The organism is Agrobacterium albertimagni AOL15 (assembly GCF_000300855.1).
GTDB classification, from domain to species: domain Bacteria; phylum Pseudomonadota; class Alphaproteobacteria; order Rhizobiales; family Rhizobiaceae; genus Allorhizobium; species Allorhizobium albertimagni.
The window spans coordinates 1-56431 of the sequence record NZ_ALJF01000004.1; the positions used below are offsets into that span (position 1 = coordinate 1).

Below are 56431 nucleotides of genomic sequence, written 5' to 3' on the forward strand. Positions count from 1 at the left end.
GAATACGTGACCCTCGCCCGGGGGATGCGGCTCTGGTCATTGGCGACCTTTGCCCATCATCCCCGCCGTTTTATCCGCCCCGCCGTCTGGTGATGTTCGCGACGGCGTGGGCGCCTTGTCTGTGTGCCTCTGAGGCACGTCCTTCCGATCGGGGTATCCGGTGATGAGGCATCCGACCCCGTCACCTTCGTTACCAGCCCCTCGTCCGGAGGGAGACCGTTGCAGCAGGCCGGGGATTTGTGCCTGCGACAGCACTCGCCCCCGGCGCCGGCCCCGCCTCGCCTGACATCGCATCGTCAGGTGTATCCGAGGGCGGGACGGGGATCAGGGTAAGGGGGTGGAAATGGGCGGGGATGAAAAAACTTTGTTTTGTTGATTTTGTTGGGGGATTTTTGGAATTCGTCCCCGTTTTTTCGGGAGATTGGGGCTCGCGCGGGGCCTATCTCCCCCCTTGCGGGGGAGAATGCGAAATCGAGGAATTGGCCCGATCAGGGCCAAACCTCAGATTTCGCAAGAGGGGGGCTTGGTGAGGATGGTGCCAACGGAACTGTGCCCCTCTCCTGGAAAATCTGAAGTTTAGGCGGCTTGCGCTCGCCTAAGCCTTCGATTTTCCGTCCTTCCTGGCTTGGGGGGCGCGATTCGTGCGGAGGGGGCGGTGACTAACGGTGTGGGAAACGCAGACTGGTGCAACTTCCTCTGAGATTGGGCGGATAAGTGCTTGAGAATCGCCAATTGACTTCAAAATTTGTTGATTCCGAGGATTTTTTCGATCTGCTTGCGGCTGTTCTCCAGCCCTCGTTTATCTCCCGGCGTTTTCGAAAGGGTGATGTTTTCAAGCCCGCCCATGCCTTTTACAGGTTCAAGTCGGATATGCTTATTGTCCGATTTCTCGATATACCCATGGCGTAGTAATAAGCTGCTTACTTCAGCAGTCATTCTTTTGGGGTCCCTAGATGCCCGTTTTAAGTCGTTGCAGAGCTCGCTTACGTCGTCTGAATACGAAGAATTTTTGAGTATTTCTTCAAGCATATGCTTGCTTCTTTTATCTAATCCATCGCTGTCAGCGTGCTTTAAGCAAGATTGTACGGCGAGGCGTATTCTGTCTGAAATCTCGTTTGGATATATTTCTGGAGACATCAGTTCGATGAATTCTCTGCTTACGAGAAACTCTTCTCCCGGGCTCGAGCCTTGGGTTGTGGTTATTGGCCTTTCTAGAAGTTGAGTTTCAAGATCATTTATCTTCTCATCTTTTGTTCGTATTTCTTCTTGGTAGATGTACTCAATTTCTTCAGCTGTTAGGCGCGTTCGCTCTCTGTTTCGTTGATCAATTAAGCAAGCCTCTTGGAGATTGAGCCAATCCCACCCCAACACTGGCATCTGGGAGCGCACTGATGTCGCGGCAGCTCTTATGGATTGCGATAATTCGAACCGGTCTACGTCGTTTCCACCAGAAAAGAAGCGACGCAATGTTCCGTAAGTTGGGGCGACTAGCGCGATGGTCCCACCATACGAGTTTTTGCCTGCCGTAGCATCGCGGAGTTTGAATGAGAACCCTCGAGAAGGTTCCACAACAACGTGCGCAACTCCACCAAGTTCATACGCTAGCTTCTCTATTGCAACTCTATCTAGCTGCCACTCATTTGGTTTCCTGGCTGATATGTAGACTATAGGAAGGAACTTGCTTGCCGTGGATTGAAATATTGAGGCAGCCCGTAGGACGTCTTGTTCGGATTCGCTCAGCCATACCGGCTTGTCCGATACCGGCAAGCTCTTGTCCGACGACTGCGAGCTGTCACCAATTATTGCCTTAATCAAAAACGGCTTCTTGGGTACGTCAGTCCTAGCAGTCGGCCACTTGGCAAGACACTGCGTTTTGAAACTGATCAGGTTGAGGTCGTTAGAAGGAAAACTGAATCTCAGCACCGCTTCAGTGCGCCATAAGCGCCCGTTGTCGTCTGGAATGTCATGACGAAAACCGATCGCTTTATTGCTTCCGTCATCAGTTAGCTCACGAAATATCAGCTCTTCATGGTTCGCCGAGCGAATGTGAGCGTGGCTCTTGTCGAGGTCTTTGCTGTCAAATTCATCAAGCACTTTACTGAAATTGTTTCCGCGAAGCCATGCTATGACTTGCGATAGGAACGCGGCTTTATCCACGCTCGATTTTACCGGAAATTCTGTTGCAAAAAGTGACATGAAGCACCCCTCCGTTCGAACAGCAACTTATCCGAGAGTGTCATTATAGCAACGGTGTTTCTTGTTGCTAACAGTCGAAGTATCTTGTGGATGGGGCGCTGTTGGACTTTCTCATTCGGAGTGGGCGCATTGTACTTTGCCTGAAAGTTCAGATGCGAAGAACGCAAAATTTCGGGCTCAATGAGGTCCTCTACGATGCTATATTTAGCAGTCGGTGGCCATAGTTGCTACATCCCCCACAACAACCTAACCATCAACACCGCCATCACACCCACCACCAGCGATCGCACGCTGCTGGATCGGCTGCGCCAGCCTGCGGTCATGTAACTGAAGATATCGGAGAGCAGGGCTGCGAGGTCTTGCATGGCGTCGGTCGGTGGCGATCACAGACGGTGTAGTCTGTTCCTGTCAAACCCTTCCCATAAGGGAGGGGATGCCCCTCATCCGCCCTTCGGGGCACTGCCGGCCCTTCGCAGCGCTCAGGGCGTTCGTTACTGCCATCGATTCACTAGATCGATGGCTTCGCTCCGCGAACCGTTCTCCCCCGCAAGGGGGGAGATAACGTCACCGCCCTGGCCGTCCCGTTTTCCCCTTCGTCCGGCCCTTGCGCTTCTGGTCCATCGGATCCTCGTAGGAGCCGGCGCCGGAGCGGGCGCGGATGATGGGGCGGGGGTCGTCTGACGGCCGTGAGCCTGGGGTACCCCCCTCTGTCGCCTGCGGCGACATCTCCCCCACAGGGGGGGAGAGCGGGCTGCGGCCTGGTTCGGGCTTCGGCTTTTCCGGCAGCTTGCCGGTCACCGGTTTTTCGGTGCGGCCGACGGTCATTTCGTCCAAGCTATTTTTACGAAAATAGCTTTTAACCAGTGGCGCGGATTCGCTGTCCTGTCCGGCTTCGCCGGGCAGGGCATCCGCGCTGGTGTTCTTGCGGAAATAGGAGGTCTGGGCCTCGTGGTTCGAGACGGCCCGTTGGGCCTCCTCACCATGAGGAGTAGAGGTGCCCTTCGGCATGGGGACGGCGCCGTCGGTGCCGGGGCCCATGTCGTCGAGGCTGGGTTTGGAGAAATAGCTGCCCTTGCCCTGCGGGACGCCCGACTTGTTGCGGCCGGAGGGGGAGATGCGGGGCTGCGTCGCGGCTGGGGTACCCCCCTCTGTCGCCTGCGGCGACATCTCCCCCACAGGGGGGGAGAGTGGGCCGCCGGCGTTGCGGGGTTTTCCGCGTCCGCCTTCGATGTCCTTCGCTTCCTGTTTCGCGATCGGGTCGTCCATGGCGGCGAGTTCGACGGCCTTGAGGCGTTTGATTTCGTCGCGGAGGCGGGCGGCCTTTTCGAAGTCGAGGTCGGCGGCGGCGTTGCGCATGTCTTTTTCGAGCGCGTTGAGATGGGCCTGGAGGTTGTTGCCGACGAGGTGGCCGCCATCGGCGAAGCCCTTGCCGGAGACGCCCGAGATGTCGGCGCGGACGTGGTCGCGCTCGTAGACGCTGTCGAGGATGTCGGAGATGCGGGCCTTGACGGACTCAGGCGTGATGCCGTGTTCGGTGTTGTAGGCCATCTGCTTTTCGCGGCGGCGGGACGTCTCGTCCATGGCGCGCTGCATCGAGCCGGTGATCTGGTCGGCATAGAGGATGACCTTGCCGTCGACGTTTCGCGCGGCGCGGCCGATGGTCTGGACCAGCGAGGTTTCCGAGCGGAGGAAGCCTTCCTTGTCGGCATCGAGGATGGCGACGAAGCCGCATTCGGGGATGTCGAGGCCTTCGCGCAGAAGGTTGATGCCGACCAAGACATCGAACGCGCCGAGGCGCAAGTCCCGGATGATCTCGATGCGCTCCAGCGTGTCGATGTCACTGTGCATGTAGCGGACGCGCACGCCTTGCTCATGCAGGTATTCGGTGAGGTCTTCGGCCATGCGCTTGGTGAGCACGGTGACGAGGGTGCGGTAACCCTTGAGCGCCGTTTCGCGGATTTCGCCGAGCACGTCGTCGACCTGGGATTTGGCCGGGCGGATTTCGACCGGCGGGTCGATGAGGCCCGTGGGGCGGATGACCTGTTCGGCAAAGACGCCGCCGGCTTCTTCCATTTCCCAATTGCCCGGCGTCGCGGAGACGGCGATGGTCTGGGGGCGCATGGCGTCCCATTCCTCGAAGCGCAGCGGGCGGTTGTCCATGCAGGAGGGCAGGCGGAAGCCGTATTCGGCAAGCGTCGCCTTGCGGCGGAAGTCGCCTCTGTACATGCCGCCGATCTGGGAGACGGAGACATGGCTTTCGTCGATGAAGAGCAGGGCGTTGTCGGGGATGTATTCGAACAGCGTCGGCGGCGGCTCGCCGGGCTTGCGGCCGGTGAGATAGCGCGAATAGTTCTCGATGCCGGCGCAGGAGCCGGTGGCTTCAAGCATCTCGATGTCGTATTTCGTCCGCTGTTCGAGGCGTTGGGCTTCGAGCAGGCGGCCGCCCTTTTCCAGCTCGGCGAGGCGGAGCTTCAGCTCCTCCTTGATCGACTTGATGGCGCCGTTCAGGGCGGGCCTCGGCGTCACATAGTGGCTGTTGGCGTAGATCTTCACCGACTTCATCTCGCCGGTCTTCTTGCCGGTGAGCGGGTCGAATTCGGTGATCGACTCGATCTCGTCGCCGAACAGCGTGATGCGCCAGGCGGCATCCTCCAGGTGGGCGGGGAAGAGTTCGATCGTGTCGCCACGGACGCGGAAGGAGCCGCGGACGAAATTGATGTCCTGGCGCTTGTATTGCTGGGCGACGAGGTCGGCCAAAAGCTGGCGCTGGTCGATGCGGTCGCCGACCGACATCTGGAAGGTCATGGCGGTGTAGGTTTCGACCGAGCCGATACCATAGATGCAGGAGACGGAGGCGACGATGATGCAGTCGTCGCGCTCGAGGATGGCGCGGGTGGCGGCGTGGCGCATGCGGTCGATCTGTTCGTTGATCGACGATTCCTTCTCGATGAAGGTATCCGAGCGCGGCACATAGGCTTCCGGCTGGTAGTAGTCGTAATAGGAGACGAAATATTCGACCGCGTTGTCGGGGAAGAAGTTCTTGAACTCGGAATAGAGCTGGGCGGCCAACGTCTTGTTCGGCGCGAGGATGACGGCGGGGCGCTGGGTCGCCTCGATCACCTTGGCCATGGTGAAAGTCTTGCCGGAGCCGGTGACGCCGAGCAGGACCTGGGTGCGGTCGTCATTCTTCAGGCCCTCGACGAGGTCCTTGATCGCGGTCGGCTGGTCGCCGGCGGGCTCGAAGTCGGAGGCCATGCGGATCTTGACGCCGCCTTCGGATTTCGCCGGGCGGTGGGGGCGGTGCGGCACCCAGAGCTCGCCATTCTTGAACAGCGGATTGCCGCTTTCGATCAGAGCGGTGAGGGCTTCCACGGTGGCGGTGACGGCGCCGGTGGCGAGCGATTCGGCTTCTTCGAGCGATACGTCCATGCCGGCGATCGGATTGAGGCCAGCGGCGGCGCGGGTCTTCGGATCGTTTGAGGCGCCGATCGACACGCCGCGGGAGGTCTTGGTCGAGGTGGTGTTCTTCGCGGTTGTTGGCTTGGCTTTTTCCAGCGCAAGTTTTTCGGCGTGGCGGCGGGCCTCGATCTCGATCTTCTTGCGGTGCTTGCCGGCTTTCGACGCGAGTTCCCGCTGGCTCTCGACCGTGGACGCTTCCGCTTCCGCCTCCAATTGCTTCACCCAATCCGAAACCGAGCCGGAGAGCGGCGCGCCTTCGAATGCGGTCTGCGGGGCTTCCTCGAAACCAGTCGAGGGGGTGGAGGATTTGGGAGACTTGGCCATGGCCGGAATATGGAGAAGCGCTGCGGCAAAGGGAAGGGGCCGGGCCAGGATAATCAGAACAAAAACGCAACAGGAAGAGGTGGTTCTTGCCAGCGTGGTGGCAGGAGGGAAAGGGTCTCAATGCTTGAAGACGTTGTCGCGATGCCAGCCAAGATAATGCGGGTGCGGCCGCAGATGTAGGGCATCCGGTCCCCTGAGATAGAGCGGCTTCGGCTTGCCCTGAGCTTTCGCCACTGCCGAAATGCGCGCGACGATCTCGATCGGGTAATGGTCGGGGCCGGTCTCGGCATTCCGGTCGACGACGAGGGCGGAGGCCGAACCGACGAGGACGACGCCGGAAGCGGCTGCGCGCGCGAGATAGTCATCGAGCTCGAGCAGCAGCGGCTCATCCTGGGGAACACCGTCCACAAAGCTTTGGGCATAGACCTGATCGCGGTGGGCATTGATCGCGGCAAGGATCGCCCCGTCGGTCGTCGATGCCGTCTGCGAAAGCACTTCCAAGGTGGAAACACCGACACAATCTACGCCGAGCGCAAGAGCCAGGCCACGGGCGGACGCGACACCGACACGGATGCCGGTGAACGAGCCGGGACCGACGGTCACGCCAATGCGCTCGATATCGCCGAGCGTGAGCCCGGCTTCAGCGAGCGCCTCGTCGATCATCGCCATCAGCCGTTCGGCATGGCCACGACCAATGGCTTCGCTGACACGCCCGAGCAGCTTGTCCGCCTTCGAATCAAAAACGGCGGCTGCGCAGTCCACACCCGCCGTGTCGATCGCAAGAACGATCATGTCGTCTCCAGTCCGGTCAAATCAGACCGCTTCGACTTCCTGCACTTCCGGAACGAAGTGGCGCAGCAGGTTCTGCACGCCATGCTTCAGGGTTGCCGTCGAGGACGGGCAGCCGGCGCAGGAGCCCTTCATGTTGAGGAAGACCTTGCCGTCCTTGAAACCGCGGAAGGTGATGTCGCCGCCATCCTGGGCGACGGCGGGGCGGACGCGGGTCTCGAGCAGTTCCTTGATGGTCGCTACGATCGTCTCGTCGCCGGCATCGAAGAATTCCTCATCGGTGTCGGTCTGTGCCGATGTCGAAGCCGTTCCCATGACCGGCGCGCCGCTCATGAAATGCTCCATGATCGTGCCGAGGATTGCCGGCTTCAGGTGGTGCCATTCCGGACCGTCTTTGGAGACGGTGACGAAATCGTAGCCAAAGAAGACGCCGGTCACGCCCGGGATCGCGAAAATGCGCGCCGCAAGCGGTGAAGCGCTCGCGCTGCCGGCATCGCGGAACTCGGCGGTGCCGGTTTCCATGACCACCTTGCCGGGCAGGAATTTCAGGGTCGCCGGGTTCGGCGTGGCTTCGGTCTGGATGAACATAATGGCCTCCGGGCGGTGAATGCACCGCTAAAGATTAGAATGTTTCAAAAATAGACCCTGCAGGCCCCATCTTCAAGACGTGATCGGCAGGATGCTCAAATTAGCAAAGCGCGTCGATTTCCTCATTGGTCAGCGTATCCGGCAGGACCGTGACCGGGATGGGGAAAGCGGCAGCGCGGCCAGCAATCATCGAGACGAGAGGGCCCGGACCTTCCTTGGTCGAGCCGGCTGCGAGGACGAGGATCGCGATGTCGCGGTCTTCCTCGATCAGACTGTTGATCTCGGGATAGGCGCTTCCCTCACGGATGATAAGCTCTGGTTCGATGCCAATGGTGTCGCGCACGGTCTGGGCAGCCTTGGCCATGATGGCCTCGGCCTCTTCCCGGGCTTCCGCGCGCATGATCTCCTCGACACCCAGCCACTGCTGGAAGTCGCCTTCCGGGATCACGTAGATCAGCACCAGTCCGCCATTGGAATTCTTGGCGCGGCGGCCAGCATAGTGGACCGCACGCGAGCATTCCGGGGTGTTGTCGATCACCGCCATGAACTTGCGGCGGTGACCTTCAAGACGTGACAGACGCGTTGAAACCATTGAGAACCCCGCCGCCGGACCGATGACATGTGACGCGGGCGGGCTCCGGGCGGACCCGCCAGCGACCGAGACCTTATCGCACGAAGCCGATGATGTCGCGGACTTCGTTCATGGTCTTTTCGGCGCGGGTGCGGGCACGCTCGCCGCCGTCGCGCAGGACCGCATCGATGTGACCGGGGTCTTCCATCAGGCGACGCATTTCGGCATTGATCGGGCCGAGTGCCGCAACCGCCAGATCGATCAGTGCCGGCTTGAAGACGGAGAACTGCTGGCCGCCGAACTCAGAGAGCACATCGGCCTTCGACTTGTCGGCAAGGGCTGCGAAGATCCCGACGAGGTTATCGGCTTCCGGACGGCCTTTAAGGCCTTCCGTCTCGCTCGGCAATGCGTCCGGATCGGTCTTGGCCTTGCGGATCTTCTTCGAGATCGCGTCCGGGTCATCCATCAGGTTGATGCGCGAGAGGTCAGACGGATCCGACTTCGACATCTTCTTCGTGCCGTCCTTGAGGCTCATGACGCGCGGCGCCGGGCCATCGATCAGCGGCTCGACCATCGGGAAATAGGCATGCACCGGCTCTTCGCCGACCTTGATGTCGATGCCGAGCCCCGTCGGCTTGATCTTGTCGTGGAAGTCCAGGTTGAACTTCATGGCGATGTCCCGGGCGAGTTCCAGATGCTGCTTCTGGTCTTCGCCGACGGGCACATGGGTGGCGCGGTAGACGAGGATGTCTGCGGCCATCAGGCTCGGATAGGCATAGAGACCGAGGGAGGCCTGCTCGCGGTCCTTGCCGGCCTTGTCCTTGAACTGCGTCATGCGGTTCATCCAGCCGATGCGGGCGACGCAGTTGAAGATCCAGGCGAGTTCCGCATGCTGCGGCACCTGGGACTGGTTGAAGACGATGTGCTTCTTCGGATCGATGCCGGCGGCGAGGAAGGCGGCCGTGATCGAGCGGATCTGGGTCGCCATGTCCTCGTGGACGAGCTGGGCCGTCAGCGCATGCAGATCGACGACGCAGTAGATGCAGTCGTTGTTTTCCTGGAGCGCGACGAACTTTCTGATGGCACCGAGGTAGTTTCCGAGATGGAGGTTGCCGGTGGGCTGAACGCCGGAGAAAACCAGCGGCTTGAACTCAGTCATAATAATCCTCAACAGGCTGGTGGAGGGCCCGATCCTCTGATCGTGTCGGTCACGGCTTATGCACGGCGGACCGGGCGCAATCAAGCGCTCACTTCGGCGGACAAGGAAGGCTCTGCTGGCGCCGGCTCGATCAGGTCCCAGAGATTGCCATAGGGATCCTGGAAGACGGCGACGGTTCCATAGACCTCACGACGCGGAACCTCCTTGAACACGACGCCCGCCTTCACGAAGTGCGCATGGTCACGGGCAAAATCATCCGTTTTCAGGAAGAAGCCGACGCGACCCCCGGTCTGGTTGCCGATCGCGGCACGCTGGGCATCGTTCGACGCCTCCGCCAGTAGAAGCGAAGCGCCATCGGCACCTGTCGGGCGCACCACCAGCCAGCGCTTGCCCCCAGGCTGCACCTCGTCCTGCACACAGTCGAAGCCAAGCCCGTCGCAGTAAAAGGCCTTCGCCCGATCATAGTCGTCGACCACCAGACTGACGAGAAAGAGGGCATTTCCGCTCATATTGCAGCACATTCGGTTCGAGGTGTGACATGAAAACGCGCGATGTCACGAATAGCGAAATTTCCGCCCGGAATCGAGGCGTTTAGGAAATAAGCCGGCGCTTCACAGATTGCTCGATTTCGAGGTCCCGGATCGCCATTTAGCTCGAATCGAGCAAGACGCACCAAATTTGACACATTTGGGGGAATAAAAAACTGCCGTTGGCGATCTGGATCGCTGAAAACAACAATTCCATTCCAGAAGGTTTCTCATGCGCACATTGTTTCGCGTCGCGCTCGGCTGCGTTCTTTCGCTCGGTCTCCTCTCCCCTGCGGAGGCCGTGGAGAAGAAGAAGCGCCACTTTTTCATGAAGCACGACACCACTGTCGCCTATACGCTGCAGCGGGTCAGCGTCAAAGCCAACTGCTTTCCCGACGAGTTGAAGGCAATCCTTGCGCATATCGCCAAGCAGACCGGCAAGAAACCGGTCGTGACCTCAGGCCATCGCCCGCGCTCCGGCCGTTCGCAGCACAGCCACTGTTTTGCAGCGGACATTCGCGTCCCCGGCGTGTCCGAGAAGAAGATCGTGGCGGCCGCCCGCAGCGCACCCGGCATCGGCGGCATCGGGCGCTACTGCAACGGCATCGTGCATGTCGATATCGGCCCGAAGCGCACCTGGAACTATTGCTGATCCTGATCGGCCGGGCTGACAACGGCCTCGTCCGCTGTCTTTTTCCTGCGCTTGAGGCTGCGGAGCACCAGACGCCAGTCGGCGCCACCAATCAGGAAGGCGATGCCGAAATAGACCGGCATGGCAATGGCAACCAGACCACCCAAAGCCAGCAACTGGTCGAAGAGCGGGCTTGATGGTGAAAGCCAGGCAGCCCAACGATCGGAAAGGTAGACGAGCAGTCCGGCCATGATGGCGGAGGCGATCATCAGACGCAGGGTCCGCGTCACAAGCGACCACTCGAAAACGAGATGGCCCCGCCACAGCAGCACTGAAAACAACAGGATGGTGTTGGTCCAGCCGGCGGCGGCCTCAGCCATGGCGATGCCGCTTTCCTCGAAGATCGGGAAGAGCGTGATGGCGAGGCCCGTGTTGAGCGCGACCGAGACCATGGTGAAACGCATCGGTGTCTTGGTGTCCTCACGGGCGTAATAACCCGGCTGCAGAGCCTTGATCAGCACGAAGCCCGGCAGGCCGATGCCATAGATAGCGAGGATCGACGCAACCACGGCGGTATTCTGCTCGGAAAAGGCGCCACGCTCGTAGAGCACGCGGATGATTTCATCTGACAGTACCCAGATGGCGGCAGCGGCCGGCAATGTCAGAAAGAGGACGAATTCGATCGAGCGGTTCTGGAGGGTGCCTGCCTCCTTCATATGCCCGCCCTTCAAGGCACGGGCAAGCTCGGGCAACAGCACGACGGCCACCGCAACCCCCACCACGCCCAGCGGCAGCTGATAGATACGATCGGCATATTGCAGGGCGGAGATTGCGCCCTCTTTCGTCGAGGCGATGGCCTGGCCGATGAGCTGGTTGATCTGGGTGATGCCACCGGTGATCGCGGCGGGCACGGCCAGCACCAACAGGCGCTTGACGTTGGGGGTAAAGCGCGGACGCTTGAAGCCGACGCGAATGCCGGCATGGCGCACGCCGAGATAGACGACGGCCATCTGCAAAAGGCCGGCCCCCAGCACGGACCAGGACAAAGCCCAGGCGGTCGCGGCGGGATCAGCCCCCGTCCATAGCGCCCAGCCAAGCGCACCGATCATCAAGATATTGAGGAAGACGGGCGCAATGGCGGCGGCAAAGAAGTGGTGCAGCGAATTCAGCATGCCGCTCAGCATGGCCGTCAGCGACATGCACATCAGATAGGGGAACATGACGATTGCGAGGCGCACCGTCAGGTCGAACTTTTCCGGGTCATCGGCAAAGCCCGGCGCGATAATCCATTCGACGAGCAGCGGCATGGATAGCTGCATGCCGATCGTCAGGATCAGAAGGACAGAAAAGAGAACTCCGAAGACCTCTTCGGAGAACCGCTTGGCGCCATCAATGCCATTCGCCTCGATCTCCTTGGCAAAGAGCGGCACGAAGGCGGCGTTAAAGGCGCCCTCAGCAAAAAGGCGGCGGAAGAGATTGGGAAAGCGGAAGGCGGCATAGAAGACGTCGGCAACGGGTCCTGTGCCGAGGGCCGCCGCCATCAAGGTTTCGCGCGCAAAGCCGAAGACGCGGCTGCCGAGCGTCGCACCACCGACCGTCATGAATTTCTTGACGAGGCTCATGTCTCAGGCCCGTGCCTTCTTCGGCACCGGCGCAGCGCGCGGTGGCGGCGCGATGATGCCGGAGGGCATGTTGTCCTTCAGTTCGTCAGGCTGTTCGGTCATCACAGGCTTCAGGCGGTTGGCAATGTTGACCTGCCTGTTCTCGTTGGTCACCTTCTGTCCGACGAGATCGGTGACATAGAAGGTATCGATGACCTTTTCCCCGAAGGTGGTGATGCGGGCCGAATGGATGTCGAGAGACAGGTCCGAGAGAACCGCTGTGATTTCAGCAAGAAGACCGATGCGGTCGAGGCATTCCACCTCGATGACGGTGAACTTGTTGGACAGCGCATTGGAGATGCGGACATCCGGCTGAACCGGGAAGGTCTTGTTGCGCTTCTTGCCCTTTGTGCGGGTGGCGATAACCTCCGGCAGGCGTTTGCGGCCCGAGAGCACGTCCTCGATCATCTTGCCGATCGTGGCGGCGCGCCGCATCTCGTCCTCATCGATCGGGAATTCCCGGTTGATCAGGATCGTATCCAGCGCACGGCCGTCCGATGTCGTGAAGATCTGGGCGTCGGCGATATTGGCGCCGGCTGCTGCACAGGCACCGGCAATGATCGACAAAAGACGCGGATGGTCGGGCGAGAGCACCGTAATCTCGGTGATCGCGTGGAACTGGTGAGTGCGCACCATGGTCGCCAGCGCCTGACCCGACTTGTCGGTCTGGCGAATGAAATGGGCGTGACGGATCTGGTCCTCGAGGTCGACCGAAAGCAGGTAGGGCTCATAGTGCAGCTTGGTGTAGGTGCGCTGATCCTTCTGGCTCCAGCCTTCGAGCGCCTGGCTGAGTTGCTCGGCGGCATGCTTGGCGCGCTCCTTGCGCGAGACCTGCGAGAAGCCACCCGAGAGCAGGAGCTCGGTCTCGTAATAGAGCGTGCGCAGCAGCTGGCCCTTCCAGCCATTCCAGACACCGGGACCCACCGCACGGATATCGCAGATGGTGAGCACCAGCAGCATCTTCAGGCGGTCGAGCGACTGCACCTTTTCGGCGAAATCGGTGATCGTCTTGCGGTCGTGCAGGTCGCGGGTCTGGGCGACCATCGACATCAGCAGATGCTGGTCGATCAGCCAGGCGACCATCTCTGTCTGCTTGGGCGATAGGCCGAGACGCGGGCAGAGCTTGCGGGCGACCTTGGCGCCGGCAATCGAGTGATCCTCCTGCCGGCCCTTGGCGATGTCGTGCAAGAGGACCGCAACATAGAGCGTCTGGCGATCTTCGATTTCCGGCATGATCTTGTTGGCGAGCGGATGGATTTCCTCCGCCTTGCCTTTGTCGATCTCGGAGAGAACTTCCAGCGTGCGGATCAAGTGCTCGTCGACCGTGTAGTGATGATACATGTTAAACTGCATCATCGAGACAATCTTGCCGAATTCCGGCATGAAACGCCCGAGCACGCCGGCCTCGTTCATGCGCCGCAGGATGAAACCCGGATCCCTGCGCGAGGTCAGGATCGAGAGGAACAGGCGGTTTGCCTCCTCGCTTTCGCGGAACTCATTGTTGATCAGCGACAGCGAGCGTGTGACGGCTTTCAAGGCATCAGGATGGAATTCCAACCCGTTCAGATCCGCCACATGGAAGAGGCGCATGATCGACATCGGGTCCTTCTTGAACACGCCAGGATCGGCAAGCGCAATGCGGCCGCGATCGTCGATGAATTCACTGGCGCCGGGGATCTTGCGGGGGCGGTTGGCAAACCGGCCGATCATACCGCCGATACCGGGGGCGGCCTTGGCCTGCTGGTCTTCCAACGCTGCAGCGAAGATCCGGGTCAGGTCGCCGACGTCCTTGGCCACCAGGAAGTAGTGCTTCATGAAGCGCTCGACGGCCGAAAGCCCCGGGCGCGCCTGATAGCCGAGGCTCTTGGCGATCTCCGGCTGGATATCGAAATAGAGCCGCTCTTCCGGCTTGCCGGTCAGGTAGTGCATGTGGCAGCGAACCGCCCAGAGGAAATCGTCGGCCTTCTGGAAAAGGCGCCATTCGTGGCGTGAGAGAACGCCAAGACGCACCAGGTCGTCGGTGTCGCGGACGTGGTAATTGTATTTGGCGATCCAGAAGAGGGTCTGCAGATCGCGCAAGCCCCCCTTGCCTTCCTTGACGTTCGGCTCAACCAGATAGCGGCTGTCACCGGCCTTGCGGTGGCGCTCGTCGCGTTCGGCAAGCTTGGCGGCGATGAATTCAGGCGCCGTACCGGTCGTTACCTCCTGGTCGAAGCGGCGCTGTAGCTCGGTGACCAGAGCCTCGTCGCCGCAGATATGGCGGGTTTCGAGGATCGCGGTCCGAATGGTCATGTCCGTGGTCGACAGGCGGATGCATTCCTCCACCGTGCGGGTGGCGTGGCCGACCTTGAAGCCGACATCCCAGAGCAGATAGAGGACGAATTCGACCGCCTTGTGCATGGCGGGGCCGGCCTTGGGCGGCAGCAGGAATAGCAGGTCGATATCGGAGCCTGGCGCCAGGGTTCCGCGGCCGTAACCGCCGACGGCGGCGACGGCCAGACCGTTGGCGTCTTTCGGATAGACATGGGTGCGAGCGAAATCGAAGATCACCGAGATCAGCTGGTCCTGGATCCAGGAGATGCTGTTTGCGCAGTTGAGGCCACTGCCATCCTCGAAGAGCTTCAGCCGCGCCTGTTCGCGAGCCTCGGCAGAGGCCTTCTTCAGGATCGGCAAAAGCTTCGAGCGGGTCTCCAGCATGTTGCCGCATCCCGCCTCTGCGATGGTCTTGCAGGACGCACGGAGCGCGTCGATGTCGAGGAGATCGTCGAAGGCAAGCTCTGCAGTGGCCATGGGCGCGGCATCATCTCTTGGGACCGGGGAATCAACCGGAATGGGTGGCGCTATAGCGCTTTTCGGGCGCGATTGACAGGCACTCTACCGGTCAAGGCTTGCCAAGTTGTTTCTTCAGATCATAGAGCGCATCCAGTGCCTGGCGAGGTGTGAGGTCGTCAAGATCGAGTGACCGCAGGGCCTCCTCGACCTTCGACGGGCCGGATTTCTGGATCTCCTCGCGGCGTACGGCGACCTGAAAAAGCGGCAGGTCATCGATCAGCTGGGCGGCCGGGTTCTTGCGGTCGCTGTCTTCGAGGCGGGTCAGAACTTCCCGGGCGCGGGCAACGACGGCAGCCGGCAGGCCGGCCAGACGGGCGACCTGGATGCCGTAGGAGCGATCGGCGGAACCGGGGCCCACCTCATGCAGGAAGATGACGTCGCCGTCCCATTCCTTGACCCGCATCGTGACGTTCGACATGCGGGCGAGCTTTTCGGACAGTGCTGTCAGCTCATGGAAGTGGGTAGCGAAGAGCGAGCGGCAGCGGTTTGCCTCATGCAGGTGCTCGACGGCGGCCCAGGCGATGGAGAGGCCGTCGAAGGTGGCGGTGCCACGACCGATTTCGTCGAGAATAACCAGCGAGCGGTCGGTTGCCTGGTTGAGAATGGCGGCGGTTTCCACCATCTCGACCATGAAGGTGGAGCGGCCACGCGCCAGATCATCGGAAGCACCGACGCGAGAGAAGAGGCGATCGACAATCCCGATATGGGCGGCACCAGCGGGCACGAAGGAGCCCATCTGGGCAAGGATGGCAATCAGCGCGTTCTGACGCAGGAAGGTCGACTTACCACCCATGTTGGGACCGGTGAGCAGCCAGATGGCGCCGGGACCTTTGGTATCCGAGGGCGAGAGATCGCAGTCATTGGCGATGAAGGGGCTTGCTGCCTGGCGGCGGAGCGCCTGCTCGACAACGGGATGGCGGCCGGCGGTGATCGCAAACATCCTGGAATCATCGACCAGCGGGCGGCAATAACCCTGCTCTTCCGCCAAGGCCGCTAGGCCTGATGCGACATCGATGACAGCGAGTGCGCGGGCAGCGGCCTTGATCGGTTCTGCGGCCGCAACGACCTGGCTTACCATCTGATCGAAGGCGGCAAGTTCCAGCGACAGGGCTTGGCCTGCGGCGTTCGCAAGGCGGCTTTCGAGGTCGGCGAGTTCGGTGGTGGTGAAGCGCATGGCATTGGCCATGGTCTGGCGATGGATGAAGCGGGCTTTCGCTTCGTCGCCCTCGGTCATCGGGCCGGCATTGCCTGATGTCACCTCGATGAAATAACCGAGCACGTTGTTGTGCTTGATCTTCAGCGACTTGATGCCGGTTTCCTCGGCATATTGCAGCTGCAGGCCGGCGATGACGCGGCGGGACTGGTCGCGCAGAGCCCTAAGTTCGTCGAGTTCCGGGATCGCGCCGTCGCGCAGGAAACCGCCGTCGCGCTTCAGGAGCGGCAGTTCGTCGGCAAGCATCGCAGCGAGGCTGGAGCCAAGATCGGCAGGTAGCGCCGCGAGATCAGCAAGAGCCTCAGACAGTTCCGTCGGCAAGCGGGCCGGATCCAGCAGTCGGCCAACCTCGGCGGAGGCTGCGAGACCGGCGACGATGGCGCCGAGGTCACGGGGACCGCCGCGGTCGAGCGCCAGACGCGAGAGCGCGCGCGGCATGTCAGGCACGCGCTTGAGCGCATCACGCAGGCGGTCGACGAGCAGACCGTCTGCCAGAAGATGGGCGATCGAGTCCTGGCGGTCGGCAATCGCGTCCGGATCGGTCAGCGGCGACATCAGGCGCTCGGCGAGCAGGCGCGCGCCGCCGCCGGTGACGGTGCGGTCGATGGCCTTCAGGAGCGAGCCATTGCGATCGCCCGAGAGCGTCTTCACCAGTTCGAGATTGGCGCGGGTGGCGGGGTCGATGAAGAGGGTGGAGGCCGCATTCTGCCGTTCGGGCAGACCGAGCGGCGGGCGCTCGGAGATCTGGGTCTTCTCGACATAGGCAACGGCTGCAGCGGCAGCGGCAATCTCGGCGCGCGAGAATGCGCCGAAGCCATCGAGCGTTCCCACACCGAAGTAACGCGCGATGCGGCCTTCAGCACTTGCACTGTCGAAGAGCACGCCGGGCTGGGGCACGACAACACGGCCGAGGACGTCGAAAGCGGGCTTCAGCTCTTCGTCGTGGAAAAGAGTATCAGGCACGATCAGCTCGCGCGGCTCGATGCGCAGGATATCGGCGAGCAGGCGGGTCTCTGTCGTCTCCGCGAGGCGGAAGATGCCGGTGGAGATATCGATCCAGGCGAGTGCCAGCTGCGGGGCGGAGCCGCCCCGGATACGGGCGAGCGCCATCAAATAGTTGGATTCGAAGGGCGAAAGGAGCTTGTCCTCGGTGATCGTGCCCGGTGTCACGAGACGCACGACGTCACGCTTCACGACCGACTTCGAGCCGCGCTTCTTGGCTTCCGCCGGATCTTCGATCTGCTCGCAAACGGCGACGCGGAAGCCGAGCGAGATCAGCTTCTGCAGATAGTCATCGGCCGCATGCACCGGCACGCCGCACATCGGGATATCCTGGCCGAGATGCTGGCCCCGCTTCGTCAGCGTGATGCCAAGCGCGCGGGAGGCATCGACCGCATCCTCGAAGAAGAGCTCGTAGAAATCGCCCATGCGATAAAAGAGCAGGCTGCCTGGGTTGGCCGCCTTGATCTCGATGAATTGCTCCATCATCGGAGTGGCCGTCGCGCGGCTCTCCTCCGAGGTCAGCTCGGCGACGTTCAGGACATCACTTTGGGTGGCTTGATATAGCGTCACGGGCTCAATGTTTTCTTGAAAAGGAAGTCGTGCAACACTAACGACTTAAGGCGAGGAAAAACAACCAGGATGGGCCGGCGATCGCCCGCTGCCCACAACAAGGTGAGGGGAAGCATGGCAAACGAGAAGACGACCGGCCGGACGAAAGTCTCGGTGACGGAACAGGAAGCGCTGGACTTTCACTCCCAGGGCCGCCCCGGCAAGCTCGAGATCACCCCGACCAAGGCCATGGCAACACAGCGCGATCTGTCGCTCGCCTATTCTCCCGGCGTTGCCGTTCCCGTGAAGGCGATCGCCGCCGATCCTGCCACGGCTTACGACTACACCACCCGCGGCAACATGGTGGCCGTCATCTCTAACGGAACTGCGATCCTTGGCCTTGGCAATCTCGGGGCGCTCGCCTCCAAGCCGGTGATGGAAGGCAAGTCTGTTCTCTTCAAGCGCTTCGCCGATGTCGATTCGATCGATCTCGAAGTCGATACGGAGAATGTCGACGAATTCATCAATTGCGTGCGTTATCTTGGCCCCTCCTTCGGCGGCATCAATCTCGAAGACATCAAGGCGCCCGACTGCTTCATCATCGAAAGCCGGCTGCGCGAGCTGATGGATATTCCGGTCTTTCACGATGACCAGCATGGCACGGCGATCATCGCGGCTGCCGGCCTGATCAATGCGCTGGAACTGACCGGGCGCGACTTCAAGACGACGAAGCTCGTGTGCAACGGCGCGGGGGCTGCGGCGATTGCCTGCATTGAGCTGATCAAGGCCATGGGCTTCAATGGCGAGAACATCATCCTCTGCGATACCAAGGGCGTGATCTATCAGGGCCGCACCGAGGGCATGAACCAGTGGAAGTCGGCGCATGCGGTCAAGACCGACCGGCGGTCGCTGAAGGAAGCCATGGTTGGCGCCGACGTGGTGTTCGGCCTATCGCAGAAGGGTGCTTTGTCCTCGGACATGATCGCCTCGATGGCTGACAATCCGATCATCTTTGCCATGGCCAATCCGGACCCGGAAATCACGCCAGAAGAGGTCGCCGAGATCCGCTCAGACGCGATCATGGCGACCGGGCGTTCGGACTATCCGAACCAGGTGAACAATGTTCTGGGCTTTCCTTACATCTTCCGCGGTGCGCTCGATGTGCGTGCCAGCCAGATCAACGACGCAATGAAAATTGCGGCTGTCCGGGCACTCGCCGATCTCGCGCGCGAGGATGTGCCTGACGATGTGGCAGCCGCCTATCAGGGCGAGCGGCCGCGCTTCGGCCCGCAATACATCATTCCAGTGCCCTTCGATCCGCGGCTGATCTCGGCCATTCCGGTGGCTGTCGCGAAGGCGGCGATGGAAAGCGGCGTGGCGCGCAAAGCAATCGAGGATCTCGGCGCCTATGCGCACGAGCTTTCCGCCCGCCGCGACCCGATCGCAGCGGCCACACAGCGGATCTACGAGCATGTGCGCAGCCACCCCAAACGCGTCGTCTTTGCCGAGGGCGAAGAGGAGCAGGTGATGCGCGCGGCCATCTCCTTCGTCAACCAGGGGCTCGGCACCGCGATCCTGCTGGGCCGCGACGAGCCCTTGAAGGCGACCGCCGAGCGGGCGGGGATCGATCTCGATCGCCCCGGCATCGAGGTGGTCAATGCCCGCATGTCGACGCGAGTCGAGGCCTATACCGAATATCTCTATGCCCGCCTGCAGCGAAAGGGCTACCTGCATCGCGATGCGCAGCGGTTGATCAACACCGACCGCAATCACTTTGCCGCCTGCATGGTGGCGCTGGGGGATGCGGATGCCATGGTGACCGGCACGACGCGCAATTATTCGACGGCACTCGAGGACGTACGCCGCTGCATCGACACAGCCCCCGGCCATCGGGTCATCGGCGTGTCGCTGGCGCTCGCCCGTGGCCGCACGATCGTGGTGGCCGATACCGCCGTGCACGACATGCCGACAGCAGACGAACTGGCCGATATCGCAGAAGAAGCAGCCGGCGTCGCACACCGGCTCGGACTGGAGCCGCGCGTGGCGTTGCTGGCCTATTCGACCTTCGGCCATCCGACCGGCGAGCGCTCGGAGCGGGTGCGCGAGGCGGTAAAAATTCTCGACCGACGCGGGGTCAACTTCGAATACGATGGCGAGATGGGTGCCGACATCGCCCTCAACCAGCACCGGATGGAGCAGTATCCGTTCTGCCGCCTTTCGGGCACAGCCAATGTGCTGGTCATGCCGGCGATCCATTCGGCGGCGATCTCGACCAAGATGCTGCAGGAACTGGGCGGGCTGACCGTGATGGGGCCGCTGCTCATTGGCCTCGAAAAGTCGGTACAGATCGCGCAGATGGGCGCAAAAGACAGCGACATCGTCAACATGGCGGCAATCGCGGCTTATAACGCCGCAGGCTAAGCGAAAACCGGAGCGGCTTTTGCGAGCCGCTCCATATCCTCCTCGATCTCGCGCTTCAGCCAGCGCTTGAACTTCTCCACCTTGTCGGAACGTCGAGCAGTCTCCGCTGTCACGAAGTAATGGCCGAAGCCGGTTTTGACGGCCGGACCAAAGGGCGCGACGAGCTGGCCGTGCTGTAGCTGGTGCGAGGCGATCGTCTGCCAGGCGAGCATTACCCCCTGCCCTGCCATCGCCGCGTCGAGGCAGAGCGAGGCTTCGCTGAAGGTGTGGCGTGCCTTGATCTCGGCGCCAGACAAACCAACCTCTGATAGCCAGACATCCCAGGTGAACATGGCTCGGCCATCGATGACCTTCGGCAGGTCGAGAATATCGGCGGGTTGGCGCAGCTTTTCAGCCATAGCCGGGGTGCAGAGCGGGGCCACGCGTTGCTCGAGGATGAGTTCGGCCTGGAAACCCGGCCAGTGGCCGCGTCCGACACGGATCCTGAGGTCGACATCGGTGTGACTGGCATCAGTCAGCCGGTCATTGGCATCAATGCGCAAGCTGATTTGCGGAAAGCGGTCGGAAAAATCAGCAATGCGGTGCACCAGCCAACGCGCCGCAAAGACCGGGGCCACCGAGATGGTGAGCAGGCTGTCGTCGGTTCGCTTCGCGAGATCCACGGCGTCAGAGAGATGACGCATGCCATTGGCAAGGCGGGCCAGAATGTCATCGGCCGTTTCCACCGGGACCATGCCACGGCTCGTGCGCTCGAAGAGCGGGCGGCCGAGCTGCTGCTCGGTCTTGATGACCTGCTGGCTGACGGCCCCGATGGAGACGCCTAGCTCTTCCGCCGCCGCCTGGAGCGAGCCGAGGCGGGCAACGGCTTCGACGGCACGCAGACCGTTCAGATGCACCTGATTGAGATTCTTCATATAGGAAAGCTATAGTCGACAGCGGTAAAACTCAATTGAATTGAGGATCCCGAAAGCAGAGAAACAGGCAACACGGAACTGATCGTGCCGTTCATTCGGCGCAGGGAGGGACTGCCATGTTTAAGCTTTCCTGGATGAGACCACGTAGCCGACAGGGCTGCCACGAGCAGGACTGGCGGCATGATCCGTTGGGCCATCCCGCTGTGCGCGAGATGAGCCTCCGGGAGCTGGCCGACCTGCCGATGGTGGCGGAAGTTCCGATGCGGATGACCAGGGTCGAGGTGACGGAAGATCGTCAACGACGAGTCAGCCGGCTCCAATCAGCCGGATGCGCTGTTTCGCGATGATCGCCGTTGTGCAATGCATCGGCTCCGCCCCCCATCCCCGGTGCAACGAGCTGCACCTGAGCGCTCTGCGCCACCTTCTCCCGATGGCGAGAGAGGATCAGCTGGCGCTGGCGAAGCGGCCGGCGTCGGCGCCGTAATAGTTGACGTAGCGGCCGGAGATGCTCGAGATCGGGAGGATGATCAGGACATCTGTGGTGTTGAAGGCCTGATCGACGACCGCGCCGTTTCCGACCATGGCGCCGAGGCGCAGGTAACCCTTGATCAGCGGCGGCATCGAAAACAGCGCGCGGCGAGCATTGACCGCTTCCGACGGCATCAAATCCATTTCACGGTAGAGATGCGGGAGGGCATCGACGGCCCACTCACCCTTGGCCACGGCGTTGTGGTGCAGGAAAGAAAGTGCCAGCGCATGCTCTTCCGGCTGAGTGCCGGGGAAGGAACCGCAGCCGAACATGGCGTCGATGCGGTGCTGCAGGGCATAGGCCCAGCAGCCCTGCCAGAGCAGTTCAACCGTGCGCTTGGTGCGGTACTGCGGCAGCACGCAGGAGCGGCCGAGCTCCATGAAGCGCTTTTCCGGATGGCGGGCAACGAGCGCGTTGACGCCGAATTCGGAGCCGGAATAGAAACCGCCATGGGCGATCGCCACTTCGTGGCGCAGCAGGCGATAGGTGCCGACGATCTGGTCTTCGGTGTCGCCATCGATCGAGCGGTCGAGAACCAGGAGGTGGTCGCAGAGACTGTCCCAGCTGTCGACTTCCCGACCGCGGCGGGCATCTTCGACGCAGACCTGCGCCTTCATCTCCTCGACGAAGACGCGGTAGCGCACCGCCTGGGCGGCGTCGATTTCGCGCTCGGTTCGGGCAATGCGGGTCTCGAGGCTGCCGATCCGGCCCAGGAGGTCACGCGAAGCGGAAAGCCCCAGCGGCATACCGGCCGGGTTTTCCAAAAGAAGGTCTCGTTCGATCAGTTCCACGCTCATGGGATCTATCCAGCGTTGAAGTCACGGCCTTTAAACACGAGACTGCTACAGGAAAGTGACAAAACTTCGAACAGCTTCACCGCCTGTCAAGCTTCCGGCGGCTTCGGCTTGCGATGCTGGATGATCTCGTCGAGGACGATGCAGATCGCGCCGATGGTGATAAAGCTGTCCGCCAGGTTGAAGACCGCGAAGGACCAGGTGTCCGTGTAAAACAGGATGTAATCGACCACATAGCCATAGGTGAAGCGGTCGATGATGTTGCCGAGGGCGCCTGCGATGATCATCGCAAAGCCGAGATGGGCGAAATGCTGGTCTGGCCCCGTCTTGCGCCAGAGCCAAAAGACGAAACCGACAATGACCAGGCGCAGGCCGATGATGAACCAGCCGTCGAGATGGGACAGCATGGAAAAGGCGACGCCCAGATTATGCGTGCGGTAGAGTGCCCAGAACGGCAGAACGGGGATCAGCTCGTGCATCGGCAGATAGACTTCCACCGCATATTTGATCGCCTGATCGAGGATCAGCGCAACCGCAATGAAGGTGAGAACCGGCAGCGGCCGGTTGAAGGCTGCAAGCATGGTCACTTGGCTCCGTCGAGGGCGAGCAGGTGGCGGCGGACCTCGAAGAGCATGACGCCGGTGGCCACCGCGAGATTGAGGCTGTCGGCCATGCCGACCTGCGGGATACGCGCCAGCTTGTCGGCGGCGTCGGCCAGCTCATCCGGCAGGCCGGACTGTTCGTTGCCCATCATCAGGATGACCGGCTTCGACTTGTAGTCGATGGTGCGGTAGTCGACGGCGCCGGCCAGATGCGTGGCGACGAGGCGGGCATCGACAGATTTCTTCCACTTGAGGAAGTCGGCCGGCGTCGTCTTCACCAGCGGCAGGGCGAACATCGAGCCCATGGTGGCGCGCACGGTTTCCATCGAGAATGGATCGGTGCAATCGCCGACGAGGATGACGCCCGAGGCACCGGCGGCGTCGGCCGTGCGGATGATCGTGCCGAGATTGCCGGGGTCGCGCACACGGTCGAGCGCTATCCAGGTTTCCGAGCCCTTGGGCTGGATGTCCTTAAGCGGTGTCCAGCGCTGTTCGAAGACGGCGGCGACCATCTGCGGGTTGTCGCGCCTCGTGATCGAGGACATGACCTTTTCGCTCACTTCCAGCACAAGGCCTCTTGCGGCGACGGTACGGGCGGCGACCTTCTCGACCAGCGGCTTGCCCTTGCCAGCCTTGGCATAAACGAGGGTACGGATGGTCCAGCCGCGATCGAGGGCGTCGATTACGAGCTTCAGGCCCTCAGCGAGGAAGGTGCGGCTTTCGTCGCGCGCCTTCTTCAGCGACAGCGCCTTGATATCCTTGATAACAGGATTGGCGAGGCTGGTGACCTCCTTGACCTGGCCGACCCGACGCGGGCCATCGTGGCGGAAATCATCGCTCATTTCGGTACCCAGCGGCTGAAGAGAGAGGTGGAAAGCGCCCGGCCAGGCGTCTTGCCATCGAGGCCGGCCTCGCGGATGACGAGTTCGCCTGACTCGACGAGGCCGCCCTTCCCGCGCATGGTTTCGCGCATCAGTTCGTGGATGGAATAGAAGCTCGCGCGGATCGAATAAGCCGTGAGCACCAAGCCGACGGCCTTGGGCGCCAGAAGCTCGCGGCAGATGTCGAGCATCAGCGGCAAGTGGTCGAAGAGCTGCCAGACTTCACCGTTCGGGCCACGGCCGAATTTCGGCGGGTCGGTGAGAATGATGTCGTAGCGGTGGCCGCGGCGCTCCTCGCGCAGGATGAACTTCATCGCGTCCTCGCAGATCCAGCGGATCGGCGCTTTGTCGAGGCGGCTCAAGGACTGATTTTCGCGGGCCCAGCCGATCGCCTTCTTCGAAGCATCGACATGCGTGACTTCGGCGCCAGCAGCGGCGGCCACAAGCGAAGCGACGCCGGTATAGCCGAAGAGGTTGAGGACCTTCAGCGGCCGATCAGCAGCCTCGATCTTCTCCTTCATCCAGCTCCAGTGGGCGATCTGCTCCGGAAAGACGCCGACATGGCGGAACGCGGTGAAACGGCCGTGGAAATCGATGCCGAGCAGGGAGAGCGGCCAGGTTTCGCCGAGCGCCTCGCGCTGGAAGCGCCAGCGACCCATGCCGTCTTCGTCCGTATCGCCAGTAAACACCGCGTCCGCCTTGTCCCAGACATGGGATGGCAGCGCCTTTGGCCAGAGCGCCTGGGCTTCAGGACGGACGATCCGGTAAGGTCCGTATTGCTCGAGCTTCACCCCGTCGCCGCTATCAATCAGGTGGAAGTCTCCTGCGCCTGAGGATTCGAGGATCAGAGGCACGCGCTCGGTCGGGCGGTCCCCGTTGCGGACCGTCAGAACTCGGGCGGCTTCAGCCGTCATATCGGGCGATTGCGGCTGAGGCTTCGGCTTTGGCGCCTCGGTCTCACGCCGCGGCGGGCGGGTCGGGCGATCGTCCCTGCCCTTCGAGGCATAAGGCTTTGCCGTTGCCGGCCGTGTCTCGCCACTGCCTTTGGCCTTCGCTCCCGGGAATGGCTTGGCGCCGGGGCGACGTTCCTTGTTCTTCACGTCAATGATCCGTGGGTCGTGTTCGTTTGGGCCAGCCCATAGCATTGCCGGCCCGGCGCGGAAAGAAAATTTGCCGCGAGCCCGGATACCCCTATGTCACTTGGCGCCGAGTTGGGGCAGGGTCGAGCCGGCAATCTGTTCAGCCCTTGTCTTCTGGCGATCGGCCTCGGCCTGCCATTGCTGCGCCTCACGCGACTGGCTGCGCGCCTTCTTCCGGTGTTTGCCCTGGGTGAACCAGGTCACGACAGAGCCGAGGAGCACACCGAACATGACTGCAAGAATGAGGAAGACGAAGAAGGGTGCAGAGACAGACAGAGCCTGATCTGCCGGATTGAACGGGTTGAGCGCGAGGCTGACGACTCCGCGATTGGCCACGGCCAGAACGATCAGCAGCACGCCGAGGGGCAGAAACACCACGAGGCTCACGACTTTCCGGATCATCTGGACAACTCCCTGTTCACTCCGAGGCGACTGCGGTCACCTCCATGGGCTCAAATTAAGGACAGGGGCGGAATTTTCAACGCGAAAAGCGCTTATTCGTCGTCCTCATCACCCATGCCCGGGTTGAGGCGCTCGCGCAGTTCCTTGCCCGTCTTGAAGAACGGAACCCACTTCTCTTCGACGAAAACGGTTTCGCCCGTGCGCGGGTTGCGTCCCGAGCGGGATGGACGGTTTTTCACAGAAAAGGCGCCAAAGCCACGCAGTTCGACGCGATTGCCGCCTGCAAGCGCATCGGTGATCTCGTCCAGAACCGCATTGACGATGTTTTCGACATCGCGATGATAAAGATGCGGATTGCGGGCCGCGACGATCTGCACCAATTCCGACTTTATCACGCGGACCCCCTGAATTTTCTATTGTGACGTTGAGCGCCGATAACGTTGCCAAAGCAAAAAAGCTCAGTCAAGGAACAACTTAACCATAAATTGCCGTCTTTGCGAGAGATATGACGAGCGTCACACGCTAATTCGTGATCGCGAGGGTCACATTTTCACCCTCCGTCCCCGGCATGGCTTGTCTGGCGCTTCTTGCAACGGTTCTGCCACAATCCATATTGGCAATGCCGAACGGACATGCGAAACGACGAGCCAGGCGGTTTGCTGACGGCCACCGCCACAATAGACGGATACTATCGAATGCTGGAAGCGACACATGAGGCCCTGACGCCGCTGGAGCGCCGATCCGAAGCCGATGCCTATCGGCGGGCGGTCAGCCATTCGCGTCGCGTCCGGCGTCTGCGCTTCCTTCTGCCTGTCTTGGCACTGGGCATAACGCTTGCCTTTGTTGCGGTCTCGTTCGTGCGCAGCCTGATGCCCGATGAATTGCAGATCGAGTCCGCCAAGATCGAAGACGGCAAGGTCGTTATGGAAAAGCCGGCGATCGCGGGCCGCAATGACGAGGGCGTGCGCTATTCGATGCGCGCCGAGCGGGCGTTGCAGGACATCAAGAATCCCAACATGATCGCGCTAGAGACCATTGCTGCGGCCGTGCCGGTCAACGACAAGATCATCGCCCGCGTCGTCGCCTCGAGCGGCATCTTCGACCGTGGGGCGAACACCCTCAATCTCGACAAGCCATTCACCCTCAATCTCAGCAGCGGCATAGACGCCCAGTTCAATTCCGCCAATCTCGATATCGCCGGCGGCACGATGAAGACGAATGATCCCGTCGCCATCCAGACCAAAGGCGCCTCGATTGTTGCGAACTCGCTCGAGATGAAGGATAAGGGGCGAACCATGATCTTCGCGGGCAGCGTCAAGTTGAACATCGAGCCGTCCGCCATTCAAAGCAATCGGTCTACGGAAGCCGCCCAGCCATGATTTACCGCTCCTTCGCCACGTTTTCCTTTGCTGGCTTCCTTCTGGTTTCGGCAGGCCTGCTCGCCGGACCGGCAGCGGCGCAGACGACCAACAGTCAGATGAACGGCCTGAAGCTGTCCAACGACCAGCCCATTCAGATCGAAAGCGATCAGCTTGAGATCCGCGAGCAGGAAAAGAAGGCCTTCTTCACCGGCAATGTGAAGGTTGTGCAGGGCACGACCACGCTGCAGGCCGGGACGATGGTCGTTCACTATCGCGGCGAGGGCCAGACCGTGACGCAGGGCAATGCCGACATCGAGAAGATCGACGTCGCCCAGAAGGTGTTCCTGTCGTCCGGGACGCAGCAAGCGACTGCGGACACCGGATATTTCGACATGGCGCAGCAGCTCTTCGTGCTCGAAGGTGAGCGCGTCGTTCTTTCCGAGGGACAGAACGTCTTTGTCGGCTGCAAGCTCACCGTCCAGATGAATTCCGGCCAGGCCAAGCTCGACAGCTGCGGCCGGCGCGTTCAGATTCAGCTCGACCCCAAGTCACAGCAGAGCAACTGACGGGTCCGCGTGAACGTGCACATTCCATTTTTCTCCAAGAAGAAGCAGCCCCAGAAGGCGGCGAACCCGACCGGCCTGCCGGGCGACAAGTCGCGCTATGAAGGCACGCTGATCGCTCACGGTCTGACAAAGACCTATAATTCGCGCCGCGTCGTCAACGGTGCCTCGCTGGTGGTCCGCCGCGGCGAGGCCGTCGGTCTGCTCGGCCCGAACGGCGCCGGCAAGACGACCTGTTTCTACATGATCACGGGCCTCGTGCCCGTCGATGCCGGGACGATCTCGATCAACGGCAACGACGTCACCTCCATGCCGATGTATCGGCGCGCCCGTCTCGGCGTCGGCTATCTGCCGCAGGAAGCATCGATCTTTCGCGGTCTGACGGTGGAAGAGAACATTCGCGCGGTGCTCGAGGTCCATGTTTCCGACAAGCGCAAGCGCGAAGAGAAGCTCGACGAACTGCTGGCAGAATTCCACATCGAGAAGCTGCGCAAGTCGCCGGCGGTGGCGCTTTCCGGCGGCGAGCGCCGGCGTCTGGAAATTGCCCGCGCCCTTGCGACCGATCCGACCTTCATGCTGCTGGACGAGCCGTTTGCCGGCGTCGATCCGATCTCGGTCTCCGACATTCAGAATCTCGTGCGACATCTCACGGCACGCGGCATCGGTGTTCTCATCACAGACCACAATGTGCGTGAAACGCTTGGCCTGATCGACCGCGCCTACATTATCCATGCGGGTGAAGTGCTCACCCATGGCCGGGCCAACGACATCGTCAACAATGCCGATGTGCGCCGCCTCTATCTGGGCGAACAGTTCAGCCTCTGACGGATCTTTGAAGAAAAGACCGCCTCGCCCCTCCCGCGGCTTGACCAAAACAAAATAAAAAGCAATTTTTGGGCCAAGTGGAATTTCCCGCCAGAAAAGGCGGGATTGCGGGGAAATGTAGGGGAGTCGAGCGTCCGCCATGGCCTTATCCGCCAATCTGTTCCTGCGACAAAGCCAGTCTCTGGTGATGACTCCCCAGCTGATGCAGTCGATTCAGCTGTTGCAGATGACTCACCTCGAACTGATGCACTTCATCGCGCAGGAAGTGGAGCGGAATCCGCTGCTCGAAATGGCGGCAGATGATGGCGATTTGGGCGGCGACCTGCCTGACAATGCCGATCGCCACGGCAACACGGCGCAGGAAAGCCAGGCCGCTTCCGACGAAACAGGCGCATCTCCATCGCTCGACAGCGACTGGTATGAGAATGGCGCGAGCGAGCGCCTGAACGATCGGCTCGATACGAATTACGATACCGCCTTCGCGGACGAGGGTTCCCTGCAGCGGCCCGACGCGCCGGAACTGCTTGGGCAGTGGAAATCAATGCCGGGTCAGTCCGGCGACGGAAGCGAGGGCTACGACCTCGACGACTTCGTAGCCGGGCAGGTCAGCCTCAGGGATTACCTGAACCAGCAAGTTCCCTTTGCGCTCACTTCGGCCTCCGATCAGTTGCTCGCCTCCGTGCTGATCGACCATCTGGATGAAGCGGGCTATCTGCGCGCGGACCTCGACGAGGTGGCGTCTCGCCTCGGCTTGAGTAATGCTGATGTCGAGGCGGTTCTCGTGACCCTGCAAACGCTCGAGCCCGCCGGGGTCTTTGCGCGCAGCCTCAGCGAATGCCTGGCGATCCAGTTGCGTCAACGGGACCGGTACGACCCGGCGATGGCAGGCCTCGTCAACAATCTCGAACTGCTTGCCAAGCGCGATTTTGCCGCGTTGAAGAAGATCTGCGGCGTCGATGAGGAGGATCTCGTGGACATGCTGTCCGAGATCCGCAAGCTCAATCCGAAGCCAGGCAGCAGCTTCGAGCGTGCTGTCAGCGAATCCGTCACGCCGGATATCGTCGTGCGTCCCGACGGGCTCGGAGGCTGGCAGGTCGAACTCAATCCGGATGCGCTTCCGCGCGTGCTCGTCAACCACACCTACATGGCCGCCGTTGGGCGCCATGGGGCATCCAAGGATGCTCCGGATCAGGCCTTCATGTCGGAATGCCTGCAGAATGCCAACTGGCTCACGCGCAGCCTCGACCAACGCGCCCGAACGATCACCAAGGTTGCCGCCGAGATCGTGCGCCAGCAGTCCGCATTCCTCGACCACGGCGTCGATCACCTGCGGCCGCTGAATCTGAAAACGGTCGCCGATGCCATCAAGATGCACGAATCGACCGTCAGCCGCGTGACGACGAACAAATACATGCTCACGCCCCGCGGGCTGTTCGAACTCAAATACTTCTTCAGCGTGTCGATTGCCTCGGCCGAAGGCGGCGACAGCCATTCGGCGGAAGCCGTGCGCCATCGGATCCGCGCCCTGATCGAAAAGGAAAGCCCCGAGGCCGTGCTGTCCGACGACGATATTGTCTATCAGCTGAAATCATCAGGCGTCGATCTCGCACGACGCACCGTGGCCAAATATCGCGAGTCGATGAATATCCCTTCTTCCGTCCAGAGACGTCGCGAAAAGCGCGCCATGGCCAAGGTTTCCGTCGGCTGACGGCCCCTTCCCACCCGAAAGATTAACAGGAGATTGACTCTTTCCCCGAGGGCGGCTAGAAGCGCGCCGCAATCGACAGCGCACACTGTCAACCGAAGGAAGATCCTTCGACGACGCCCGACAAACGACGGCACAGACTGACCTAACCGTTCGAAAAGCTTGGACGCGGCCGTCGCTTGGCGTAAAATGGATACGCAACCAATCATAAGAAGGGAAACTCCATGAGTGTGCGTGTATCCGGCAAGCAGATGGAAATCGGTGAAACGTTCCGGCAGCGGATCGAGGATCGAATCCAGGATGCGGTTACCAAATACTTCGACGGAGGGTATTCCGGGCAAGTGGTCGTCACGAAGTCGCAGTCGCGCTTCGCGGCCGATTGCCTGGTGCATCTCGACACCGGCGCAAACCTGCATGCCGCAGGTGAGGCCAATGATCCACAAGTGGCCTTCGACACCGCCTTCGAGCGCGTCGAGAAGCGCCTGCGCCGCTACAAGCGCAAGCTGAAGGATCATCACGCGGGAGAAGCTCAGAACCCGCCGATCGAGATCGCCTACACGGTCATGGACTCTCTCGACGACGATCACGAGGAACTTCCGGACGACTATGCGCCGACGATCGTTGCCGAAAGCACCAAGAAACTTCGGACCATGTCCGTCGCTACCGCGGTTATGGCTCTCGACATGACCGACGAACCGGTTCTTCTGTTCAGAAACCCGGGAAGTGAACAATTGAATATCGTTTATCGTCGCAATGACGGTAATATCGGGTGGATCGATTCCGCCAACATCAAAGGCTGACGGTCGATCTGGGCGGCTGCCGAAAGGTGGCCGCCCGAGCTTCGGCCCGAGGCATGAAGGACATTGATATGGCATTGGCAGATTTGCTGCAGCAGGATGCTGTCGTACCGGCTCTCCGGGTGAACTCCAAGAAGCAGCTGCTTCAGGAACTTGCGGCCAAAGCCTCCAAGCTTACCGACATTCCGGAACGGGAAATCTTCGACGTGATCCTGCAGCGCGAGCGCCTCGGCTCGACGGGCGTGGGCAACGGCATCGCCATCCCGCATGGAAAGCTCAACAAGATCAACAAGATCACGGGCGTATTCGCGCGTCTTGAGACGCCGGTCGATTTTGAAGCGCTCGATGATCAGCCGGTCGATCTGGTCTTTCTTCTTCTGGCGCCGGAAGGTGCCGGAGCGGATCATCTGAAAGCCCTCTCACGCATTGCGCGTGTGCTGCGCGACCATGATCTGGTGGCAAAGCTCAGGGCGACCGAGTCGGCCTCGGCGATCTACACCTTCCTCAACGAGGAACAGGCGTCGAACGCCGCCTGAGCGACTGCATTGAAGTCCAGACAATAAAAAAGCGCCCTCTCGGGCGCTTTTATTTTATTCACGCGATATCACGTCTGCTCACGCCTTGGCGGTATCCTCGGCTGCGGCTTCCGACTTCGGGCCGCCCTTGGCAACACCGACCATGGCCGGACGCAGGACACGCTCGCCGATGGCGTAACCGGCCTGAACGACCTGGACGACCGTGTTGTTGGGCACGTTCGGATTCGGCACCTCGAACATCGCCTGATGGAAGTTCGGATCGAACTTCTGGCCTTCAGCCTCGATCTTGCGCACTCCGTGGCGCTCGAGCGTTGCCAACATGCCGCGCTCGGTCATTTCGACGCCCTCAATCAGAGCGGTTAGGGTCGCGTCTGCGGCAGCGCGGGCCTCTTCCGGCAGCGTTTCGATCGCGCGGCGCAGGTTGTCGGAAACGGACAGCATGTCGCGGGCAAAGCCGGTCACCGCATAGGACTTGGCATCCTTGATTTCGCGGTCGGTGCGGCGGCGCAGATTGTCCATTTCAGCCGCCAGACGCAGGAAGCGGTCGCGCAGATCGGCATTTTCTGCCTTCAAAGCGTCGATCGGATCAATCTCCTGCGCGGACCCGGCCTCGCTTTCGTTCGCAACCTGCCCTTCTTCGGTGGTCGCGGTTGCTTCTGCCTCGGTGGCTGCCGCGTCAGGTCCGTTCTTGTTGGTTTCTTCGGTCATGACGTTCTCCGGATGATGTCTCGTTTTCGAAGCTCAACGGTTTCGAATGCGTGCCCGATATCAGGGTTTGACGAGAAAAAATCAAGGGTTTGTGGGGAAATTGGCTCACCGCGCGCCGCGCGAGAGCCTCGCCATCAGCTGAGCGGTGTAATCGACCATCGGCACGATGCGCGAATAGTTGAGACGGGTGGGACCGATCACGCCGACGGCGCCGACGATGCGGTCTTCGCCATCACGATAGGGTGCTACGATCAACGAGGAACCGGAAAGCGAGAAAAGCTTGTTTTCCGATCCTATGAAGATCCGGACCCCCGGGCCGCTTTCGGCCAAATCGAGGATTTCGATCAAGCTTTCCTTGCGCTCCAGATCGTCGAAGAGCAGGCGCAGGCGATCGATGTCCTCGGAGCCGGCCAGACCTTCGAGCAGATTGGCGCGACCGCGGACGATCAGGCGGGCGGGCTGTTTTTCCGCCACTTCGCCCGACCAGACGGCGAGGCCGCGCTCGACCAGATCCTGGGACAGGGTGTCGAGCTCTGTCGCCACCTGGGCCTTCAGGTTCTCGATCTGGCCACGCAGTTCACGCAGCGTCTGGCCTGTCAGGTTGGCGTTCAGAAAATTGGCCGCTTCGGTCAACTGCGAGGCGGTGACACCTGCCGGCAGTTCGATGATGCGGTTCTCGACCTGGTTATGCTCGCCGACGAGGACGGCGAGTGCCTTCGTCGGTTCGAGCCGAATGAATTCGACATGCTTGAGCACCGGGTCGTTCTTCGCCGAGATGACGAGGCCGGCGCCACGCGACAGGCCGGACAGCATGCGGCTTGCCTCGGTCAGCATGGCTTCCATCGGCTGATCGGCGCTGGAAGGTCTGATCTGACGTTCGATTTCGTCCCGCTCGCCTTCGGAAAGATCGCCGATCTGCATGAAGGCGTCGACGAAGAAGCGCAGGCCGGCCTGCGTGGGCAGGCGTCCTGCGCTGATATGCGGCGCATAGATGAGGCCGAGTTCTTCGAGATCGCTCATGACGTTGCGCACGGAGGCTGGCGACAGCGACATCGGCAGCAGGCGCGAAAGATTGCGCGAACCGAGCGGATCACCGCTGTCGAGATAGGTCTCGACGATACGGCGAAAGACCTCCCGGGAGCGATCGTCCAGGGATGCCGAAACGTCTGCGACGGTCGTCTTCGGTGATGCCATTATCGGAGCGAACATGATCTCAGAAGTTTCATGCTGGAAATATAATCACTGCTTCCAAGATGACCAAGGGGTATTTCGCCACGCACGAGGCTCTCTGCGCTGCGGCATGGTTTTTCTTTGCAAATGCGCTGCTCCGTCCTTAGAAGGCAACTAACAACCCAGGAGATTGCAATGCGGCCATCCGGCAGAAAAACCGATCAAATGCGCAAGGTTTCATTCGAGCGCAACTTTTCCAAGCATGCAGAAGGCTCCTGCCTGGTGAAGTTCGGCGATACGCATGTGCTGTGCACGGCGAGCCTGGAAGAAAAGACCCCGCCGTGGCTGCGCAATTCCGGCAAAGGCTGGGTGACGGCGGAATACGGCATGCTGCCGCGCGCCACCGGTGACCGCATGAAGCGCGAGGCCGCCTCGGGCAAGCAAAGCGGTCGTACGCAGGAAATCCAGCGCCTCATCGGTAGGTCGCTTCGGGCAATCGTCGATCTCGAGGCTCTCGGCGAACGCCAGATCTCGATCGACTGCGACGTCATCCAGGCGGACGGCGGCACGCGCACGGCGGCGATCACCGGCGCCTTCATTGCCCTGCACGACTGCCTGAAATGGATGGAAGCCCGCAGCATGATCAAGGTCGAGAAGGTCCTCAAGGATCATATCGCGGCCGTTTCTTGCGGCATCTTCGCAAGCCAGCCTGTGATCGACCTCGACTATCTGGAGGACTCGGCTGCCGAAACGGACGCCAATTTCGTGATGACCGGCTCCGGCGGCATCGTTGAGATCCAGGGCACGGCAGAAGGCAAGCCGTTCAGCCAGGAGGAGTTCCTGACGCTTCTGGGTCTGGCACGCAACGGCATCGACGAACTGGTGGCATTGCAGAAGCAGACAATCGCCTGAGAAGAAGGGCCGCATGATCGAAGGGATCCTCGAAACCGCACTTTATGCGGACGATCTGGATAAGGCGGAGGCGTTTTACGACGACGTCCTCGGCCTCGAAAAGATCCGCCGTGGCGGCAACCGGCATCTCTTCTATCGGTGCGGGTCCGGCGTTCTTCTGATCTTCAATCCGGCAGAAACGGAGACAGCAATCGCCGACGACCCCTTCCCGGTCCCGACCCACGGGGCAAAGGGACCTGGCCATGTCTGTTTCATCGTCCGTGACGACGATCTCGATGCCATGCGCAGTCGGCTGCAGGAGGCCGGGATACCCGTCGAAGCCGAACTGACATGGCCGAACGGCGCACGCTCGATCTACTTCCGCGACCCGGCCGGCAACAGCCTGGAATGCGCGTCCCGCACCCTTTGGACTTCTTGAACGGACCTATCGCATGCGCAAACTCGATACCCGCACGATCGTCGTTGCCAGCCACAATGCCGGCAAGATCGCCGAAATCGCCGATCTGATCGGTCCCTTCGGCTTTTCGGCCAAGTCCGCGAAGGACCTAAATTTCGTCGAGCCTGACGAGACTGGCACGACCTTCGAGGAAAATGCCGCGATCAAGGCGCTGGCCTCGGCCAAGGCTTCGGGGCTGCCTGCGCTCTCCGACGACAGTGGTCTCGTCATCGACGCGCTCGGCGGCGCCCCCGGCGTCTACACGGCGAACTGGGCCGAGCGCGAGGATGGCAGCCGCGACTTCCAGATGGCGATGGAGAAGGTCGAAAAGGCTCTCCAGGAGCGCGGCGCGACGGAAGCGACCCAGCGGACCTGCCGTTTCGTCAGCGTGCTATGCCTCGCCTGGCCTGATGGCCATACCGAATTCTTCCGGGGCGAGGTCGAGGGCGTGGTTGCCTGGCCGCCGCGCGGCACCGCCGGTTTCGGCTATGACCCCGTCTTCCAGCCCGAGGGACATACGCGCACCTTCGGCGAGATGACGGCGGAAGAGAAGCACGGTTGGAAGCCGGGTGATGCGGAGGCTCTGTCGCATCGTGCCCGGGCCTTCAAGCTTTTCGTCGAAACTTGCCTGGAGGCATGACGCCTTGACCGAACGGCCTTTCACGCTCCTGCCCGACACTGGCGAGCCCGGTTTCGGGGTCTACGTGCATTGGCCCTTCTGCGCGGCCAAGTGTCCGTATTGTGACTTCAACAGTCATGTGCGGCACCAGCCGGTCGATCAGGCGCGCTTTGTCGCCGCGTTTCTCGCCGAACTGAAGTGTGTACGGGCGATGTCCGGGCCGAAAACCGTCACCAGCGTCTTCATGGGCGGCGGTACGCCCTCGCTGATGGATCCCTCGACGGTCGGCGCGATCCTCGACGGTATTGCGGCCAACTGGCACATGCCCGATGGCATCGAGATCACCATGGAGGCGAACCCTTCGAGCGTCGAGGCGACCCGCTTCCACGGCTATCGGGCAGCCGGCGTCAATCGGGTGTCGCTCGGGGTGCAGGCGCTGAACGATCCGGACCTCAGGTTCCTAGGGCGGCTGCATGATGTCGCCGATGCACTCAAGGCCATCCGGCTGGCACGCGAGATCTTCCCGCGCATGTCCTTCGATCTGATTTACGCCCGACCCAACCAGACGGTGGAAGCCTGGGAGCGTGAGCTGAAGGAGGCGATTTCCTACGCGGTCGATCACCTCTCGCTCTACCAGCTGACGATAGAGGAAGGCACAGCCTTCTATGGCCTGCACAAGGCCGGCAAACTGATCGTCCCCGATGACGAGCATGCCGCCACACTTTACGAGGCGACGCAGGAGATCACTGCGCGCGAAGGTCTGCCGGCCTATGAGGTTTCCAACCACGCCCGCCCCGGCGCGGAGAGCCGGCATAACCTGACCTATTGGCGCTACGGCGACTATGCCGGCATTGGTCCGGGCGCACATGGGCGTCTTACCCAGGGGCGGACGAAGATCGCGACCGTCGCCGAGCGGCACCCCGAGACCTGGCTTAGGGCCGTCGAGCAGAATGGTCATGGCATCATCGAACGCGAGGAGCTCGATCACGAGGCTCAGGCCGACGAGCTTCTGCTGATGGGGCTTCGCCTCCGCGAAGGGGTCGATCTCGCCCGCTGGCAGCAGCTTTCCGGCCGCGATCCCGATCCGGACAAGGAGCAGTTCCTGCTGGACCAGGGTTTCATCGAGCGATTGGGCAACTCCCGCCTGAGGGTGACGCCTGCAGGCATGCTGATCCTCAACGCCGTCGTCGCGGATCTCGCCTGCTGAGGAGGAAGCGACGATGCCGGTCGATCCCGCTTTTGCCCGTTTCGACATGGCCCGCCTCTACGACGCCTTCAACCATCATGGCGAAGACGGCGATTTCTATGAAAACTTCCCCGAAGCGCCCTGCCGTGTCCTCGACATCGGCTGCGGCACGGGATCGGTGCCGCTGAGGCTGGCGCGGCGCGGGCACAGGGTCACGGGTGTGGATCCGGCAGAGGGCATGCTGAAGGTCGCGCGCGCTAAGGATGAGTATGGTCTTGTCGACTGGGTCCAGGCGACGGCCTCAACCTTTGAACGCCCTGCCCGTTTCGACCTCGCCATCATGACGGGACACGTCTTCCAGGTCTTTCCCGACGATGCCGAAACCCTGGCTGCCTTGCGCAACATTCACCGTCACATGGCGCCTGGCGGTAAGCTGATCCTCGAAAGCCGCAATCCGCTGGACAGAGCCTGGGAAGGCTGGACCCGGGAGAAGACGCATGAACAGCGGGTCATCGATGGCATCGGGCCGGTCGACGTTTACTACCAGATCAAGGATGTCGAGGGTGAACATGTGACCTTCGATGCGGTCTTCACGATCGAAGCCACAGGGGAGATCCTGCTCAGCGTAAGCCGGCTCAGATTTCCGCCCGCCGAGGCCATCGAGCGCCTTCTCCGGACTGCCGGTTTTACCGAGGTCGACCTGCTCGGCTGGTGGGATCGCAGCCCTTATTCCGAGACCAGCCCCGAGATCATCGCGATCGCCCGGGCCTGAAACGGCGGGCGGGCACAAAAAAGCCACCGCGCGCCGGATGGCATTCGCGGTGGCTCTTTACGTTCGGCTTGGTCGCTTACTCGTTGATCAGACGACGCAGAAGCTCGATTTCCTGCGACAGCTTCTGATCGGCCGAGATCAGTTCCTCGATCTTGCGAACCGCGTGCAAAACTGTCGTGTGGTCACGACCGCCGAAGCGACGACCGATCTCCGGGAAGGAGCGCGGGGTGAGCGTCTTCGACAGATACATCGCGATCTGGCGTGGCTTGACGATGACGCGTGTGCGGCGGTTCGACACCAGTTCCTGGCGCGAGACGTTGTAATGGCGGGCCACCACGCGCTGGATGTCTTCGATGCGCACGCGCTTCTGGTCGCCGGCGCCGACGAGATGGGCCAAAAGTTCGTCGACACGCTCGATCGACAGGTTCGGCTCGAAGGAGCGGCGGAAGAGCAGCTGGTTGAAGGCGCCTTCCAGATCACGGCCGCTGCTGGTGATGTTGCGGGCAACATGCTCCAGGATCTCAGCGGGGATGTCGATCGACGGATCGTCCTTGCGGGCGACGTCGAGCCGCGACTTCATCATGTCGAGGCGCATATCGTAATCAGGCGCTTCCATTTCGATGGCCACACCACCCTGGAGACGCGAACGGACACGCGGATCAAGCGATTCCAGTTCCCAAGGTGCACGGTCAGCGGCGACGACAACCTGCTTGGCGCTGTCGAGCAGCATGTTCAGGAGGTGGCAGAATTCGTGCTGGATCATCTTACCCTGCAGGAACTGCATGTCGTCGATGATCAGGAGATCGATGTTGCGGAGCGAGTCCTTGAGCGTCAGGGCATCGTTGTCGCGGATCGCGGTTGCAAAGCGCCACATGAAGTATTCGGCCGTGAGATAGACGACACGCGGCTGGCGCGGGCTCTGGATCGCCGCATTGGCGACCGCCTGCAACAGGTGCGTCTTGCCGAGACCAACAGATGAATGGATGAAGAGCGGATTGAAGCGCACGGCGCCTGCACCGGCTTCTGCGATCGTCTTGGCGGCGGCGAGCGCTACGCGGTTCGAGGCACCCTCCACGAAACCATCGAAGGTATAGCGGCTGTCGAGCGGCGAGCCGAACAGCGGGCCTGCCTGTGTGGTGCGTGTGTTCGACGGCGCATGGGTCTGGGCAGAGGCGATCTGGCCGACGGTCTGCGGTCCGGCCTTGCGCGGCGAAGCCGGCTGGCTGACCTCAGATCCGACCGAACGCTCCTCGACGACAGGGCCCCGGGTGCTGCGGCTGGCGCTGCGCACCATGATTTCGACCTTCAGGATCGACGGATCTTCAGCCTGGAAGATCGACGTGATCAGGTCGAGGTAACGGTTGTTGATCCAAGACTTCAGAAAGGTTGTCGGTACGGTCAGGCGTACCACGCTTTTCGATGCGGAATGGAGCTTCAGGCGCCCAAACCAGCTCTGGTACACGTCCACACCAACCTGAGCCTTCAACCGCTTGCTGAATCGTTCAAACAGAGCATCATGCTTCATCTCGGCATTATCTCCTGCCCCTTCGGAGCATGCGGCGCCGAGCGCCGAATGTGCATTGTCCCCGTTCGCCAACGCACCGGCCGTCATAGAGTTCATATGCATTTTGCCGCCTTCCAAATTCATTCCAGGTGCCGGGCGCGTCCATTGCCGCCCGACAGCCGCTTCATCTCTCGTCGATCCCAGGGGATCGACAGTCCCCGAACACATCGTGCCGACTTCAGCCAAAAGCCGGCTCAACTTGCCATCGCCCCCTCACGACAATCGCAGTGCCCATACATGCGGCATCCTCGTCATGCCGCACATCCTTGTCCTTGTCGTGGCCACCGGCCACCATCAAGGCGCAAAACCGCCATCACGCGGAAACAGCAAAGTTTCCGATGCAATGTCGATCACTTTATGAGAAAACGGAATGGAAACACTCCGCCCCGGCAAGAGCGACATGTCACGATGACATTGCTGCCGTCCGGACCGTCGTTTTCGGCCATTGGCTGGCCTCTTGCTGAGAAACATTAAGGCAGGATCAAAAGCCAAGATCAACACCGATTTTTAGGCTATCGGGCGCTTGGACCATTGACTCTTCGTACTTCATTTTAGCGTCACATTCGGGCGAAAAAGAATCGCTTTTGAATCAAGGAGATTCCCAAACGGGCACAAGATGAGGCGTTGGCAATGCGAAAAAATAAAATTTCTCTTGACTCGCAAGGGGGCCAATCCGCCCCAGCAAGAAGGTAGCCCGCTCAGCGGCACCTCCCAGAACCGTATGAAATCATTGTGTTTTTCATGTCATCGGACTGACAAGATGCAGTGCAGCAGAAAACTCTAAAACATCAATTTTCAATAATCGTAAGCGACAACGACAAAAAGCCCGGCGCGACGCCAGGCTCTTCGAAAAATGTCAGAAAGGTGTCTAAAATTAGACAGCCAGGGCCTTCACACGAGCGGCCAGACGCGAGATCTTCCGCGATGCCGTGTTGGCGTGAACCACACCCTTGGTGGCAGCGCGCTGGATCTCAGGCTGAGCTGCCTGAAGGGCGTCCTTGGCGACAGCAGCGTCACCGGAAGCGATGGCTTCTTCGACCTTGCGGATGAAACCACGGACCCGCGAACGACGAGCCTTGTTGACTGCAGTACGGGCAGCGATCTTGCGGGTCGCCTTCTTCGCCGAAGTTGTGTTGGCCATGATGCCTCTCTCGAATTCAAACCAAAGCCCACCATCGCCGCGTCGGGTCGTTGCGACCTGCCATACCAGCACTTGGGGAGCTGTTTCATGGGAAAAGCGCATCGGCTTTCCCAACCGTGGGCGGGCATATAGCGGGAAAGCGCGAATGCGTCAACGCGGATTCTGCAGATAACGCGCCTTCCCTTGCGCTTATCTGTGCTTGAAGGCGGGCTTCCGCTTCTCGACGAAGGCCGCCATGCCCTCCTTCTGGTCATCGGTCGCAAACAGCGAATGAAACAGCCGGCGTTCGAAGCGCAATCCTTCGCTCAAGGTCTGCTCGAAGGCGCGATTGACGGCCTCCTTGGCCATCATCACTGACGGGAGAGAGAAGGAGGCAATCTTGGCGGCGGCCTCCAGCGCCTCGTCCAGCAGCCGCTCGGGCTCGACGACGCGCGCTACCAGACCGGCACTTTCCGCTTCCGCTGCGTCCATCATGCGTCCTGTCAGGCAGAGATCCATGGCCTTCGCCTTGCCGACGGCGCGGGTAAGCCGCTGCGAGCCGCCCATGCCGGGAATGATGCCGAGGGTGATCTCGGGCTGGCCGAACTTCGCGGTCTTCGAGGCGATGATGAAGTCGCACATCATGGCGAGCTCACAGCCACCGCCGAGCGCAAAACCGGAGACGGCGGCGATGAAGGGCTTACGGAAGCCGGCAATGTGATCCCAACCGCCGATGAAGTCACCGGTATAGGTGTCGACGAAACCAAGCGACTGCATTTCCTTGATGTCAGCGCCGGCAGCGAAAGCCTTTTCCGAGCCTGTGAGCACCACGGCGCCGACGCTCGCGTCGGCCTGTAGTTCGCTCAAGAGTTGGCTGAGCTCGCGCATGACCGTCGAGTTCAGGGCATTCAGCGCCTGGGGCCGGTTCAGCGTCACCAGCGCAACGCGGTCGCGCCGTTCGATCAGCAGGGTTTCAAATGACATGGCTTCCTCCTCCACGGCCCGAAGGCCTCATTTCTGGCAGGTGCGACAATAGAATGTCGAGCGGCCGGATTGAACTATTCTTTCGACGGTACCCCTGCAACCATCCGTGAGGCAGGGCTTTCCCTCCCGATCATAGGCGCGGAAGGAATGCTGAAAGTAACCCAGCGTACCGTCCGCCTGGATATGGTCGCGCAGCGACGAACCACCCGCCTCGATCGCATCGGCAATCACCTCGCGGATCGACTGGGTGAGCAGTCCGAGTTCCACCTTCGGTTTGCCCTTGGCCGTGACGAGGGTTGAGACCTTGCGGGTCGGCGACAGATGCGATCGCCATAGCGCTTCACAAACATAGATGTTGCCGAGGCCGGCAATGACCTTCTGATCGAGCAGCGCGCCCTTCAATGGCTGGCTGCGACCTGCAAAACGGGTCGCCAGATAGTCCGGGGAGAGGATATTGCCGACGGGCTCGGGGCCGAGATCGCGAAATGCGGGATAGGTGTCGAGCGCGGAGCGCGCCATCAGCTCCATGAAACCGAACCGACGCGGGTCATTATAGACGACGCGGACAGGCCCCTCCGGACGCTGCAGATGAAAGACGACGTGGTCGTGTTTCTCATCCTTGCTGCGCTCGTGGTGGAAGACGCCGGGGATATCCGCCTCGGCTGCGGCTTCGATGCGGAACGAACCGGACATGCCGAGATGGGCAATGACAGTCAGATCGTCCTCAAGGTCGACGAGCAGATACTTCGCCCGACGGGACAGCGCGAGGATACGCCGACCTTCGACCCTTGCGGCAAAATCGCGCGGCAGAGGAAAGCGCAGATCCGGCCTGCGAAGCTCCAGGCGCTGCAGACTGGCGCCCTCCATGGTCGGTGCTAAGCCGCGTCTGACTGTCTCAACCTCTGGCAATTCCGGCATTTCAGCCCATCTTTCTGTTTGAACAGCTTCTTTAAAGGTCTATACACCAGCGAAGCCAAGGCTTCCCCTGCGCAGATAGCGCGGGACAGGCCTTTTCGCTATGGTCCGCCGACCGTTCCGATATGTGGAGTGAACCGATGACTGCAAGCCGCATTTCCGCCGATGGCGGCATGGAAACCTCCTACGGGTTCCGCCAGGTCGACGAGCAGGAAAAGCAGGGCCTGGTCAACGATGTCTTCCACAAGGTGGCCAAGCGCTACGACATCATGAACGACGTGATGTCGGCCGGCCTGCACCGTGTCTGGAAGGACGCGATGGTAGCGGCTCTCAACCCACGCAAGGATCAGAACTACAAGGTGCTCGACGTTGCTGGCGGCACGGGCGACATCGCCTTCCGTATCGTCGAAGCCTCCAACCGGATGGCGCATGCGACCGTTCTCGACATCAACGGCTCCATGCTGGGCGTCGGCGCCGAGCGGGCGGAGAAGAAGGGACTTTCCCCGAACCTCACCTTCGTCGAGGCCAATGCCGAAAGCCTGCCCTTCGAGGACAACAGCTTCGACGCTTATACGATCGCCTTCGGCATCCGCAATGTGCCGCATATCGACGTGGCGCTGTCGGAGGCCTTCCGCGTTCTGAAGCGCGGCGGACGCCTGCTCGTTCTGGAGTTCTCCGAAGTCGAACTGCCGTTGCTCGACAAGGTCTATGATGCCTGGTCGTTCAATGCGATCCCGCGCTTCGGCAAGATGATCACCGGCGATGCCGAACCCTATCAATATCTCGTGGAGTCGATCCGCAAATTCCCGAACCAGCCGGATTTCGCCCGGATGATCGAGCGGGCCGGATTCTCCAACGTTCGCTTCACCAACTACACCGGCGGCATCGCGGCGCTCCATTCCGGCTGGAAGATCTGAGGCGCATGAGCACGATCGGGGCATATTTCCGTCTGGCACGGGTTGGCTGGGTGCTGGTGCGCGAAGGGGTCGTCGCTGCCCTTCCGTCAGAAGGACTGCCGCCGCTCGTCGGGATCGCCAAGGCGGCCGTCGCGCCGCTCGCGCGCGGCCGTGCGAAGTCCGTCGAGCGTTCCGATCGCCTGGCTAGGGCCGTGGCGCGTCTCGGCCCATCCTATGTGAAGATCGGCCAGTTTCTCGCCACCCGGCCCGATGTGGTCGGCGCCGAGTTCGCTGAGGATCTCGCAGGCCTTCAGGACCGGATGGATTTCTTCCCGACTGAAGCCTCGAAGACGACCATTCAGGAATCGCTCGGCCGCTCCATCGATGAGCTCTACACGCATTTCGGTGAACCCATCGCCGCCGCTTCGATCGCCCAGGTGCATCCCGCTGAGGTCGCGACGCCCGAGGGCTCGCGAAAGGTCGCCGTCAAGGTGATCCGCCCGGGCGTACGCAAGCGCTTTGCGGCCGATCTCGAGGCCATGTATCTCGTCTCGCATCTCCAGGAACGCTTCCTGGCGCATACGCGGCGTCTGCGGCCCGTCGAGGTGACGAAGACACTGGAGCAGACGACCAAGGTGGAGATGGATCTCCGGCTCGAGGCTGCGGCCCTGTCCGAGATTGCTGAGAACACCAAGGACGACCCGGGCTTCCGCGTGCCCGAAGTCGACTGGGAACGCACGGGCCGCGACGTCGTCACCATGGAATGGATCGATGGTGTCAAGATGTCGGATGTCGAAGGCTTGCGCGCCGCCGGCCATGACCTCAACGCGCTCGCCGACACGCTGATTCAGTCTTTCCTGCGCCATACGCTGCGCGACGGCTTCTTCCATGCCGACATGCATCCAGGCAATCTCTTCGTCGATCCGGCCGGCATGATCGTCGCCGTCGACATGGGTATTGCCGGGCGGCTCGGAAAGAAGGAACGCCGCTTCCTCGCCGAGATCCTTTATGGCTTCATCACGCGCGACTACATGCGCGTGGCCGAAGTGCATTTCGAGGCCGGCTACGTGCCGTCGCACCACAATGTCGCGAGCTTCGCCCAGGCAATCCGGGCGATTGGCGAGCCGATCCACGGGCAGCCGGCCGAGACCATCTCGATGGGCAAGCTACTGACGCTGCTGTTCGAAGTCACCGAGATCTTCGATATGCAGACACGCCCTGAACTGGTGATGCTGCAAAAGACCATGGTTGTCGTCGAGGGTGTCTCGCGCATTCTCAATCCGCGCTTCAACATGTGGAAGGCCGCGGATCCCGTCGTTTCGCAGTGGATTCGCGACAATCTCGGTCCGAAACGCATTGCGACCGACCTCAAGGACGGCGCCAAGGCGGCACTCAGGCTGGCCGAAGCGCTGCCGGAAATCGCCACCAAGACCGAGAAGCTTCATGGCGAGATCGTACGCATGAGCGAGGAAGGCCTGCGTTTCGATGCCGAGACCGCCGAGCGCATCGGACGGGCAGAAGCGCGACATACGCGGTCTGGCCGGATCGCGCTCTGGGTGATCGCGGTCGCAGCGGTGGTGATCGCCTTCCAGGTTTCCTAAGCCCGCAGTCACAAGAAATAAAACACAGTTCCTCGATTTCTCGATGGAACAAAGTCGTTCATCATGCGTTCGAACTTGAAAACGCGTTGTTTGTTCCGTCGGGAGTTACATGTCCGCTACTCAAACCGGCTTCGTCCGGTCCACGCTGCTCTTTCTCCTGATCGGCACTGCAATCCTCGTCGGCATTATCCTCGCGACCTTCGGTCTCGTCGAGCGCACCCAGACGACCTTTGAATATATTCTGCAGGAGCGCAACATCCGGCGAATGTCGGCCGACCTCATGCAGAAGCTGACCGACGCCGAGACAGGCCAGCGCGGCTTCGTCATCACGCGCAACGAACTGTTCCTCCAGCCCTACGAGTCCGCCGTTGGCGAGATTCGCGAAGAGGTCGACAGGCTTGCGGCAGCGGTTGCCGATCGCCCGATCAAGGCGGCCCAGATGGACCGGCTGCGTGACCGGATCCGCGGGAAACTCGCGGAGATGGGGCAAGCGATCAATCTCGTGCGCAGCGGCGAGCAGGCGCAGGCCGTCGAGTTGATCCAGAGCGATGTCGGCCGTGAGCTTATGGACGACATCCGCTCCATGCTCGATCAGTTCAAGTCGCTTTCGGACGCCAATGTCGAGCGAGGGACCGAGGCCCAGATCAGCGCGACCGAGCAGCTTCAATGGATCACGGTCGGCGGCGGCATCGCCATCATTGCCGTGATGGGAGGTGCGATCCTGGTCGTCGCCCAGCATGTGCGTGCGCTGGCGGCTTCCCGGCGTGAGGTGGAGGTCTTGAACCAGGGTCTCGAGGCCCGCGTGGAAGAGCGCACCGAAGATCTCATGCAGGCAAACCAGGAGATCCAGCGCTTCGCCTATATCGTCACGCATGATCTGAGAGCACCGCTCGTCAATATCATGGGCTTTACTTCGGAGCTCGATGCCTCGCTGAAATCCTTGCAGGCCTATGTCCTGAACGACGGCAAGCCGGTATCCGAAGAAGAGATCCGCGAAGCCAGACTGGCTGCGTCAGAGGATCTTCCCGAAGCCATCGGCTTCATTCGCTCGTCGACGAAGAAGATGGACGGACTGATCAACGCGATCCTCAAGATTTCGCGCGACGGGCGGCGTCAGTTGAAGCCCGAAATCGTCGAACTACAGCCGATGCTGGAGACCATCACCAACAGCGTCTACCACCAGATCAGCGAAAGCGACGGAAGTATCGATCTCGACATCAAGGCGACCCGCCTCAACACCGATCGATTGTCGGTCGAACAAATCCTTGGTAACCTTTTCGACAATGCTATCAAGTACAAGCATCCCCAGCGGCCCCTGACCCTCGCCGTCCGAACCGCGCCCGAAGGGCGTCACATGGTAAGGATCGAGGTGGAGGATAACGGCCGTGGCATTGCAGAGCAGGACCACGAACGCATTTTCGAACTTTTCCGCCGCTCCGGGCAGCAGGATAAATCGGGTGAAGGCATCGGCCTTGCCCATGTCCGCTCACTGGCACGGAACCTTGGAGGGGAGATAACCGTTCGATCCCGTTTAGGAGAAGGGTCAACCTTCGTACTGCGACTGCCATCTGATCTGTCACGCTTGGTACGGAGTTGATAATGAAAGCCGTGGGAAAAGAAGTCACCATTGTCATGGTGGAAGACGACGAGGGTCATGCCCGTCTGATCGAGAAGAACGTGCGTCGCGCCGGCGTGAACAACGAGATCGTGCCCTTCACCAACGGCACCGAGGCGCTCGACTACGTCCTGGGCACGGATCGCAGCGGCAAGGTCTCCGAAGATCGCTATCTGCTGATCCTGCTCGACCTCAATTTGCCTGACATGTCGGGCACCGATATTCTCGACCAGATTAAATCCAATCCGCACACGCGACGGCTCCCGGTCGTCATCCTCACGACAACGGATGACGAACGCGAAATCCAGCGCTGCTACGATCTCGGGGCCAATGTCTATATTACCAAACCTGTCGATTACGACAATTTCGCCAACGCCATTCGCCAGCTCGGACTGTTCTTTTCCGTCATGCAGATCCCCTGACGGCGGCCGGGAGATGAGCTTCAGCGTTCTCTACATCGATGACGATGCTGCCATTGCCCGGCTGGTCCAGAGGCATATGGGCCGGCTCGGCCATGAGGTGTCGCATGCAGAGAACGCCGAAGACGCGCTCGAACTCCTGAAGACGTCAGGGTTCGATGTCGTGGTGCTCGACCATTACCTGCGCCAGACGACCGGCCATGAGGTGCTGGGCCGCATGCGCGAGGCCGAAATCGACGTGCCCGTGGTCTATGTTACCGGATCCAACGAGGCGCAGGTCGCGATCGAGGCGATCAAGGCGGGTGCTGCTGACTACGTCATCAAGACGGTCAGCGACGACTTCCTGTCGCTCTTGTCGAGCGCAATCGAGCAGACGGTTGCCAATGCCCAGCTGCGTGCGGCCAAGGCCCGCGCCGATGAAGAGATCCGGCTCGGCAAGGAACGCGCAGAGGCGCTGCTGGCCGAGGTCAACCATCGCGTCGCCAATTCGCTGGCGCTGGTCGCCAGCCTGCTGAGACTGCAGATCTCTGCCGCCCGCAGCGACGAAGTGAAGGCGGAACTGGCGGAAACCCAGGCCCGCATTACGGCCATCGCCGGCATGCATCGCAGTCTCTACACCTCGGACGACGTCAGCCGGGTGGAACTCGATCGCTATCTCAACCGGCTCACCGTTGAGCTCTACAATTCGCTGCATAGCGCCGAAAAGCCTGTGCGCCTCCTGCTCGATGCAGATTCCATCTCCCTCAGCGCCGACAAGGCGGTTTCGGTCGGCATGATCGTCACGGAACTTGTTACCAACGCCTTCAAATATGCCTATGCGCCCGGACAGGCCGGCGATATCCGGGTGCATCTGAAGATGCGGGGCGACGGCGAGGCGCTGCTTCGGGTCGAGGATGACGGCGTCGGCATCGATCCGCAGAGCGCGCCGAAGGGAACCGGTCTCGGGAGCCGTATTGTCAAATCCATGGCCTCGACGCTCGGAGACGGGCTGCACTATCTCGAAGGCACGCATGGCACCGTCGCGGAAGTCCCGCTGAAGCTCGACAACGGAGCTTGAGGCACGCCGTTTACCAGTCCCAGTCTCGATGATTTGCCAGCGACCGGAATTGCGCTAGGGTCGCGCCCGCACAGAAAGGGTTGCACTCCATGAGCTTGGCAGGAAAGCGCATTTTGCTTGTTATCGCGGGCGGCATCGCCGCCTACAAGAGCCTCGACCTTATCAGGAGGCTCCGGGAGCGGGGTGCAAGCGTGCGGCCGATCATGACGCGTGGCGCCCAGGAATTCGTCACACCGCTTGCGGTCGGCGCTCTCTCGGCCTCCCATGTCTATACCGAGCTCTTTTCCCGCGAGGACGAGCAGGATGTCGGCCATATCCGGCTGGCGCGTGAGTGCGATCTCGTGCTTGTGGCCCCTGCAACCGCCGACCTGATGGCGAAGATGGCGAACGGGCTGGCTGATGATCTTGCATCCACCGTCCTTCTCGCGACCGACCGCCCGGTGCTGATTGCGCCTGCCATGAACCCGAAGATGTGGGCTCATGCGGCTACCCAGCGGAACTACGCCACCCTGCAACGTGACGGTATCCAGTCCATCGGCCCGATGGAAGGCGAGATGGCCGAAAGCGGGGAGCGTGGTCGCGGGCGAATGGCCGAGCCGATCGAGATCGCAGACCGTGTCGAAGACCTGCTCTCGGGACCGAAGCCGCTGGCCGGCATGACGGCCGTCGTGACCTCCGGTCCGACCCACGAGCCGATTGATCCGGTGCGCTACATCGCCAACCGCTCCTCGGGCAAGCAGGGCCATGCGATCGCGGCCGCCCTTGCCCGCCTCGGCGCCGAGGTTACCCTGGTCTCCGGACCCGTGACCATTGCCGATCCCGCAGGCGTTCGCACCCAACATGTGGAGCGGGCCGAAGAGATGCGCGATGCCGTGCTCTCGGCGCTTCCGGCCGACATTGCCGTCATGGTCGCCGCTGTCGCGGACTGGCGTGTGGCGTCCTCCGCCGGGCAGAAGATCAAGAAGCAACCTGGCGAGGCCCCGCCGCCGCTCGAGCTTGCGGAAAACCCCGATATCCTGAAGACGGTGGGCCACCACGCTCAGCGTCCGCGCCTCGTCGTCGGCTTTGCCGCCGAGACCCAGAACGTCGAGGAAAATGGCCGATCAAAGCTCGAACGCAAGGGCGCCGACCTGATCGTTGCCAATGATGTCTCGCCCGAGACCGGGATCATGGGCGGCGATCGCAACCGGGTGAAGCTGATTTCCCGCGACGGGGTGGAAGCCTGGCCGGACCTTTCCAAGGACGAAGTCGCCGAACGCCTGGCGCTCTGGATCGCCACCCAGATCGGCGGGACCGGCGCATGAGCCTCTTTACGCGCTCGGGCTTCGAGGCCTTTGTCCAAGGGTTTGCCGGCATCACACAAGTCGACCAGTGGGACAGCCGTGTGGCCAAGGTGGGCGACAAGGTTTTCGCCCTGCTGACCGATGGTGAACATCGGCTGACCTTCAAAGTCAGCGAGGAAAGCTTCGAGATCCTGACATCGCTTAGAGGCGTGTCACAGGCGCCCTATTTCGCCAAGCGCAAATGGGTCAGCGTCGAACCAGACAGCGAGCTCGGCGAAGCCGACCTTATGGAATACCTCACCCGCTCCTATCGCACGGTCAGTTCGTCGCTGACCCGCAAGCTGCGCGCCGAACTCGGCATCGTCGAGTAAAGCTGTGATCAGACCGCAGCCATCGCCGGCTGACGAATCTTCTCGACCCGCGCGTGCTCGACCTCAGGCTTGAACTCGGCGGCATCCAGGCCGTTTTCGCTGAGGATCACGGCACTGCCAGCGGGAATTTCCACCCAGGTATCCGTCTCGTCGTTCAGCGGTTCAGACACGAGACAGAAGCTGCCCTTCGGCCCCATGGGCGCTGCAAACAGCGTTGGAGCATATTCGTCCGTCGAGTAGCGCACGGCATAGAGCGTCTTGCCATCAGAAAAGGCGGCAGTCATGCGGATGCGGGCGGTGCCTGTCAGATGCAGGCTGATCTGCTCAACGAAGCCCACAGCCTCGCTCATCGCGGCGATGGGACGTTCCCTCAGGCCGAACTGAAGGGCCAGCAAGAAGAGCAATTCGCTGTCTGTCGTGCCGACACGGGCGTGGAAATGTTCGTCATCCAGCATGCCCTCCATGGGGCGGCGGATCCGATCGAAATTGTCGATCTGGCCGTTGTGCATAAAGGACCAGTTGCCCTGAACGAAGGGATGGCAGTTGTCGCGGCGGGTGGCGCCATGGGTGGCGGCGCGGACATGGGCGAGGAACAGCGGCGAGCGGATCTGGCTTGCGAGGCTCTTCAGATTGCAATCGGACCAGGCCGGCAGCACATCGCGGAAGCGGCCAGGCTCGGGGCGGTCACCATACCAGGCGAGACCGAAGCCATCGCCGTTGGTGGCGGTCTTGGCGCGGGTTGCGCAATGCGATTGCTCGATCAGGGAATGCGCAGGCGAGGTCACCAGCTCCTCGAGGAAGATCGGAACACCACGGTAAGCTGCCCAACGACACATATGAATTCTGCCCCAGGTCCATCGACCGACTGCGAATCTTCGATAGTCTTCGCCCAATAGACTAATGATTTGCAAACATGACATCCTTCATGACAAAATTTTGTCACGCAGCGCAACATTCTTCCTGCTCTCGCTCGGCACAAAAGTGAACACTGCGTTCTGCCCGGCGGGCCTGCGTGCCATGGTTCTCTCGTCTATATTGCTACCCAAGCAAACAGCCCGTTTCACCGAGGAGGTCACCGAATGTCCATCCGCCCCGTCAAGCATGAGAGCCGCGCCACGCCAACCATGGAAGGCGCCGGCGTCAAACTGCACCGCGTCTTCGGCTTCGGCGATCCTTCAATGACCGACCCCTTCCTGATGATGGACGATTTCCGCAACGACGAGCCGATGGACTATGTCCGCGGCTTCCCCTGGCATCCGCATCGCGGCATCGAGACGATCACCTATGTGCTGGCCGGCACCGTCGAGCATGGCGACAGCCTGGGCAATCAGGGCATGCTGGGTGCGGGCGACCTGCAATGGATGACGGCCGGCAGCGGCATCCTGCACCAGGAAATGCCGAAAGGCGATTTTGCCGGCCGCATGCACGGCTTCCAGCTCTGGGCCAATCTGCCGTCTTCGCTGAAGATGACGAAACCGCGTTATCAGGACATCAAGTCACCCGAGATCCCCGTCGTCATCGATGATGACGGCACGTCGGTGCGTGTCATCTGTGGCGACTTCTGGGGCAAAAGCGGTCCGGTCGACGGCATAGCCGCCGAGCCCGTCTATCTCGACATCTCGGTGCCGCCCGGCAAGCGCAAGACCTTCCCGGTCGATACCTATCGCTCGGCCTTTGCCTATATCTTTGCCGGCTCCGGCTCGTTCCGGGATGCGTCCAAGCCCTTCGGCGTCAAGGTCGAGAAGGAATATATGGGCGAAGAGCTCAATATCCGCGACCTCTCCGGCAACCGCACGCTTGTCGTTTTCGACACCGGCGACGAGATCACCGTTCAGGCGGGAGAGCAGGGCATCCGCTTCCTGCTGGTGACCGGCAAGCCGATCAAGGAGCCGGTCGCCTGGCACGGACCGATCGTCATGAACACGCGCGAAGAGCTGATGCAGGCGATGAAGGAGTTGCAGAACGGAACCTTTATCAAGGCCGATCATTAACCCCACGCAGTCAAGTTCACTTCAACCCGGCGTCTCCAGCGCCGGGTTTTCTTTTTCCGGAGAAGGACATGCGCGTAACCGGGGCATGCCAATGTGGAGAAATCCGCTATCAAGCCGAGGTCGATCCACAGGCCGTCGGGATTTGCCATTGCACGGATTGCCAGCGACTGACGGGCTCAGCTTACAGGGTCACAGTCGCCGCTCTTTCCGGTCAATTTCAGCTTCTGACCGGCGAAGCCAAGTCTTACCGAAAGATGGGCGACAGCGGCCGGCCGAGCCACCAGTTCTTCTGCGGCCACTGCGGATCGCCGATGTGGCGCGAAAGCGCCGACGGCGAGATCGGTTTGCGGCTCGGCTGCATTGACCAGCGCCGAGCACTCGCTCCGACACACCAGTCATTCGGCAAATCCGCCCTGCCCTTCGTCTTCGCCCTTCAGCAACTTCCGGAAAACAGGGACAACTAGTGCTGCCAGAGCGAATGGAAATGATGCACGGGACCGTGTCCTGAGCCAACCGAAAGCTGACCAGAACTCCGGACGGCCTCTGCCAGCCAGGCTTTGGCAACACGCACCGCCTCTTGTGGCTCAAGCCCCTTTGCCAATTCGGCAGCGAGCGCACTCGACAGAGAACAGCCGGTGCCATGGGTATTGCGTGTAGTGATCCGATCCGCCTCGAACCAGGTCACCTGACCCTCCGCAACCAGTACATCCGGGCTTTCGGGGCCCGTCAAATGGCCACCTTTGAGCAGCACCGCCTGGGGTCCGAGTGCTGTCAGCCTGACGGCCTGGGATTCCATGATGCGGCGGTCGAAAGCCTCGGGGTCGCCGAGCAGAGCTGCCGCCTCCGGCAGGTTCGGTGTCAGAAGCGTGGCGAGCGGCAGGAGGTTCGACGTCAAGGCTTCGACCGCATCCGGATCAAGCAGGGAGGCGCCACCCTTGGCGATCATGACGGGATCGAGAACGACGGGGATGTCTCGATAGGGTTTCAGCGCTTCGGCGACGGCCGATGCGATGCCGGCATTGGCGATCATGCCAATCTTCACCGCATCGACCCTGACATCGGCAAAAACCATGCGGATCTGCTCGGCGACAAAGCCAGGATCGAGCGGCACAACGGCCGAGACGCCCGTCGTGTTCTGCGCCGTCAGCGCCGTGATAACAGCCATGCCGTAGCAACCGCGGGCTGAGAAGGCCTTGAGATCGGCCTGGATGCCTGCTCCACCGGAAGGGTCGGAGCCGGCGATGGTCAGCACGTTGCGGATGGTGGATGATCTCATGTCTGCGTCTCCCAAGGCGGCGGAGACGCAGCGGGCAGGGCGCGGATCTATATGGCGCGACACCCGAGCGACTCCCTCCGCCAGCATGATCTGGTTCAGGTTCAAAGGGTGCTTCTCAGCCCGGCTTACGCCAGACGCCCCTGTCTCTCAGGCACCAGACTATGCGACAGCGCCGTTCCTGTCACCTGTGTCTGCCCGTCATTCCCATTCAGAGTTTGCAGCCGACGGCCAGAGCCGCTAGGGAGGCCGGAATATCCAACCGACCCGAGGAGATTGCCTTGCATCACGCCCCAGACCGGCTTTTCGACCGCTCCTATGACGGCTTTCTCTTCGACATGGACGGAACGCTGCTCAATTCCATCGCCGCTGCCGAGCGCGTCTGGAGCCGCTGGGCATTGAAGCACGGTCTGGATCTCGAAGCCTTCCTGCCCACCATGCATGGCAAGCGTGGGATAGATACCATCAGCGCGCTGAACCTGCCCGGTATCGATGTGGTGAAGGAAGCGCTCGAGGTCGAGCGGGGCGAGATCGAAGATCTCGATGGTATCGTGCCGATCCCCGGCGCCATCGACTTTCTGAAAAGCCTGCCGGCCGAACGCTGGGCGATCGTCACCTCGGCACCCTCCGCCCTCGCCCGCGCCCGTATCGGGGCAGCCGGCCTGCCGCAGCCGCTCAAGATCGTGACGGCGGAAGATGTGAAGATCGGCAAGCCGGATCCCGCCGGCTACCGGCTCGGGGCGGAGCGGCTCGGGTTCAATCCTTCACGCTGCCTGGTGTTCGAGGACGTTCTGGCCGGTGTCCGAGCCGGAGAAGCGGCAGGCGCCGATGTCGCCGTGATCACGGCGACCCATGCCCATCCGCTGGAGACCAGCCATCCGACGATTGCGAGCTATGAGACGCTTAGGGTGGAGTTCGACGCTTCCCTGGGACTTCGGATCAAAGCGGCAGAGTAAGCCGACCCGGCGGTGACGGCGTAACCGTCACCGCGCTAGGCAACCGTAGAACTCACGCCGCCTTGGCGACGTGGTATTCCTTGATGGCGACCATCTTGATCGAGGGGTAACGCTCGGATTCGTAGCGCAGCGAGAACTGGTCCTGCGCCATGAAGACCGGATCGCCGTCGAGATCCCGGCAGATGTCGCCGCGGCGCTGGGTCATGAACTTTTCCAGATCGTCCTTGTTCTCGGCCGAGATCCAGCGGCAGACGGAGAAGCGCGACATTTCGAAGGAGACCGGCAGGCCATATTCGCCCTGCAGGCGTTCCTTAAGCACGTCGAGCTGCAGTGCGCCGACGACGCCGACAATGGCCGGCGAGCCGTCTTCCGGGGAGAAGAGCTGCACGACGCCCTCTTCGGCCATCTGCTGCAAAGCTTCCTTCAGCTTCTTCGCCTTCATTGCATCTTCCAGCCGCACGCGGCGCAGGATCTCCGGCGAGAAGTTCGGCACGCCCTGGAAGACGAGGTTTTCGCCTTCGGTCAGCGTGTCGCCGATACGGAGCGTCCCGTGGTTCGGGATGCCGACAACGTCACCGGCATAGGCCGTATCTGCTAGCTGACGCTGCGAGGCGAAGAAGAACTGCGGCGCCGTCAGGCCCATCTGCTTGCCGGTGCGGGCGAGACGAGCCTTCATGCCGCGCTCGAGCTTGCCGGAGCAGATGCGAGCAAAGGCGATGCGGTCGCGGTGGTTCGGGTCCATGTTGGCCTGGATCTTGAAGACGAAGGCGGTCATCTTGTCTTCGGCGGCGTGCACCGTGCGGGTGTCGGCCACCTGGTCGCGCGGCGGCGGTGCGTAGGCGCCGAGCGCATTGATCAGGTCGCGGACACCGAAGTTGCGCAGAGCCGAACCGAAGAAGACGGGCGTCATGTGGCCTTCGAGGAAGCTGTCGCGATCGAAGGGTCGGCAGGCTTCGCGGGCGAGTTCCAGCTCATCGATAAAGGTCTGGCGCTCGTTTTCGGGCAGGTTCTCCGCGACGCTCTGCGGACCGTTGACCTTCAGCGGCTCGACCTGGGCATCGCCGCCCCGATAGGTGTTGTTGGCGAGATGATAGGAGCCACAGAAGGTCTTGGAACGGCCGACGGGCCAGGTGATCGGGGCCGTGTCGAGCGCCAGCTTCTCTTCGACCTCGTCGAGGATTTCGAAGGGGTCGCGGCTTTCGCGGTCCATCTTGTTGATGAAGGTGATGATCGGAATGTCGCGCATGCGGCAGACCTCGAACAGCTTCAAGGTCCGCGGCTCGATACCCTTGGCGGCGTCGATGACCATGACGGCCGCATCGACTGCCGTCAGCGTGCGATAGGTGTCGTCGGCGAAGTCTTCGTGGCCGGGCGTATCGAGAATGTTGAAGACATGGCCTTCATATTCGAAGGTCATGACCGACGTCACGACCGAAATGCCGCGCTCGCGCTCGATCTTCATCCAGTCCGAGCGGGTCTGGATGCGATCCTTCTTCGCCTTGACTTCACCGGCAAGCTGAATGGCGCCGCCGAACAACAGCAGCTTTTCAGTCAGCGTCGTCTTACCCGCATCCGGGTGCGCGATAATAGCAAAGGTGCGGCGGCGGGAGACCGCCTCGGCGAGCGTTTCAGCCATATCTCAGGAGTCCTTCTGGTCGGGCGGTTATCTAGCGTTTCGACGGCCAATATGCAATTGAGCGCGACAAACAAAGGAATTCCGCCATGTCCACCATCCGCTCCGACGTTATCGGCCCCGTGCTCAACCTGAAGCGCCTCCCGCATGGAGAAGGTCTGGAGCTTCCGGCCTATGAGACCGCAGGCGCGGCCGGCATGGATCTCAGGGCAGCGGTCGCCGAGGGGGAACCAATGACGCTTGCTCCGGGCGCCCGCGCGCTGGTGCCGACCGGCTTCATCCTGGAAATCCCTGAAGGTTTCGAAGCCCAGATCCGCCCACGCTCGGGTCTCGCCTTCAAGAACGGCGTGACATGCCTCAACACACCCGGCACGATCGACAGCGACTATCGCGGCGAGGTGAAGGTGCTGCTCATCAATCTCGGCCAGGAGGATTTCGTCATCACACGCGGCATGCGCATCGCCCAGATGGTGATCGCACCGGTAACGCAGGTATGCGTGACCGAAGTGACCGAGACGAGCGACACGGCGCGGGGTGCCGGCGGGTTCGGATCGACGGGGGTATGAAGATCCAGTGCGGGAAACGCTGACGCTCCGAGAAGGCTACTTCGAAGATCCGAACGCCTTTCGAGCGCTCGCGGACCTGCTGCAAGACGTGTTCGGCATCGATATCGGGCTGCAGAGCCGCTTCGGCGGGCCAGATCCTTCATCGATGCCCTTTGGCTATTTCGACGCGACTGGCCGTTGCGTCGCCAATTTCTCGGGGTTTTCCATGCCGCTTTTCATAAAAGGGCGGGCCATCGTGGCGGCTGGGTTTCAATCGGGTGCCGTTCTCCCTGTGTTTCGCGGGCGGGGGCTCTATCGCGATCTCATGCAGCGCGCCTTCGCCTGGGCCGACAAACAGGGCTTCGAGGCCGGTCTTCTTCTGACAGACAAGCCGCAACTCTATCACGGCTATGGTTTTCGAATTGTGCCGCAATTCAGCGTCTGCGGAGATGTGACACAAACAGTGCCTGCGGACGCCGAGGCGCGGGAAATCGACTTGAAGAATCAGGATGATGTTGCGCTGGTCTTGAGGATCCTCGCCGATCGGGAGCCTGTCTCTCATCAGCTTTCCGTTGTGCGCCAGTCCGAAGGGTTTCTGCTCAATGCTGCGCTCGATCCAAAGATCAGGCTGAGTTACTTGCCCGGCTTCGACGCCATCCTTGCCTGGAGGCTCTATGGCGGCACATTGCAGATGCTTGATATCGCCGCCCGTCAGATACCATCAATGTCGGAGATCCGCGATGCATTGGGCGTGGCGCACGACCGCATCGAGGTATTCTTCCCGACGGACCGTCTCGAATGGAGCGGGGACGACAGACCATATGACGGATCGTGCGCCCTTATGGTCAGGGGGCTTCAGCCATCCGACATCCCGGCGCCCAGCATGTTGTCGCCGATGGCTGATTTTTAGCATGCATCACAGGACCGGCGGCATGCGTCGCTTGAGGGGCGTGGACTTGACCATCGCGGTATTGGTCTGCGCCTTCTCGGTGATCCGGTCGTGGACCCGGTCGAGATCGGCCATGTTGCGCACGGCCACGCGGCACACAAAGCAGTCGTCACCGGTGATCTTGTCGCATTCGATGATCTCCGGCGTTTCCAGAATGATCTTCTCGACGATATGCAGCATGCCCGGCAGGGGGCGCACGCGCATGATGGCCTGCAATGGATAGCCGAGCGCTTCCAGAGACACCTCTGCGACATAGCCTAAGAGTACGCCACGCTCTTCCAGACGGCGCAGGCGTTCGGAACAGGCGGGCGAGGACAGACCGGCGCGCGCTGCCAGCTCCTTCAGCGACAGCCGAGCATCATCCGCGAGGGCGTCGATGATCTTGCGGTCTGGCGCATCCAGCACTTGAGGAAAATTAGGATTCACCGCCGATCTCCCGCGCATAATTCCGTAGACGTGAGACTACACCTAATTTTCGCAAAGGAA

Annotated in this window: 52 protein-coding genes and 1 riboswitch; of the genes, 25 read left to right on the plus strand and 27 right to left on the minus strand. The window is 61.4% G+C overall.

Going from position 1 to position 56431, the window contains the following annotated elements; genetic code table 11:
• Window positions 1-738: 738 nt before the first annotated feature.
• The 7 genes from QWE_RS04730 to QWE_RS04760 form a co-directional block, all read right to left on the minus strand.
• Window positions 739-2196 carry a hypothetical protein gene (locus QWE_RS04730; RefSeq protein ID WP_006724947.1) on the minus strand — a complete coding sequence of 486 codons (1458 nt, stop codon included), beginning with the start codon at window positions 2194-2196 and terminating at the stop codon, window positions 739-741.
• 564 nt (window positions 2197-2760) lie between these two features.
• Window positions 2761-5979: an excinuclease ABC subunit UvrB gene (gene uvrB / locus QWE_RS04735; RefSeq protein ID WP_006724948.1), complete on the minus strand. Its 3219-nt coding sequence runs from the start codon at window positions 5977-5979 to the stop codon at window positions 2761-2763.
• Window positions 5980-6096: 117 nt separating this feature from the next.
• Window positions 6097-6771: a tRNA (adenosine(37)-N6)-threonylcarbamoyltransferase complex dimerization subunit type 1 TsaB gene (gene tsaB, locus QWE_RS04740; RefSeq protein WP_006724949.1), complete on the minus strand. Its 675-nt coding sequence runs from the start codon at window positions 6769-6771 to the stop codon at window positions 6097-6099.
• Between the two features lie 21 nt (window positions 6772-6792).
• Window positions 6793-7356: a NifU family protein gene (locus QWE_RS04745; protein WP_006724950.1), complete on the minus strand. Its 564-nt coding sequence runs from the start codon at window positions 7354-7356 to the stop codon at window positions 6793-6795.
• 100 nt (window positions 7357-7456) lie between these two features.
• A complete protein-coding gene (locus tag QWE_RS04750; protein WP_006724951.1) occupies window positions 7457-7948 on the minus strand; it encodes a universal stress protein in 492 nt (163 codons plus the stop codon).
• Between the two features lie 73 nt (window positions 7949-8021).
• Window positions 8022-9086: a tryptophan--tRNA ligase gene (gene trpS / locus QWE_RS04755; RefSeq protein ID WP_006724952.1), complete on the minus strand. Its 1065-nt coding sequence runs from the start codon at window positions 9084-9086 to the stop codon at window positions 8022-8024.
• Window positions 9087-9166: 80 nt separating this feature from the next.
• Complete coding sequence (locus tag QWE_RS04760; RefSeq protein WP_006724953.1) at window positions 9167-9595, minus strand: VOC family protein; 429 nt, start codon at window positions 9593-9595, stop codon at window positions 9167-9169.
• Between the two features lie 250 nt (window positions 9596-9845).
• Here QWE_RS04760 and QWE_RS04765 point away from each other — a divergent pair, with 250 nt between their 5' ends.
• Complete coding sequence (locus tag QWE_RS04765; RefSeq protein WP_006724954.1) at window positions 9846-10265, plus strand: YcbK family protein; 420 nt, start codon at window positions 9846-9848, stop codon at window positions 10263-10265.
• Here the strand turns inward: QWE_RS04765 and murJ are convergent.
• The 3 genes from murJ to mutS all read right to left on the minus strand — a co-directional run bounded on the left by murJ (window position 10256) and on the right by mutS (window position 17438).
• A complete protein-coding gene (gene murJ, locus QWE_RS04770; RefSeq protein ID WP_006724955.1) occupies window positions 10256-11866 on the minus strand; it encodes a murein biosynthesis integral membrane protein MurJ in 1611 nt (536 codons plus the stop codon). The two genes, QWE_RS04765 and murJ, sit on opposite strands and share 10 nt — an antisense overlap.
• 3 nt (window positions 11867-11869) lie before the next feature.
• Complete coding sequence (locus tag QWE_RS04775) at window positions 11870-14695, minus strand: [protein-PII] uridylyltransferase (protein ID WP_006724956.1); 2826 nt, start codon at window positions 14693-14695, stop codon at window positions 11870-11872.
• 91 nt (window positions 14696-14786) lie between these two features.
• A complete protein-coding gene (gene mutS / locus QWE_RS04780) occupies window positions 14787-17438 on the minus strand; it encodes a DNA mismatch repair protein MutS (protein ID WP_240532508.1) in 2652 nt (883 codons plus the stop codon).
• Between the two features lie 198 nt (window positions 17439-17636).
• On the opposite strand from mutS, the gene QWE_RS04785 reads away from it, so the two are divergent.
• Complete coding sequence (locus QWE_RS04785; RefSeq protein ID WP_040299607.1) at window positions 17637-19922, plus strand: NADP-dependent malic enzyme; 2286 nt, start codon at window positions 17637-17639, stop codon at window positions 19920-19922.
• Here QWE_RS04785 and QWE_RS04790 read toward each other — a convergent pair.
• The 7 genes from QWE_RS04790 to QWE_RS04820 all read right to left on the minus strand — a co-directional run bounded on the left by QWE_RS04790 (window position 19919) and on the right by QWE_RS04820 (window position 25578).
• Window positions 19919-20836 carry a LysR substrate-binding domain-containing protein gene (locus QWE_RS04790; RefSeq protein WP_006724959.1) on the minus strand — a complete coding sequence of 306 codons (918 nt, stop codon included), beginning with the start codon at window positions 20834-20836 and terminating at the stop codon, window positions 19919-19921. The genes QWE_RS04785 and QWE_RS04790 overlap by 4 nt on opposite strands.
• Before the next feature lie 444 nt (window positions 20837-21280).
• Window positions 21281-22111, minus strand: a complete 831-nt coding sequence (gene olsB / locus QWE_RS04795; protein ID WP_052018080.1) for a l-ornithine N(alpha)-acyltransferase — start codon at window positions 22109-22111, stop codon at window positions 21281-21283.
• A gap of 137 nt (window positions 22112-22248) precedes the next feature.
• The gene (gene lspA / locus QWE_RS04800; RefSeq protein ID WP_006724961.1) at window positions 22249-22740 is read right to left on the minus strand and encodes a signal peptidase II; all 492 of its coding nucleotides are present in this window, start codon (window positions 22738-22740) and stop codon (window positions 22249-22251) included.
• A 2-nt stretch (window positions 22741-22742) separates the two neighbouring features.
• On the minus strand, window positions 22743-23603 hold the full coding sequence (locus QWE_RS04805) for a TrmH family RNA methyltransferase (RefSeq protein WP_006724962.1): 861 nt from the start codon (window positions 23601-23603) through the stop codon (window positions 22743-22745).
• Window positions 23600-24742 (minus strand): class I SAM-dependent methyltransferase, encoded by a 1143-nt coding sequence (locus QWE_RS04810; protein ID WP_006724963.1) that lies wholly within the window; start codon window positions 24740-24742, stop codon window positions 23600-23602. Before QWE_RS04810 ends, QWE_RS04805 begins: the two co-directional genes overlap by 4 nt.
• Before the next feature lie 96 nt (window positions 24743-24838).
• Window positions 24839-25183 carry a LapA family protein gene (locus tag QWE_RS04815; protein ID WP_006724964.1) on the minus strand — a complete coding sequence of 115 codons (345 nt, stop codon included), beginning with the start codon at window positions 25181-25183 and terminating at the stop codon, window positions 24839-24841.
• A 92-nt stretch (window positions 25184-25275) separates the two neighbouring features.
• Entirely contained in the window at window positions 25276-25578 is a 303-nt protein-coding gene (locus tag QWE_RS04820) for an integration host factor subunit beta (RefSeq protein ID WP_006724965.1), read from the minus strand.
• A 300-nt stretch (window positions 25579-25878) separates the two neighbouring features.
• On the opposite strand from QWE_RS04820, the gene lptC reads away from it, so the two are divergent.
• The 6 genes from lptC (at window position 25879) to ptsN (ending at window position 30970) form a co-directional block, all read left to right on the plus strand.
• A complete protein-coding gene (lptC, locus tag QWE_RS04825; RefSeq protein WP_006724966.1) occupies window positions 25879-26562 on the plus strand; it encodes an LPS export ABC transporter periplasmic protein LptC in 684 nt (227 codons plus the stop codon).
• Window positions 26559-27110: an LptA/OstA family protein gene (locus QWE_RS04830; protein ID WP_006724967.1), complete on the plus strand. Its 552-nt coding sequence runs from the start codon at window positions 26559-26561 to the stop codon at window positions 27108-27110. The genes lptC and QWE_RS04830 overlap by 4 nt, the downstream gene beginning before the upstream one ends.
• Window positions 27111-27125: 15 nt before the next feature.
• Window positions 27126-27932 carry an LPS export ABC transporter ATP-binding protein gene (lptB, locus tag QWE_RS04835; protein WP_085942910.1) on the plus strand — a complete coding sequence of 269 codons (807 nt, stop codon included), beginning with the start codon at window positions 27126-27128 and terminating at the stop codon, window positions 27930-27932.
• Between the two features lie 139 nt (window positions 27933-28071).
• Complete coding sequence (rpoN, locus tag QWE_RS04840; protein ID WP_006724969.1) at window positions 28072-29640, plus strand: RNA polymerase factor sigma-54; 1569 nt, start codon at window positions 28072-28074, stop codon at window positions 29638-29640.
• A gap of 221 nt (window positions 29641-29861) precedes the next feature.
• Window positions 29862-30437, plus strand: coding sequence for a ribosome hibernation-promoting factor, HPF/YfiA family (gene hpf, locus QWE_RS04845; RefSeq protein WP_006724970.1), 576 nt, complete (start codon window positions 29862-29864; stop codon window positions 30435-30437).
• A 68-nt stretch (window positions 30438-30505) separates the two neighbouring features.
• Window positions 30506-30970 carry a PTS IIA-like nitrogen regulatory protein PtsN gene (gene ptsN / locus QWE_RS04850; protein WP_006724971.1) on the plus strand — a complete coding sequence of 155 codons (465 nt, stop codon included), beginning with the start codon at window positions 30506-30508 and terminating at the stop codon, window positions 30968-30970.
• Window positions 30971-31048: 78 nt separating this feature from the next.
• Here ptsN and grpE read toward each other — a convergent pair whose 3' ends face one another.
• Both grpE and hrcA read right to left on the minus strand, forming a co-directional pair.
• Window positions 31049-31678, minus strand: a complete 630-nt coding sequence (gene grpE / locus QWE_RS04855; protein WP_006724972.1) for a nucleotide exchange factor GrpE — start codon at window positions 31676-31678, stop codon at window positions 31049-31051.
• Between the two features lie 105 nt (window positions 31679-31783).
• Window positions 31784-32872 (minus strand): heat-inducible transcriptional repressor HrcA, encoded by a 1089-nt coding sequence (gene hrcA, locus QWE_RS04860; protein ID WP_006724973.1) that lies wholly within the window; start codon window positions 32870-32872, stop codon window positions 31784-31786.
• Between the two features lie 171 nt (window positions 32873-33043).
• On the opposite strand from hrcA, the gene rph reads away from it, so the two are divergent.
• From rph to QWE_RS04885, 5 genes are read left to right on the plus strand one after another with little or no spacing between them, the layout of a single operon-like run.
• Window positions 33044-33760, plus strand: a complete 717-nt coding sequence (gene rph, locus QWE_RS04865) for a ribonuclease PH (protein ID WP_006724974.1) — start codon at window positions 33044-33046, stop codon at window positions 33758-33760.
• A gap of 13 nt (window positions 33761-33773) precedes the next feature.
• On the plus strand, window positions 33774-34178 hold the full coding sequence (locus QWE_RS04870) for a VOC family protein (protein WP_006724975.1): 405 nt from the start codon (window positions 33774-33776) through the stop codon (window positions 34176-34178).
• Window positions 34179-34191: 13 nt separating this feature from the next.
• Window positions 34192-34836 carry an RdgB/HAM1 family non-canonical purine NTP pyrophosphatase gene (gene rdgB / locus QWE_RS04875; RefSeq protein WP_006724976.1) on the plus strand — a complete coding sequence of 215 codons (645 nt, stop codon included), beginning with the start codon at window positions 34192-34194 and terminating at the stop codon, window positions 34834-34836.
• A 4-nt stretch (window positions 34837-34840) separates the two neighbouring features.
• On the plus strand, window positions 34841-36022 hold the full coding sequence (gene hemW, locus QWE_RS04880) for a radical SAM family heme chaperone HemW (protein WP_006724977.1): 1182 nt from the start codon (window positions 34841-34843) through the stop codon (window positions 36020-36022).
• Window positions 36023-36035: 13 nt separating this feature from the next.
• Entirely contained in the window at window positions 36036-36773 is a 738-nt protein-coding gene (locus QWE_RS04885; protein ID WP_006724978.1) for a class I SAM-dependent methyltransferase, read from the plus strand.
• Between the two features lie 76 nt (window positions 36774-36849).
• Here QWE_RS04885 and dnaA read toward each other — a convergent pair whose 3' ends face one another.
• From dnaA to mutM, 4 genes are all read right to left on the minus strand, one after another.
• Complete coding sequence (gene dnaA, locus QWE_RS04890) at window positions 36850-38400, minus strand: chromosomal replication initiator protein DnaA (RefSeq protein ID WP_006724979.1); 1551 nt, start codon at window positions 38398-38400, stop codon at window positions 36850-36852.
• Window positions 38401-39211: 811 nt separating this feature from the next.
• Window positions 39212-39478: a 30S ribosomal protein S20 gene (gene rpsT / locus QWE_RS04895; RefSeq protein WP_006724980.1), complete on the minus strand. Its 267-nt coding sequence runs from the start codon at window positions 39476-39478 to the stop codon at window positions 39212-39214.
• Between the two features lie 189 nt (window positions 39479-39667).
• Window positions 39668-40441 carry an enoyl-CoA hydratase gene (locus tag QWE_RS04900; protein ID WP_006724981.1) on the minus strand — a complete coding sequence of 258 codons (774 nt, stop codon included), beginning with the start codon at window positions 40439-40441 and terminating at the stop codon, window positions 39668-39670.
• 27 nt (window positions 40442-40468) lie between these two features.
• A complete protein-coding gene (gene mutM / locus QWE_RS04905; RefSeq protein WP_006724982.1) occupies window positions 40469-41359 on the minus strand; it encodes a bifunctional DNA-formamidopyrimidine glycosylase/DNA-(apurinic or apyrimidinic site) lyase in 891 nt (296 codons plus the stop codon).
• A 137-nt stretch (window positions 41360-41496) separates the two neighbouring features.
• Between mutM and ubiE the strand changes: the two genes are divergently transcribed.
• From ubiE to QWE_RS04940, 7 genes are all read left to right on the plus strand, one after another.
• Window positions 41497-42273, plus strand: coding sequence for a bifunctional demethylmenaquinone methyltransferase/2-methoxy-6-polyprenyl-1,4-benzoquinol methylase UbiE (gene ubiE / locus QWE_RS04910; RefSeq protein ID WP_006724983.1), 777 nt, complete (start codon window positions 41497-41499; stop codon window positions 42271-42273).
• A gap of 5 nt (window positions 42274-42278) precedes the next feature.
• Entirely contained in the window at window positions 42279-43853 is a 1575-nt protein-coding gene (ubiB, locus tag QWE_RS04915; protein ID WP_006724984.1) for a 2-polyprenylphenol 6-hydroxylase, read from the plus strand.
• 109 nt (window positions 43854-43962) lie between these two features.
• Window positions 43963-45450 (plus strand): sensor histidine kinase, encoded by a 1488-nt coding sequence (locus tag QWE_RS04920; protein WP_006724985.1) that lies wholly within the window; start codon window positions 43963-43965, stop codon window positions 45448-45450.
• A gap of 2 nt (window positions 45451-45452) precedes the next feature.
• Complete coding sequence (locus QWE_RS04925; protein ID WP_006724986.1) at window positions 45453-45890, plus strand: response regulator; 438 nt, start codon at window positions 45453-45455, stop codon at window positions 45888-45890.
• Between the two features lie 13 nt (window positions 45891-45903).
• Window positions 45904-46944 (plus strand): response regulator, encoded by a 1041-nt coding sequence (locus QWE_RS04930; protein WP_006724987.1) that lies wholly within the window; start codon window positions 45904-45906, stop codon window positions 46942-46944.
• 89 nt (window positions 46945-47033) lie between these two features.
• Window positions 47034-48248 (plus strand): bifunctional phosphopantothenoylcysteine decarboxylase/phosphopantothenate--cysteine ligase CoaBC, encoded by a 1215-nt coding sequence (coaBC, locus tag QWE_RS04935; RefSeq protein WP_006724988.1) that lies wholly within the window; start codon window positions 47034-47036, stop codon window positions 48246-48248.
• Window positions 48245-48598, plus strand: coding sequence for an MmcQ/YjbR family DNA-binding protein (locus QWE_RS04940; protein WP_006724989.1), 354 nt, complete (start codon window positions 48245-48247; stop codon window positions 48596-48598). The genes coaBC and QWE_RS04940 overlap by 4 nt, the downstream gene beginning before the upstream one ends.
• A gap of 8 nt (window positions 48599-48606) precedes the next feature.
• Here QWE_RS04940 and QWE_RS04945 read toward each other — a convergent pair whose 3' ends face one another.
• Window positions 48607-49434 (minus strand): class II glutamine amidotransferase, encoded by an 828-nt coding sequence (locus QWE_RS04945; protein WP_006724990.1) that lies wholly within the window; start codon window positions 49432-49434, stop codon window positions 48607-48609.
• A gap of 243 nt (window positions 49435-49677) precedes the next feature.
• Between QWE_RS04945 and QWE_RS04950 the strand changes: the two genes are divergently transcribed.
• Complete coding sequence (locus QWE_RS04950; protein ID WP_006724991.1) at window positions 49678-50589, plus strand: pirin family protein; 912 nt, start codon at window positions 49678-49680, stop codon at window positions 50587-50589.
• A 68-nt stretch (window positions 50590-50657) separates the two neighbouring features.
• Complete coding sequence (locus QWE_RS04955) at window positions 50658-51053, plus strand: GFA family protein (RefSeq protein WP_006724992.1); 396 nt, start codon at window positions 50658-50660, stop codon at window positions 51051-51053.
• Here QWE_RS04955 and thiD read toward each other — a convergent pair.
• On the minus strand, window positions 51050-51865 hold the full coding sequence (gene thiD / locus QWE_RS04960) for a bifunctional hydroxymethylpyrimidine kinase/phosphomethylpyrimidine kinase (RefSeq protein ID WP_040299554.1): 816 nt from the start codon (window positions 51863-51865) through the stop codon (window positions 51050-51052). The genes QWE_RS04955 and thiD overlap by 4 nt on opposite strands.
• Window positions 51866-51920: 55 nt before the next feature.
• Window positions 51921-52017: riboswitch (TPP riboswitch) on the minus strand.
• Between the two features lie 126 nt (window positions 52018-52143).
• Here thiD and QWE_RS04965 point away from each other — a divergent pair.
• Window positions 52144-52818, plus strand: coding sequence for an HAD-IA family hydrolase (locus QWE_RS04965; protein ID WP_006724994.1), 675 nt, complete (start codon window positions 52144-52146; stop codon window positions 52816-52818).
• A gap of 52 nt (window positions 52819-52870) precedes the next feature.
• Here the strand turns inward: QWE_RS04965 and QWE_RS04970 are convergent, their stop codons facing one another.
• Window positions 52871-54454, minus strand: coding sequence for a peptide chain release factor 3 (locus tag QWE_RS04970; protein WP_006724995.1), 1584 nt, complete (start codon window positions 54452-54454; stop codon window positions 52871-52873).
• Between the two features lie 86 nt (window positions 54455-54540).
• Here QWE_RS04970 and dut point away from each other — a divergent pair, with 86 nt between their 5' ends.
• Together dut and QWE_RS04980 are read left to right on the plus strand one after the other, a co-directional pair.
• On the plus strand, window positions 54541-55017 hold the full coding sequence (dut, locus tag QWE_RS04975; protein ID WP_006724996.1) for a dUTP diphosphatase: 477 nt from the start codon (window positions 54541-54543) through the stop codon (window positions 55015-55017).
• A 7-nt stretch (window positions 55018-55024) separates the two neighbouring features.
• Entirely contained in the window at window positions 55025-55906 is an 882-nt protein-coding gene (locus QWE_RS04980) for a GNAT family N-acetyltransferase (RefSeq protein ID WP_006724997.1), read from the plus strand.
• Between the two features lie 6 nt (window positions 55907-55912).
• Here QWE_RS04980 and QWE_RS04985 read toward each other — a convergent pair whose 3' ends face one another.
• A complete protein-coding gene (locus QWE_RS04985) occupies window positions 55913-56350 on the minus strand; it encodes an Lrp/AsnC family transcriptional regulator (protein WP_006724998.1) in 438 nt (145 codons plus the stop codon).
• Window positions 56351-56431 lie beyond the last annotated feature (81 nt).

Excerpts from the sequence above, each read along its gene's own strand:
- rpsT (WP_006724980.1), bottom strand. The coding sequence starts at position 39,478 with ATGGCCAACACAACTTCGGCGAAGAAGGCGACCCGCAAGATCGCTGCC.
- QWE_RS04900 (WP_006724981.1), bottom strand. The coding sequence starts at position 40,441 with ATGTCATTTGAAACCCTGCTGATCGAACGGCGCGACCGCGTTGCGCTG.
- QWE_RS04730 (WP_006724947.1), bottom strand. The coding sequence starts at position 2,196 with ATGTCACTTTTTGCAACAGAATTTCCGGTAAAATCGAGCGTGGATAAA.
- QWE_RS04970 (WP_006724995.1), bottom strand. The coding sequence starts at position 54,454 with ATGGCTGAAACGCTCGCCGAGGCGGTCTCCCGCCGCCGCACCTTTGCT.
- QWE_RS04940 (WP_006724989.1), top strand. The coding sequence starts at position 48,245 with ATGAGCCTCTTTACGCGCTCGGGCTTCGAGGCCTTTGTCCAAGGGTTT.
- rpoN (WP_006724969.1), top strand. The coding sequence starts at position 28,072 with ATGGCCTTATCCGCCAATCTGTTCCTGCGACAAAGCCAGTCTCTGGTG.
- QWE_RS04760 (WP_006724953.1), bottom strand. The coding sequence starts at position 9,595 with ATGAGCGGAAATGCCCTCTTTCTCGTCAGTCTGGTGGTCGACGACTAT.
- thiD (WP_040299554.1), bottom strand. The coding sequence starts at position 51,865 with ATGAGATCATCCACCATCCGCAACGTGCTGACCATCGCCGGCTCCGAC.
- grpE (WP_006724972.1), bottom strand. The coding sequence starts at position 31,678 with ATGACCGAAGAAACCAACAAGAACGGACCTGACGCGGCAGCCACCGAG.
- murJ (WP_006724955.1), bottom strand. The coding sequence starts at position 11,866 with ATGAGCCTCGTCAAGAAATTCATGACGGTCGGTGGTGCGACGCTCGGC.
- lptC (WP_006724966.1), top strand. The coding sequence starts at position 25,879 with ATGCTGGAAGCGACACATGAGGCCCTGACGCCGCTGGAGCGCCGATCC.
- QWE_RS04815 (WP_006724964.1), bottom strand. The coding sequence starts at position 25,183 with ATGATCCGGAAAGTCGTGAGCCTCGTGGTGTTTCTGCCCCTCGGCGTG.
- coaBC (WP_006724988.1), top strand. The coding sequence starts at position 47,034 with ATGAGCTTGGCAGGAAAGCGCATTTTGCTTGTTATCGCGGGCGGCATC.
- QWE_RS04830 (WP_006724967.1), top strand. The coding sequence starts at position 26,559 with ATGATTTACCGCTCCTTCGCCACGTTTTCCTTTGCTGGCTTCCTTCTG.
- dut (WP_006724996.1), top strand. The coding sequence starts at position 54,541 with ATGTCCACCATCCGCTCCGACGTTATCGGCCCCGTGCTCAACCTGAAG.
- hpf (WP_006724970.1), top strand. The coding sequence starts at position 29,862 with ATGAGTGTGCGTGTATCCGGCAAGCAGATGGAAATCGGTGAAACGTTC.
- QWE_RS04765 (WP_006724954.1), top strand. The coding sequence starts at position 9,846 with ATGCGCACATTGTTTCGCGTCGCGCTCGGCTGCGTTCTTTCGCTCGGT.
- tsaB (WP_006724949.1), bottom strand. The coding sequence starts at position 6,771 with ATGATCGTTCTTGCGATCGACACGGCGGGTGTGGACTGCGCAGCCGCC.
- ubiB (WP_006724984.1), top strand. The coding sequence starts at position 42,279 with ATGAGCACGATCGGGGCATATTTCCGTCTGGCACGGGTTGGCTGGGTG.
- QWE_RS04885 (WP_006724978.1), top strand. The coding sequence starts at position 36,036 with ATGCCGGTCGATCCCGCTTTTGCCCGTTTCGACATGGCCCGCCTCTAC.
- rdgB (WP_006724976.1), top strand. The coding sequence starts at position 34,192 with ATGCGCAAACTCGATACCCGCACGATCGTCGTTGCCAGCCACAATGCC.
- trpS (WP_006724952.1), bottom strand. The coding sequence starts at position 9,086 with ATGACTGAGTTCAAGCCGCTGGTTTTCTCCGGCGTTCAGCCCACCGGC.
- QWE_RS04950 (WP_006724991.1), top strand. The coding sequence starts at position 49,678 with ATGTCCATCCGCCCCGTCAAGCATGAGAGCCGCGCCACGCCAACCATG.
- QWE_RS04745 (WP_006724950.1), bottom strand. The coding sequence starts at position 7,356 with ATGTTCATCCAGACCGAAGCCACGCCGAACCCGGCGACCCTGAAATTC.
- ptsN (WP_006724971.1), top strand. The coding sequence starts at position 30,506 with ATGGCATTGGCAGATTTGCTGCAGCAGGATGCTGTCGTACCGGCTCTC.
- hrcA (WP_006724973.1), bottom strand. The coding sequence starts at position 32,872 with ATGGCATCACCGAAGACGACCGTCGCAGACGTTTCGGCATCCCTGGAC.
- dnaA (WP_006724979.1), bottom strand. The coding sequence starts at position 38,400 with ATGCATATGAACTCTATGACGGCCGGTGCGTTGGCGAACGGGGACAAT.
- olsB (WP_052018080.1), bottom strand. The coding sequence starts at position 22,111 with ATGCCGCTGGGGCTTTCCGCTTCGCGTGACCTCCTGGGCCGGATCGGC.
- lspA (WP_006724961.1), bottom strand. The coding sequence starts at position 22,740 with ATGCTTGCAGCCTTCAACCGGCCGCTGCCGGTTCTCACCTTCATTGCG.
- QWE_RS04925 (WP_006724986.1), top strand. The coding sequence starts at position 45,453 with ATGAAAGCCGTGGGAAAAGAAGTCACCATTGTCATGGTGGAAGACGAC.
- rph (WP_006724974.1), top strand. The coding sequence starts at position 33,044 with ATGCGGCCATCCGGCAGAAAAACCGATCAAATGCGCAAGGTTTCATTC.
- QWE_RS04930 (WP_006724987.1), top strand. The coding sequence starts at position 45,904 with ATGAGCTTCAGCGTTCTCTACATCGATGACGATGCTGCCATTGCCCGG.
- QWE_RS04785 (WP_040299607.1), top strand. The coding sequence starts at position 17,637 with ATGGCAAACGAGAAGACGACCGGCCGGACGAAAGTCTCGGTGACGGAA.
- QWE_RS04790 (WP_006724959.1), bottom strand. The coding sequence starts at position 20,836 with ATGAAGAATCTCAATCAGGTGCATCTGAACGGTCTGCGTGCCGTCGAA.
- QWE_RS04920 (WP_006724985.1), top strand. The coding sequence starts at position 43,963 with ATGTCCGCTACTCAAACCGGCTTCGTCCGGTCCACGCTGCTCTTTCTC.
- QWE_RS04750 (WP_006724951.1), bottom strand. The coding sequence starts at position 7,948 with ATGGTTTCAACGCGTCTGTCACGTCTTGAAGGTCACCGCCGCAAGTTC.
- QWE_RS04955 (WP_006724992.1), top strand. The coding sequence starts at position 50,658 with ATGCGCGTAACCGGGGCATGCCAATGTGGAGAAATCCGCTATCAAGCC.
- ubiE (WP_006724983.1), top strand. The coding sequence starts at position 41,497 with ATGACTGCAAGCCGCATTTCCGCCGATGGCGGCATGGAAACCTCCTAC.
- uvrB (WP_006724948.1), bottom strand. The coding sequence starts at position 5,979 with ATGGCCAAGTCTCCCAAATCCTCCACCCCCTCGACTGGTTTCGAGGAA.
- mutS (WP_240532508.1), bottom strand. The coding sequence starts at position 17,438 with ATGATGGAGCAATTCATCGAGATCAAGGCGGCCAACCCAGGCAGCCTG.
- mutM (WP_006724982.1), bottom strand. The coding sequence starts at position 41,359 with ATGCCGGAATTGCCAGAGGTTGAGACAGTCAGACGCGGCTTAGCACCG.
- QWE_RS04945 (WP_006724990.1), bottom strand. The coding sequence starts at position 49,434 with ATGTGTCGTTGGGCAGCTTACCGTGGTGTTCCGATCTTCCTCGAGGAG.
- QWE_RS04870 (WP_006724975.1), top strand. The coding sequence starts at position 33,774 with ATGATCGAAGGGATCCTCGAAACCGCACTTTATGCGGACGATCTGGAT.
- QWE_RS04805 (WP_006724962.1), bottom strand. The coding sequence starts at position 23,603 with ATGAGCGATGATTTCCGCCACGATGGCCCGCGTCGGGTCGGCCAGGTC.
- QWE_RS04775 (WP_006724956.1), bottom strand. The coding sequence starts at position 14,695 with ATGGCCACTGCAGAGCTTGCCTTCGACGATCTCCTCGACATCGACGCG.